At 44.3% G+C, this 57,671-nt stretch carries 52 protein-coding genes and 4 tRNA genes (2 of these 56 running past the window's edge); 20 read left to right on the top strand and 36 right to left on the bottom strand.

Features of this window, described 5'->3' with window-relative positions; all coding sequences use genetic code 11:
* Positions 1-286, top strand: the final stretch of a protein-coding gene (lpcA, locus tag ACU01J_RS02180; protein ID WP_481084210.1) for a D-sedoheptulose 7-phosphate isomerase. The gene continues 296 nt to the left of window position 1, outside the view; 286 of the gene's 582 nt are visible here — the last part of the coding sequence; its start codon lies beyond the left edge, outside the window; it ends in the stop codon at positions 284-286.
* Between the two features lie 107 nt (positions 287-393).
* The gene (locus ACU01J_RS02175; RefSeq protein WP_481084209.1) at positions 394-1,239 is read left to right on the top strand and encodes a class II glutamine amidotransferase; all 846 of its coding nucleotides are present in this window, start codon (positions 394-396) and stop codon (positions 1,237-1,239) included.
* Positions 1,240-1,372: 133 nt separating this feature from the next.
* Here ACU01J_RS02175 and ACU01J_RS02170 read toward each other — a convergent pair whose 3' ends face one another.
* Both ACU01J_RS02170 and tsaA read right to left on the bottom strand, forming a co-directional pair.
* Positions 1,373-3,088, bottom strand: coding sequence for a proline--tRNA ligase (locus tag ACU01J_RS02170; protein ID WP_481084208.1), 1,716 nt, complete (start codon positions 3,086-3,088; stop codon positions 1,373-1,375).
* Between the two features lie 112 nt (positions 3,089-3,200).
* Entirely contained in the window at positions 3,201-3,896 is a 696-nt protein-coding gene (tsaA, locus tag ACU01J_RS02165; protein ID WP_481084207.1) for a tRNA (N6-threonylcarbamoyladenosine(37)-N6)-methyltransferase TrmO, read from the bottom strand.
* Between the two features lie 120 nt (positions 3,897-4,016).
* Here tsaA and ACU01J_RS02160 point away from each other — a divergent pair, with 120 nt between their 5' ends.
* The 4 genes from ACU01J_RS02160 to ACU01J_RS02145 all read left to right on the top strand — a co-directional run bounded on the left by ACU01J_RS02160 (position 4,017) and on the right by ACU01J_RS02145 (position 7,084).
* Positions 4,017-4,277 carry a type B 50S ribosomal protein L31 gene (locus ACU01J_RS02160; RefSeq protein WP_394127604.1) on the top strand — a complete coding sequence of 87 codons (261 nt, stop codon included), beginning with the start codon at positions 4,017-4,019 and terminating at the stop codon, positions 4,275-4,277.
* Positions 4,278-4,403 (top strand): type B 50S ribosomal protein L36, encoded by a 126-nt coding sequence (gene ykgO, locus ACU01J_RS02155; protein WP_005380299.1) that lies wholly within the window; start codon positions 4,278-4,280, stop codon positions 4,401-4,403.
* 387 nt (positions 4,404-4,790) lie between these two features.
* Positions 4,791-6,377: an AbgT family transporter gene (locus ACU01J_RS02150; RefSeq protein ID WP_481084206.1), complete on the top strand. Its 1,587-nt coding sequence runs from the start codon at positions 4,791-4,793 to the stop codon at positions 6,375-6,377.
* A 209-nt stretch (positions 6,378-6,586) separates the two neighbouring features.
* On the top strand, positions 6,587-7,084 hold the full coding sequence (locus ACU01J_RS02145; protein WP_481084205.1) for a substrate-binding periplasmic protein: 498 nt from the start codon (positions 6,587-6,589) through the stop codon (positions 7,082-7,084).
* Positions 7,085-7,128: 44 nt separating this feature from the next.
* Here the strand turns inward: ACU01J_RS02145 and ACU01J_RS02140 are convergent, their stop codons facing one another.
* From ACU01J_RS02140 to metN, 3 genes are read right to left on the bottom strand one after another with little or no spacing between them, the layout of a single operon-like run.
* Positions 7,129-7,938 carry a MetQ/NlpA family lipoprotein gene (locus ACU01J_RS02140; RefSeq protein ID WP_481084204.1) on the bottom strand — a complete coding sequence of 270 codons (810 nt, stop codon included), beginning with the start codon at positions 7,936-7,938 and terminating at the stop codon, positions 7,129-7,131.
* A gap of 40 nt (positions 7,939-7,978) precedes the next feature.
* The gene (locus tag ACU01J_RS02135) at positions 7,979-8,656 is read right to left on the bottom strand and encodes a methionine ABC transporter permease (RefSeq protein WP_053440030.1); all 678 of its coding nucleotides are present in this window, start codon (positions 8,654-8,656) and stop codon (positions 7,979-7,981) included.
* Positions 8,646-9,680, bottom strand: coding sequence for a methionine ABC transporter ATP-binding protein MetN (gene metN, locus ACU01J_RS02130; RefSeq protein ID WP_481084203.1), 1,035 nt, complete (start codon positions 9,678-9,680; stop codon positions 8,646-8,648). The genes ACU01J_RS02135 and metN overlap by 11 nt, the downstream gene beginning before the upstream one ends.
* Positions 9,681-9,996: 316 nt before the next feature.
* On the opposite strand from metN, the gene gmhB reads away from it, so the two are divergent.
* The 5 genes from gmhB to treC all read left to right on the top strand — a co-directional run bounded on the left by gmhB (position 9,997) and on the right by treC (position 15,344).
* Positions 9,997-10,548, top strand: a complete 552-nt coding sequence (gene gmhB / locus ACU01J_RS02125; protein ID WP_481084202.1) for a D-glycero-beta-D-manno-heptose 1,7-bisphosphate 7-phosphatase — start codon at positions 9,997-9,999, stop codon at positions 10,546-10,548.
* A gap of 48 nt (positions 10,549-10,596) precedes the next feature.
* Positions 10,597-10,944, top strand: coding sequence for an MliC family protein (locus tag ACU01J_RS02120; protein ID WP_481084201.1), 348 nt, complete (start codon positions 10,597-10,599; stop codon positions 10,942-10,944).
* A 75-nt stretch (positions 10,945-11,019) separates the two neighbouring features.
* On the top strand, positions 11,020-11,967 hold the full coding sequence (treR, locus tag ACU01J_RS02115) for a trehalose operon repressor TreR (protein WP_481084200.1): 948 nt from the start codon (positions 11,020-11,022) through the stop codon (positions 11,965-11,967).
* Positions 11,968-12,160: 193 nt separating this feature from the next.
* Positions 12,161-13,585, top strand: coding sequence for a PTS trehalose transporter subunit IIBC (treB, locus tag ACU01J_RS02110; RefSeq protein ID WP_481084199.1), 1,425 nt, complete (start codon positions 12,161-12,163; stop codon positions 13,583-13,585).
* A gap of 76 nt (positions 13,586-13,661) precedes the next feature.
* Positions 13,662-15,344, top strand: coding sequence for an alpha,alpha-phosphotrehalase (gene treC, locus ACU01J_RS02105; protein WP_481084198.1), 1,683 nt, complete (start codon positions 13,662-13,664; stop codon positions 15,342-15,344).
* 142 nt (positions 15,345-15,486) lie between these two features.
* Here the strand turns inward: treC and ACU01J_RS02100 are convergent.
* The 4 genes from ACU01J_RS02100 to ACU01J_RS02085 form a co-directional block, all read right to left on the bottom strand.
* Positions 15,487-15,571: transfer RNA gene (locus ACU01J_RS02100), tRNA-Tyr, on the bottom strand.
* Positions 15,572-15,693: 122 nt separating this feature from the next.
* Positions 15,694-15,778 (bottom strand) — tRNA-Tyr (locus ACU01J_RS02095).
* A gap of 122 nt (positions 15,779-15,900) precedes the next feature.
* Positions 15,901-15,985: transfer RNA gene (locus tag ACU01J_RS02090), tRNA-Tyr, on the bottom strand.
* 120 nt (positions 15,986-16,105) lie between these two features.
* Positions 16,106-16,190, bottom strand: a tRNA-Tyr gene (locus ACU01J_RS02085).
* A 267-nt stretch (positions 16,191-16,457) separates the two neighbouring features.
* Here ACU01J_RS02085 and ACU01J_RS02080 point away from each other — a divergent pair.
* Positions 16,458-17,528 carry an efflux RND transporter periplasmic adaptor subunit gene (locus ACU01J_RS02080; protein ID WP_481084197.1) on the top strand — a complete coding sequence of 357 codons (1,071 nt, stop codon included), beginning with the start codon at positions 16,458-16,460 and terminating at the stop codon, positions 17,526-17,528.
* On the top strand, positions 17,528-20,650 hold the full coding sequence (gene vexH, locus ACU01J_RS02075; protein ID WP_481084196.1) for a vibriobactin export RND transporter permease subunit VexH: 3,123 nt from the start codon (positions 17,528-17,530) through the stop codon (positions 20,648-20,650). The genes ACU01J_RS02080 and vexH overlap by 1 nt, the downstream gene beginning before the upstream one ends.
* 204 nt (positions 20,651-20,854) lie before the next feature.
* Here vexH and ACU01J_RS02070 read toward each other — a convergent pair whose 3' ends face one another.
* A complete protein-coding gene (locus tag ACU01J_RS02070; RefSeq protein ID WP_053441750.1) occupies positions 20,855-21,454 on the bottom strand; it encodes a YitT family protein in 600 nt (199 codons plus the stop codon).
* 366 nt (positions 21,455-21,820) lie between these two features.
* Here ACU01J_RS02070 and glyA point away from each other — a divergent pair, with 366 nt between their 5' ends.
* On the top strand, positions 21,821-23,071 hold the full coding sequence (glyA, locus tag ACU01J_RS02065) for a serine hydroxymethyltransferase (protein WP_004415170.1): 1,251 nt from the start codon (positions 21,821-21,823) through the stop codon (positions 23,069-23,071).
* A 205-nt stretch (positions 23,072-23,276) separates the two neighbouring features.
* Here the strand turns inward: glyA and ACU01J_RS02060 are convergent, their stop codons facing one another.
* From ACU01J_RS02060 to leuS, 13 genes are all read right to left on the bottom strand, one after another.
* The gene (locus tag ACU01J_RS02060) at positions 23,277-23,603 is read right to left on the bottom strand and encodes a hypothetical protein (protein ID WP_481084195.1); all 327 of its coding nucleotides are present in this window, start codon (positions 23,601-23,603) and stop codon (positions 23,277-23,279) included.
* A gap of 132 nt (positions 23,604-23,735) precedes the next feature.
* Entirely contained in the window at positions 23,736-24,701 is a 966-nt protein-coding gene (gene lipA, locus ACU01J_RS02055; protein WP_004415165.1) for a lipoyl synthase, read from the bottom strand.
* Positions 24,702-24,730: 29 nt separating this feature from the next.
* A complete protein-coding gene (gene lipB, locus ACU01J_RS02050; protein WP_481084194.1) occupies positions 24,731-25,378 on the bottom strand; it encodes a lipoyl(octanoyl) transferase LipB in 648 nt (215 codons plus the stop codon).
* Positions 25,379-25,557: 179 nt separating this feature from the next.
* Entirely contained in the window at positions 25,558-25,836 is a 279-nt protein-coding gene (gene ybeD, locus ACU01J_RS02045; RefSeq protein WP_481084193.1) for a DUF493 family protein YbeD, read from the bottom strand.
* A 151-nt stretch (positions 25,837-25,987) separates the two neighbouring features.
* Positions 25,988-27,166: a serine hydrolase gene (locus ACU01J_RS02040; protein ID WP_481084192.1), complete on the bottom strand. Its 1,179-nt coding sequence runs from the start codon at positions 27,164-27,166 to the stop codon at positions 25,988-25,990.
* Positions 27,167-27,255: 89 nt separating this feature from the next.
* Positions 27,256-28,038 (bottom strand): septal ring lytic transglycosylase RlpA family protein, encoded by a 783-nt coding sequence (locus ACU01J_RS02035; protein ID WP_481084191.1) that lies wholly within the window; start codon positions 28,036-28,038, stop codon positions 27,256-27,258.
* Positions 28,039-29,160 carry a rod shape-determining protein RodA gene (rodA, locus tag ACU01J_RS02030; protein ID WP_481084190.1) on the bottom strand — a complete coding sequence of 374 codons (1,122 nt, stop codon included), beginning with the start codon at positions 29,158-29,160 and terminating at the stop codon, positions 28,039-28,041.
* Positions 29,150-31,048, bottom strand: coding sequence for a penicillin-binding protein 2 (mrdA, locus tag ACU01J_RS02025; protein ID WP_481084189.1), 1,899 nt, complete (start codon positions 31,046-31,048; stop codon positions 29,150-29,152). The genes rodA and mrdA overlap by 11 nt, the downstream gene beginning before the upstream one ends.
* Positions 31,049-31,054: 6 nt before the next feature.
* Positions 31,055-31,525, bottom strand: a complete 471-nt coding sequence (rlmH, locus tag ACU01J_RS02020; protein WP_053441758.1) for a 23S rRNA (pseudouridine(1915)-N(3))-methyltransferase RlmH — start codon at positions 31,523-31,525, stop codon at positions 31,055-31,057.
* Positions 31,526-31,528: 3 nt separating this feature from the next.
* Positions 31,529-31,846, bottom strand: coding sequence for a ribosome silencing factor (gene rsfS / locus ACU01J_RS02015; protein WP_053441759.1), 318 nt, complete (start codon positions 31,844-31,846; stop codon positions 31,529-31,531).
* Positions 31,847-31,918: 72 nt separating this feature from the next.
* A complete protein-coding gene (gene holA / locus ACU01J_RS02010) occupies positions 31,919-32,932 on the bottom strand; it encodes a DNA polymerase III subunit delta (protein WP_481084188.1) in 1,014 nt (337 codons plus the stop codon).
* A gap of 5 nt (positions 32,933-32,937) precedes the next feature.
* Positions 32,938-33,594, bottom strand: a complete 657-nt coding sequence (locus ACU01J_RS02005) for an LPS-assembly lipoprotein LptE (protein WP_481084187.1) — start codon at positions 33,592-33,594, stop codon at positions 32,938-32,940.
* Positions 33,595-33,757: 163 nt separating this feature from the next.
* On the bottom strand, positions 33,758-36,346 hold the full coding sequence (leuS, locus tag ACU01J_RS02000) for a leucine--tRNA ligase (protein WP_481084186.1): 2,589 nt from the start codon (positions 36,344-36,346) through the stop codon (positions 33,758-33,760).
* Positions 36,347-36,503: 157 nt separating this feature from the next.
* Between leuS and ACU01J_RS01995 the strand changes: the two genes are divergently transcribed.
* A complete protein-coding gene (locus ACU01J_RS01995) occupies positions 36,504-36,974 on the top strand; it encodes a zinc ribbon-containing protein (RefSeq protein ID WP_481084185.1) in 471 nt (156 codons plus the stop codon).
* A gap of 46 nt (positions 36,975-37,020) precedes the next feature.
* Here the strand turns inward: ACU01J_RS01995 and lnt are convergent, their stop codons facing one another.
* The 5 genes from lnt to miaB all read right to left on the bottom strand — a co-directional run bounded on the left by lnt (position 37,021) and on the right by miaB (position 42,651).
* Positions 37,021-38,529, bottom strand: a complete 1,509-nt coding sequence (gene lnt, locus ACU01J_RS01990) for an apolipoprotein N-acyltransferase (protein ID WP_481084184.1) — start codon at positions 38,527-38,529, stop codon at positions 37,021-37,023.
* Between the two features lie 38 nt (positions 38,530-38,567).
* Positions 38,568-39,467, bottom strand: coding sequence for a CNNM family magnesium/cobalt transport protein CorC (corC, locus tag ACU01J_RS01985; RefSeq protein WP_053441765.1), 900 nt, complete (start codon positions 39,465-39,467; stop codon positions 38,568-38,570).
* A 71-nt stretch (positions 39,468-39,538) separates the two neighbouring features.
* On the bottom strand, positions 39,539-40,003 hold the full coding sequence (ybeY, locus tag ACU01J_RS01980) for an rRNA maturation RNase YbeY (RefSeq protein ID WP_134836252.1): 465 nt from the start codon (positions 40,001-40,003) through the stop codon (positions 39,539-39,541).
* A gap of 2 nt (positions 40,004-40,005) precedes the next feature.
* Positions 40,006-41,118, bottom strand: a complete 1,113-nt coding sequence (locus ACU01J_RS01975) for a PhoH family protein (RefSeq protein ID WP_481084183.1) — start codon at positions 41,116-41,118, stop codon at positions 40,006-40,008.
* 108 nt (positions 41,119-41,226) lie between these two features.
* Positions 41,227-42,651, bottom strand: coding sequence for a tRNA (N6-isopentenyl adenosine(37)-C2)-methylthiotransferase MiaB (gene miaB / locus ACU01J_RS01970; RefSeq protein ID WP_481084182.1), 1,425 nt, complete (start codon positions 42,649-42,651; stop codon positions 41,227-41,229).
* A gap of 286 nt (positions 42,652-42,937) precedes the next feature.
* Between miaB and ACU01J_RS01965 the strand changes: the two genes are divergently transcribed.
* Positions 42,938-44,116 carry a 2-octaprenyl-3-methyl-6-methoxy-1,4-benzoquinol hydroxylase gene (locus ACU01J_RS01965; RefSeq protein ID WP_481084181.1) on the top strand — a complete coding sequence of 393 codons (1,179 nt, stop codon included), beginning with the start codon at positions 42,938-42,940 and terminating at the stop codon, positions 44,114-44,116.
* Between the two features lie 71 nt (positions 44,117-44,187).
* Here ACU01J_RS01965 and crr read toward each other — a convergent pair whose 3' ends face one another.
* The 5 genes from crr to cysZ form a co-directional block, all read right to left on the bottom strand.
* Complete coding sequence (gene crr, locus ACU01J_RS01960) at positions 44,188-44,697, bottom strand: PTS glucose transporter subunit IIA (RefSeq protein ID WP_481084180.1); 510 nt, start codon at positions 44,695-44,697, stop codon at positions 44,188-44,190.
* Between the two features lie 105 nt (positions 44,698-44,802).
* Positions 44,803-46,527, bottom strand: coding sequence for a phosphoenolpyruvate-protein phosphotransferase PtsI (gene ptsI / locus ACU01J_RS01955; RefSeq protein WP_481084179.1), 1,725 nt, complete (start codon positions 46,525-46,527; stop codon positions 44,803-44,805).
* 138 nt (positions 46,528-46,665) lie between these two features.
* On the bottom strand, positions 46,666-46,923 hold the full coding sequence (locus ACU01J_RS01950) for an HPr family phosphocarrier protein (RefSeq protein WP_004415108.1): 258 nt from the start codon (positions 46,921-46,923) through the stop codon (positions 46,666-46,668).
* A 299-nt stretch (positions 46,924-47,222) separates the two neighbouring features.
* Complete coding sequence (gene cysK, locus ACU01J_RS01945; RefSeq protein ID WP_481084178.1) at positions 47,223-48,191, bottom strand: cysteine synthase A; 969 nt, start codon at positions 48,189-48,191, stop codon at positions 47,223-47,225.
* 205 nt (positions 48,192-48,396) lie between these two features.
* Positions 48,397-49,143, bottom strand: a complete 747-nt coding sequence (gene cysZ / locus ACU01J_RS01940) for a sulfate transporter CysZ (protein ID WP_481084177.1) — start codon at positions 49,141-49,143, stop codon at positions 48,397-48,399.
* A gap of 203 nt (positions 49,144-49,346) precedes the next feature.
* Between cysZ and zipA the strand changes: the two genes are divergently transcribed.
* From zipA to ACU01J_RS01920, 4 genes are all read left to right on the top strand, one after another.
* Complete coding sequence (gene zipA, locus ACU01J_RS01935) at positions 49,347-50,243, top strand: cell division protein ZipA (protein WP_481084176.1); 897 nt, start codon at positions 49,347-49,349, stop codon at positions 50,241-50,243.
* A 153-nt stretch (positions 50,244-50,396) separates the two neighbouring features.
* The gene (gene ligA / locus ACU01J_RS01930; protein ID WP_481084175.1) at positions 50,397-52,406 is read left to right on the top strand and encodes an NAD-dependent DNA ligase LigA; all 2,010 of its coding nucleotides are present in this window, start codon (positions 50,397-50,399) and stop codon (positions 52,404-52,406) included.
* A gap of 498 nt (positions 52,407-52,904) precedes the next feature.
* The gene (locus ACU01J_RS01925) at positions 52,905-53,975 is read left to right on the top strand and encodes a porin (RefSeq protein ID WP_481084174.1); all 1,071 of its coding nucleotides are present in this window, start codon (positions 52,905-52,907) and stop codon (positions 53,973-53,975) included.
* A 76-nt stretch (positions 53,976-54,051) separates the two neighbouring features.
* Positions 54,052-54,822, top strand: coding sequence for a DUF2057 family protein (locus tag ACU01J_RS01920; protein WP_481084173.1), 771 nt, complete (start codon positions 54,052-54,054; stop codon positions 54,820-54,822).
* A gap of 556 nt (positions 54,823-55,378) precedes the next feature.
* Here the strand turns inward: ACU01J_RS01920 and ACU01J_RS01915 are convergent.
* The 3 genes from ACU01J_RS01915 to ACU01J_RS01905 form a co-directional block, all read right to left on the bottom strand.
* Positions 55,379-55,831: an NfeD family protein gene (locus ACU01J_RS01915; RefSeq protein ID WP_481084172.1), complete on the bottom strand. Its 453-nt coding sequence runs from the start codon at positions 55,829-55,831 to the stop codon at positions 55,379-55,381.
* An 8-nt stretch (positions 55,832-55,839) separates the two neighbouring features.
* Positions 55,840-56,763, bottom strand: coding sequence for an SPFH domain-containing protein (locus ACU01J_RS01910; protein WP_481084171.1), 924 nt, complete (start codon positions 56,761-56,763; stop codon positions 55,840-55,842).
* A 141-nt stretch (positions 56,764-56,904) separates the two neighbouring features.
* Positions 56,905-57,671: the 3' portion of a co-chaperone YbbN gene (locus ACU01J_RS01905; RefSeq protein WP_481084170.1), read on the bottom strand. The gene runs 88 nt beyond the window's last position; the window shows 767 of its 855 coding nt (coding positions 89-855); the start codon falls outside the window, past its right edge; its stop codon occupies positions 56,905-56,907.

Below are 57,671 nucleotides of genomic sequence, written 5' to 3'. Positions count from 1 at the left end.
CGTTTTCTCACGTTATGTTGAAGCGGTAGGCAGCAAAGGTGACGTTCTATTTGGATTATCGACATCAGGCAATTCAGGTAACATTCTAAAAGCGATTGAAGCTGCACAAGCTAAAGGGATGAAAACCATCGCGTTGACAGGTAAAGATGGCGGTAAAATGGCGGGCCTAGCGGATATTGAAATCCGTGTACCGCACTTTGGTTACGCTGATCGTATCCAAGAAATCCACATCAAAATCATCCACATTGTGATTCAATTGATTGAAAAGGAGATGGAGAGCGCGTAACTGCCGTTTCCATCACCTATCTTATAAATATAAGCGCTAGCAATCTTGCTGGCGCTTATGTTATTAAATAAGTCTGACACGCAAGGAAGAATGGAGTTTGCTAGACCATGTGTGAATTGCTCGGAATGAGCGCTAACGTTCCAACTGATATCTGTTTTAGTTTTACTGGTTTGATGCAGCGAGGCGGTAACACTGGCCCGCATCGTGATGGCTGGGGGATTACTTTCTATGAAGGTAAGGGCTTTCGTACCTTTAAAGATCCCAACCCGAGTTGCGACTCAAAAATAGCGGAGCTAGTGCAAAACTATCCGATAAAGAGTCGTGCGGTGATAAGCCATATCAGGCAAGCTAACCGCGGTGGCGTCAATCTAGAAAATACTCACCCATTTACTCGTGAATTGTGGGGACGTTATTGGACATTTGCACATAATGGCCAGCTTTGTGACTATCAATATTTCCATACGGGTCGGCATCGCCCTGTAGGCCAAACGGACAGTGAATTGGCATTTTGCTGGCTATTAAAGCAGATGGAAGACCGCTACCCTGAGCCACCACAAGACATGGTCGGTGTGTTCCGTTTTGTTGCTGAGTGTTGTGACAAACTGCGTGAGAAAGGGGTATTTAATATGCTGCTTTCTGACGGTGAGTATGTCGTAACCTACTGCACCAATCATTTGTATTGGATCACGCGTCGTGCTCCATTTGGTAAGGCGTCACTGATTGATGAAGACGTTGAGATTAACTTCCAAGAAGAAACAACGCCGAATGATATTGTTTCTGTGATTGCCACTCAGCCATTAACAGACAATGAAACATGGCACCGGATGAAGCCGGGCGAGTTTGGTATTTTCCACTTTGGTGAATTGATAGATGGCAATGCCGACGAACTTATTGATGTGCCATACGCGCCGAAGAAAGTCGCAAGCCAAGCGCCAACAGAGCCGTTAGAGTAGAGAGTCTCATCGGGTATTCGACCTCACCTTAAGAGATCCCCAACTCTCTCGTGCCTCATTCTTGAGGATGACGGCAAAAACAAAAAAGGCCGATGTTTCCATCGGCCTTTGATATTTCTAAGCGTTAAACAACTTAAGCAAGTTGCGCTTTAACGTGCTCAACGATGTCTGCCATCGCAACGGCTGTTTTCTCACCAGAGCGACGGTTCTTGTACTCGAAGTTACCTTCTTTCATTGAACGATCACCGATCACGATAGTGTGAGGGATACCGATCAGCTCCATATCAGAGAACATAACGCCAGGGCGCTCTTTACGGTCATCGAATAGCACTTCGATACCCATAGCTGTCAGTTCAGTGTACAGCTTCTCAGCCGCTTCTTTCACTTCTTCAGACTTATGCATGTTCATTGGCACGATAGCGACTTGGAAAGGCGCTAGTGCGTCAGGCCAGATGATGCCGTATTTGTCGTGGTTCTGTTCGATTGCAGAAGCAACAACACGTGATACACCAATACCGTAACAACCCATTTCTAGGATTACGTTCTTACCATCAGGACCAAGCACGCCACAGTTCATCGCTTGAGAGTAAACATTACCTAGCTGGAAGATGTGACCTACTTCGATACCACGCTTAAGCATCAGCGTACCTTGACCACATGGGCTTGGATCGCCTTCTACTACGTTACGTAGATCTTCAATTTGGCCTAGCTCTACGTCACGACCCCAGTTGATACCGAAGTAGTGTTTATCATCCACGTTAGCACCCGCACCAAAGTCGCTCATTACAGCTACGGTACGGTCAACAATGAATGGCAGTTCAAGACCAACAGGACCTAGTGAACCAGGGCCTGCCCCGATCAGTGCGCGAATCTCTTCTTCTGTTGCCATCTCTAGAGGAGCGGCGACTTGAGGAAGGTTTTCTGCTTTTACTTCGTTCAGTTCGTGGTCACCGCGAACGATAAGCGCGATGATATCGGCGTCAACTTCATCAGAGGCTTTAACGAATAGCGTCTTAACTGTTTTCTCGATTGGTAGATCGAACTGTTCTACAAGCTCAGCAATTGTTTTCGCATTTGGCGTATCAACTAGTGTCATCTCTTGAGTTGGCTGCGCACGCTCACCAGCAGGCGCTGCCGCTTCTGCTTTTTCGATGTTTGCTGCGTAGTCAGATTCTGTAGAGAATGCGATTAGGTCTTCACCACTTTCCGCTAGTACGTGGAACTCTTGAGAGCCACTACCACCGATAGCGCCAGAGTCAGCCAATACAGGACGGTACTCAAGGCCCATACGATCGAAGGCTTTACAGTAAGCATCGTGCATCGCTTGGTAAGATTTCTCTAGACCTTCTTTATCGATGTCGAAGCTGTAAGCATCCATCATGCAGAATTCACGTGCACGCATTACGCCAAAACGTGGGCGACGCTCGTCACGGAATTTAGTTTGGATTTGGTAAAGGTTTAGCGGTAGCTGCTTGTAAGAGCTCACTTCATTACGCACAAGGCTAGTGATAACCTCTTCAGCTGTTGGGCTAAGTACAAACGGACGAGTATGACGGTCAGTAAAGCGAAGTAGCTCAGGGCCCATCTTTTCGCTGCGACCAGTCTCTTCCCATAGTTCAAACGGCTGAACAACGGGCATCAAAGTTTCGACAGCACCTGCATTGTCGATCTCTTGACGAACGATGTTTTCGACTTTACGCAATACACGTAGACCAGTAGGTAGCCAGGTGTAAAGACCTGAAGCTAGCTTACGGATCATACCTGCACGTAGCATAAGCTGGTGGCTTACTACTTCTGCGTCGTTTGGAGTCTCCTTCAGAGTAGAAAGAAGATAATTACTGGTACGCATTAAATTTATCCGTTTATTAAAGTTGATTACTCAAGCCAGAATGGACAAGAGTATGAAATCCCAATACAGGGAAATTTTCTAAGCCGTCTATAATATCAGCCAATTGGCTTTGTCAAAAGCATTCGATCGACGTAACCGTGACGAAATTGCCCTCAACAGTGAATTTTACGTTTAAGTCGAACAAGTTGACCGCATACTCTTTGTTATCGGTCTTGTTTTTTTTATAGGCTGGGCGAGGGTCTTGGGCTAAGACTTGCTCAATTACCTGGCTCTCCATTCTCCCTTCATTGCGCTTCTCAAGCGCTGCTTTAGCCGGATCAGAGAAGATAACTTGCGCAGTTTCCGGCTCAAGTTCGGCATAACCGCCAAGTGCGCCTGCTACCGAATCTGAATAAGGAATATAAGGCTTAATATCCACAATCGGAGTTTGATCGACAAGATCGACGTTGCCCAGTTCAAGGTAGATTTGATCGCCTTGCTGTGTGACGCCTCTTAATTCAACTGCCGACATACCAATACTATTGGGTCTGAATGTAGAGCGAGACGCCAACACACCAACGCGTTCATTGCCACCTAAGCGCGGAGGTCTAACCGTAGGTTTCCATCCCGCCTCAAGATTTTGATCAAATAGAAATAGCAGCCATACATGACTGAATTGTTCGATCCCGCGTACAGCTTCAAGGCAATTTATAGGGCCATACAGGCGTACCCTAGAGGTCGCAGCGGTGACAAGTCTTGGTTGGCGAGGTACGGCAAACTTCTCTTTATAGGGAGATTCAACGAAACCGATCGGTTCTATGGAGTACATGTTTGTCTCTCTTCACTATCACTCTGAAAAGAAAATATCATAAAAACCTCTTGCATTCCTTGTTGATAATGATTATTAATTGCAATGTTATAACATAACGAATGAATGTAGGAGAAAGAAATGAAGCAGAACATCCATCCTGAATATCGCCAAGTGGTGTTTCACGATACCAGTATCGATGAGTATTTTGTTATTGGTTCGACGCTACAAACTGATCGAACCATTGAATGGAAAGATGGTAAGACCTACCCATACTTCACTGTTGAGGTGTCATCGAAATCACACCCTTACTACACAGGTAAACAGCGCGTGATTCAAAAAGAAGGACGAGTGGCCAACTTTAACCGCCGTTTTGCCCAGTTTTCAAAAGGAGAAGAGTAAATGAAGGTCGTTAAATCGTTAAAAAGCGCCAAGAGTCGTCATCCTGATTGCCAGATCGTAAAGAGAAGAGGGCGACTGTATGTCATTTGCAAAACCAATCCAAGATTCAAAGCGGTGCAAAAATAAGCATCTTCTAGGTGTGATCAATATGCAAAGTTGAACAAAAAACTCCCTCCTTGGTAGCGAAAGAATTAATTGAATGTGAAGAGTGATGAAATCATGCGCTAGACGCAGCTTTAAACAAGGTTTGTTATTTTTATGGTCGTTGAATCAGTAAGTTACAATTCTGGATATAAACAGAATGAATGCATTTATATGAATTATAAATCTAACTTAGGTTTTTAATTTGGTGTTATTTGCTAGAATTTTGTTCAAATGACGTTAAATGGCGTGGTTTGTTACATACTTTGTAACATTTTACGTTTCTAATTGAGTCTTTTGTCGAGTACTCTGCGCTGGCATTTGGAACATTTTTGTCACAATTGCGCAGGAATAACTACAAGGAGGGAACGGATGAGTTCATCTGCTTCAATTAGAAACAATTCGCCAAAGAAACCTTTATTTACTCGCTTTCTCGATGGCGTTGAGTATTTGGGGAACCTATTACCCCATCCGATCACACTATTTGCAATCTTCTGTGTTGCGATTCTAGTCACTTCAGGCATCGCTGGTTACTTCGAAGTATCTGTTATGGATCCTCGTCCAGAAGGTGCTAAAGGTCGTGCTGCTGACGGCATGATCCACGTTGTGAGTCTATTAAATGCTGAAGGCTTACAGCTTATCGTAACTAACCTAGTTAAGAACTTTGTTGGCTTTGCACCGCTAGGTACTGTACTAGTGGCAATGCTTGGTGTTGCTATCGCTGAGCACTCTGGCCTTCTATCTGCAGCAATGCGTGGCATGGTAATGGGTGCGTCTAAGCGCATGGTTACTGTGACAGTGGTATTCGCAGGTATCATTTCTAACACGGCATCAGAGCTTGGCTACGTTGTTCTAATTCCACTAGCAGCAATGCTATTCCACTCGTTAGGTCGTCACCCTCTAGCAGGTCTAGCGGCGGCATTTGCGGGTGTCTCTGGTGGTTACTCTGCAAACCTTCTTATCGGTACCGTTGACCCACTGCTTTCTGGTATCACAGAAACAGCAGCTCAGATGATTGACCCGTCTTACACAGTAGGTCCTGAGTCAAACTGGTACTTCATGTTTGTATCAACGTTCTTCATCGCAATTACGGGTGCGTTCGTAACTGAAAAAATCGTTGAGCCAAAACTAGGCAAATACAACGATGAAGAAGCGTCAGAAGACCTATCAAACGATTCAATGGGCAAGCTAACAGACGTTGAGAAGAAAGGTCTGAAACTGGCAGGTCTAGCGGTTGTTGCTGTATCAGCACTTCTAGCTTGGACAATTGTTCCTGAAGACGGTGTTCTACGTTCAGCAACAGGTACAGTGGCTGGCTCACCATTCCTGAAAAGTATCGTAGCGTTTATCTTCGTATTCTTTGCAGTTCCAGGTTTCGTTTACGGTAAAGTAACAGGCTCAATGAAGACTGACCGTGACGTGATTGATGCAATGGCGAAGTCAATGTCTTCTATGGGCATGTACATCGTACTAGTATTCTTTGCAGCTCAGTTTGTTGCCTTCTTCAAGTGGACGAACTTTGGTCAGGTATTCGCAGTAGCGGGAGCAAGCTTCCTACAGGAAATTGGTCTAACAGGCCCAATGTTGTTCTTCGCATTTATCCTAATGTGTGGCTTCATTAACCTAATGATCGGTTCAGCATCAGCTCAGTGGGCTGTAACAGCGCCAATCTTCGTTCCAATGCTAATGCTAGTTGGCTACGCGCCAGAAACGATTCAGGCGGCTTACCGTATAGGTGATTCAACGACTAACATCATCACTCCAATGATGAGCTACTTCGGTCTAATCCTGGCGGTAGCGACTCGTTACATGAAGAATCTAGGTATCGGTACGCTAATCGCAACCATGCTACCTTATTCAATCTGCTTCATCGTAGGTTGGAGTGTGTTGTTCTACGCTTGGGTATTCGTATTCGGTCTACCTGTTGGTCCTGGTGCGGCAACGTACTACACGCCTTAATCTATGTAGATAGCCTATATTTAAAAGCCAGAGCCTTTGCTCTGGCTTTTTTATTTTTAAGCGTAGTTAGCAACAGAATTGACAAGTGATGGCGCTGAACTTTACTTATCTTATGGATGAAATTTTTTGGGGATGAATCATTGGTAAGAGTATCGCTATGCCTAAGCCTGTGTTTTTTACTAGTGCCTTAGTCTAAGAGTTGAAAAATTATGATTAGGCGTTTTACTTTATCGGTATTAGGTTGCCTGTTCTCGTTCAATGTATCGAGTATGCCCCCTATACAGTTAGTTACGCTCGACTACCCTCCCTATATTGTCACTCATGACGGAGAGCTATCCGGTGTGGCTATAGAACTGGTGGAGTCGGTGTTTGAAGAGTTAAATGTTCCGATATCGATAGAAGTGCTGCCATGGGCGAGAGCATTGAGTAATGTCCAGTTTGGGCGTGCTGATGTCTGGGTTAATAATGATTTTGGTGCTCGCAGCATCATGGCCAGTGAGCAAATGGAAGATATCTTGGAGATATTATCTCCGCCTATTGAGGCGACGCCAAGCTATATCGCTTTTTCGAAACTCAAAGAGCATGCGTGGCTACGGGATAGATTCGATGAAGTACTACGAGACATGAAAGAAGATGGCCGCTATGAGGCGATCATTGATCGCTATTTCGAACGCTTAAAAGAGCGTGAGGTAAGAGAAAAGGACTGACGTATTAACGACAGCCCTTGTTGTTTATGTAAGCGAGTAAGTGATTACCAACCTTTAACTACGCCACCTTGGAAGATGTCTGATGCCGCAGAGTAAACTTCTTCAGTTTGGTACGCTTTAACGAAATTAACTACGTTTTCAGCTTGTGCGTTGTCTTCACGTGCAACGATGAGGTTTACATACGGAGACTCTTTATCTTCAACAAAAATGCCATCTTTTTGTGGAGTTAGGTTGATAGAGCTAGCGTAAGTTGTGTTGATTACAGCAAGAGCTACGTCATCTAAAGAACGAGGAAGCTGAGCAGCGTCTAGTTCAACAATCGTGATGTTCTTAGGGTTTTCTACGATGTCACGAACCGTTGCAAGAAGGCCAGCTCCTTCACGTAGTTTAAGTAGACCTTGTTGCTCAAGTAATAGTAGAGAGCGACCTAGGTTAGTTGGATCGTTTGGTACTGCGATGCGAGCGCCATCTTGGATCTCATCAACCGATTTTACTTGCTTAGAGTAACCAGCAATTGGGTATACAAATGTATTGCCCGCGATAGTTAGCTTGTAACCACGGTCAGCTACTTGCTGATCTAGGTATGGCTTATGTTGGAATGCGTTGATGTCGATTGAACCGTCATCCAGTGCTGCGTTTGGCGTTACGTAATCCGTGAAAGTAACAAGCTCCACATCTAGGCCATACTTCTCTTTAGCCACTTTTGCTGCAACTTCAGCAACCTGTGCTTCAGCACCCGCCATTACACCTACTTTTATTTTGCTTGTGTCGGCTTCTTTTTCGCCACAACCCGCTAGAACTAGTACAGACGCTGCTGCTGCTATAGTCAAAAGACCTTTAATACTGAATTTCATCACTATCTCCTTATGAATAATCTTTGAATTTGTTATATTTTTATCGGTGATCAACGCGACGAACAATCGCATCACCGATAGATTGAATGATTTGCACGAGTACGATTAACATCACAACTGTCACTGCCATAATCACGACATCATAGCGGTGGAAGCCGTATCGAATCGCGACGTCGCCTAGACCACCGCCGCCTACTGTACCTGCCATTGCAGAGTAGCTGACTAGCGTCACTAGGGTAATCGTTACCGAGTTAACAATCGTAGGCATCGCTTCAGGAAGCAGTACCTTAGAAATAATTTGCATTGGTGTTGCGCCCATAGACTGCGCTGCTTCAACCAAGCCCGTCGGAACTTCTAACAAAGCACCTTCAATCAGACGCGCAACAAATGGGATTGCGCCAATCGTGAGCGGTACGATTGCTGCTGTGGTGCCGATAAAGGTACCCACTAACAGCTTAGTCACCGGAATGATTGCTACCATCAGTACTAAGAATGGTACTGAGCGGCCTATGTTGACCACAGCACCAAGAATCCCATTAAGTTTGGTATTCTCAAGTAGTCCGCCTTTCTTGGTAATATGAAGAATAACACCGAGTGGAATACCCACCGCAAAGCCAACGATACCTGCGACTGCAACCATGTAGAGTGTTTCCCACGTTGCACCAAGCAATAGGTTGCTGTTGAGGCTCAGCCACTGTGAAATTTCATTAAAGGACATAACCTAGCACCTCTACTTTTACATTGTGCTCACGCAGGAACTCAATCGCTGCATTGTCATCTTGTTCATTACCAAACAGCTCAGCCACCATCATGCCGAACTTAACGCCGCCAGCGTAATCGAGATCCGAGCTTAGGATGCTCACATCAATATTGAACTTACGAGCAATCTGAGTCATTAAAGGCGCATCAACGGTCGCACCAGTAAACTCTAAACGAACAAGTGGGTAGCTTCCTTCAACACGAGTTTCTTGTAGTCGAGCCTGGTAATCTTCAGGAATCGATAGATCGAGTGTCGAGCGAATAAATTGGTGTGCCAGCTCTGTTTTAGGGTGCGCGAAAATCTCGCCAACGGTACCTTTCTCAACCAATTCACCGCCACCAATGATTGCTACTTCATGACAGATGCTTTTTACTACATCCATTTCGTGAGTGATGAGCAGAATGGTGATATTTAACTTACGATTGATCTCTTTCAGCAACTCTAGAATCGATTGAGTTGTTGCCGGATCAAGTGCGCTGGTCGCTTCGTCACACAGAAGCACCTTAGGATCAGACGCTAGAGCGCGGGCAATCGCAACACGTTGCTTCTGGCCGCCACTTAAGTTGGCTGGGTAGCTTTCATGCTTATCAGCTAAGCCCACCAGTTTTAGCAACTCAGTCACTTTTGCTGAAATATGGCCCTTATCTTTACCTGCTAGCTCTAAAGGTAGTGCGACGTTGTCAAACACGGTACGTGAAGAGAGCAAGTTAAAGTGCTGGAAAATCATACCGATGTTACGGCGAGCTTCACACAGCTCCGATTTTGATAGCTTAGTGAGATCCACACCATCAACAATAATAGAACCCGTTGTAGGGGCTTCTAGCATGTTTACACAACGAATAAGTGTACTTTTCCCTGCTCCTGACGAGCCAATAACACCAAAGATATTTCCCTGTGGGATCTGTAGGTTAATCTCTTTCAAGGCATGGATTTCCTTAGTACCTTGATAGAACACCTTATTTACTTGATTAATTTCAATCATCGAGAAACTCGTTTCAGCTTAGGAGCAGTAGATTATTTTGAACTATATCTCATTTACTAGAGGATGCTATGGCTTTGTGCGAAAGCTGTCAATAGATATTTTTACGTCTAGACGTCTAAACGTATTATTGACCAAATCAATTTGTCATTAGATAGAGATTTCGGCAATAAGCGTTAAGTTTGGTTACCAGAATATCGCTAGATTAACCAACCTGTTCCTTGCTATGACTGAGGGTTTGCCGCGCTTGATAAGATGGCATATTGCAACGACTTGGGTATAATCTTCTTTATATAAAGCAAATAACGAGAAGCATATTTTGGCGAAACCAGCAGTCTTTTTAGATCGTGATGGCGTGATTAACGTAGATCATGGCTATGTACACGATGAGCACGATTTTGAATTTATTGAAAGCGTGTTTGAAGCGACCAAGAAACTGAAAGATATGGGCTACTTACTGGTCTTAGTAACCAACCAGTCAGGTATAGCACGTGGCAAGTTCAGTGAAGATCGCTTCCTAGACTTAACTCAGTGGATGGACTGGAACTTTGTCGATAATGGCGTTGAGTTCGATGGTTTTTACTACTGCCCGCATCATGCTGAACATGGTCAAGGTAAATATAAAGAAGATTGCGATTGTCGTAAGCCAAAGCCAGGTATGTTTATCTCTGCTCGCGATTTCTTAAAAATCGATATGGCTAACTCTGTTATGGTTGGCGATAAAGCTGAAGATATGATGGCAGCCGAAGCCGCTGGCGTTGGGACTAAGATTTTAGTTCGTACAGGTAAGCCAGTGACAGAAAAGGGTGAGACGATAGCATCCGTTGTGCTTGATAGTATTAAAGATGTTCCAGCATTCCTAACTAAATAAGCTCAGATAGGTCGCTACGTGCGACCTTTATTTTCTCTGGAGGTTTTGATGAAGTATCGTGCATTATTAGTCGCTCTTGTCGGAGTGGGTCTTATTGGGTGTTCATACAACGAAGTGGAGCCTAAGAGCGCATACCAAGGTGAGTTTAAAAGCTATGCTTGCCAAGAGGATAAGAGCTTTAAAGTGGCTTATATGCCAAATGACCCCAAAGCGTTATTACGCCTTCCTGAAAATGACTACCGCCTAGTTCGAGTGCGTTCAGGTTCAGGTGTTAAGTATATTCTTGATGACGGTACCTCTGAGACGCTAAATCCAGTGACGCTTTTCACAAAAGGCAATCAAGCTCGCTTAGAGTTAGGGCGCGTCGTTTACAAGAACTGTGTAACCGAAGAATAATAGCCAATCATGACTCGGAGGCAGAATGTTTGCCTCCATTACTTCATATCAGCACCCTAAGTATCTTAAACACCTATGAGCAAAAAACTAACCATTCTTGATATCGCCAAATTGTCTGGCGTTGGTAAATCGACCGTATCACGTGTGTTGACGAACGATCCCAAAGTAAAGCCCGCGACACGAGAAAAAGTCGAACGCGTGATTCAAGAATCCGGTTATGTGCCTTCTAAGTCTGCCCAGTCGATGCGTGGTGGCAGCCAAAAAGTGGTCGGGGTGATTATCTCTCGCTTAGACTCGCCATCTGAGAACAAAGCTGTCGGTAGTATGCTCAACACGCTTTATGCAGCAGGCTATGACGTGGTGATCATGGAAAGCCAATTCGACCGAGATAAGACCAATGATCACCTTGATGTGCTCAAGAAGCGTAATGTCGATGGTGTGATTGTGTTTGGTTTTAGTGATTTTGATATTGATAAGCTCTCCAGCTGGCAAAATCGTAGTGTTGTTATCGCCATGGATACTGATAAAGTTTCTTCGATTAACTACGATAATGCTCTAGTCATTACCAAAGCTCTGGAATACCTACAAGAAAAGGATGTCGACAATATCGGCTTTATTGGTGTCGATCCTAGTGATAAAACGACTGGTCAGTTACGTCTCAACGCTTACCTAAATTGGTGTCAGCGCCATTCGGTGGTGGCTCATTATCAAACTGGACAGCTCAACCACGAAAGTGCTTATTTGCTGGTGGATAATGTCTTGACCGAGCAGACTGAAGCGATTGTGTGTGCCAGTGATACCTTAGCCTTAGGCGTGATCAAGCGTTTGCAAGAGCTCAACCGAGAAGACGTGATAGTGACGGGCGTCGGTGGAAATGAGCTACTTTCATTTCTTTTCCCCAAAGTATTCAGCATAGACCCTGGCTATTCTTTAGCTGGTGAAAAAGCGGCTAACCTGTTGATCTCTCATATAAATGGCGAAAAAGAACAGGTTCATCTTACTCAGGAACCGCTCGCTCTATAAGCCATTATTTCTAAAGTGATTTAAAATTATACTGTGATCTTATTCAATTAATGGGACTGTTCCCATTTTAATTCAAAATTAGATCTGACAGTATAATAACCATCATTGGGAATGTTCCCAAAAATGTAAACCAAAGAATATCAAGTCAGTTTGAATTGAACAGAATGAGAATCCAATTAGGGTGGACATGGATATGAGTAAGATAGCGAAACAAGAAGTTGAGCGTCTAATTGAACTAGTCGGTGGACGTGACAATATCGCGAGCGTAAGTCACTGCCTAACTCGCCTTCGCTTTGTATTGAATGAGACAAGCAAAGCTGATGAGAAAGCGCTAGAAGCACTGCCTTTAGTTAAAGGCTGCTTTACTAACGCAGGTCAGTTTCAAGTTGTGATTGGTACTGAAGTTGATGAAGTATACAAGGTACTTATCGAGCTAGCTGGTAAGAGCGAGGCGTCAAAAGACGAAGCCAAACAAGCCGCTCGCCAGAACATGAACATCTTGGAACGCGGTATTTCCCATCTCGCTGAAATCTTTGTGCCGCTGCTTCCTGCCATCATTACAGGTGGTCTAATTCTTGGTTTCCGTAACGTGATTGGCGACATCAAAATGTTTGATGGTCAGTCGCTGACTGAAATTAGCCAATTTTGGGCAACAGTACATAGCTTCCTATGGTTGATTGGTGAAGCGATCTTCTTCTTCCTTCCTGTCGGTGTGTGTTGGTCTACGGTTAAGAAGCTTGGTGGCACGCCAATTCTTGGTATTACTTTAGGTATCACACTGGTATCGCCACAGTTGATGAACGCTTATTTGATTGGTAAGCAAGTTCCAGAAGTGTGGGACTTTGGCTTATTTGTGATTGAAAAAGTGGGTTATCAAGCTCAGGTCATTCCAGCGATGCTGGCTGGTGTCGCACTGGCGTTTATTGAAACCAACTTAAAGCGAATCGTTCCGTCGTACTTGTACTTAGTGGTTGTACCGTTTGTATCTATCATTGTTTCTGTTGTGCTAGCCCATTCACTAATCGGTCCTTTTGGTCGCGTATTAGGTGATGGTGTTGCATTTGCAGCCAAAGCAGCGATGACAGGTGATTTCGCTATGATTGGCTCAATGGTGTTTGGTTTTCTTTATGCGCCATTGGTGATTACTGGTATTCACCACACCACTAACGCGGTTGATCTGCAGCTAATGCAAGAACTTGGCGGCACCCCAATTTGGCCACTGATTGCATTGTCAAACATTGCGCAAGCATCAGCAGTTGTCGGTGTCATTCTCATTAGTAAAAAGCATGGCGAGCGTGATATTTCGGTACCAGCGGCTATCTCTGCTTACCTAGGTGTTACAGAGCCTGCTATGTATGGCATCAACTTGAAATACAAGTTTCCAATGCTAAGCGCGATGATTGGTAGTGCGATTGCTGCGGCAATTTGTGGTAGCGCAGGTGTGATGGCGAATGGTATCGGTGTTGGCGGTCTACCTGGCATTCTGTCAATTCAACCACAATTTTGGGGCATTTTCGCTATCGCTATGTTAGTCGCTATTGTTGTCCCTGTCGCATTGACTCTGTTCTTCTACAAACGTGCGCAAATGAAAGGTGAACTAGAGCCTGCTAACGCTTAATTACTCTTCCTAATTTGGAGCGGCGGTTTGCCGCTCCGTTTTCAACGATTTTTATTTTTGGTAAGTGAGTTTAGTCATGACAACGAAGGTTAATGATGCAAATTGGTGGAAAACAGCGTCTATCTACCAAATCTATCCAAAGAGTTTTTGTGATAGCGGCAGTAAAGGGACAGGGGACATTCAAGGCATAATCTCTAAGCTCGACTACCTCAAGCTCTTAGGGATTGACGCGATTTGGTTAACCCCAGTCTATCAATCACCGATGATTGACAATGGCTATGACATTTCGGATTACTATGCGATTAACCCAGACTTTGGCAGTATGGAAGATTTCGACCAACTGCTGTCTGAAGCACATCAGCGTGGTATTCGTATCATTATGGATATCGTGGTTAACCATACCTCTACCGAGCATCACTGGTTCCAATCGGCTTTGGCGGATAAGAATAGCCCTTATCGTGATTACTACATCTGGAAAGATCCGGTTGAAGGTCAAGCACCGAACAACTGGCAGTCAAAGTTTGGCGGCAGTGCTTGGGAACTTGATGAGAAAAGTGGTCAATACTTCCTGCATTTATTTGCTAAAGAGCAAGCGGATTTAAACTGGGAAAACCCAACCGTTCGCGCTGAAGTAAAAGAAGTGATCAGCTTTTGGGCAGAGAAGGGTGTCGATGGTTTCCGCTTAGATGTGATTAACCTTATCTCTAAACAGCAAGATTTCCCAAGTGATGATATTGGTGATGGTCGCCGCTTCTATACTGATGGCCCACGTGTGCATGGGTACTTACAAGAGATCAGCGAAGCGGTATTTCAAAAGTATGGCAGCGTGACGGTGGGAGAGATGTCTTCGACTACGCTAGAGCATTGCCAGCAGTATTCATCATTAGACAATAAAGAATTGTCGATGGTGTTTAACTTTCATCACCTAAAAGTGGATTACCCAAATGGTGAGAAGTGGACCAAAGCACCATTTGATTTCCTACAACTAAAACAGATTTTCAATCACTGGCAAACCGGCTTAAATGGCAAAGGCTGGGGGGCGTTATTTTGGTGTAACCACGATCAGCCACGCGTTGTGAGCCGCTTAGGTAATGATCAACAGTATCGAATTGAGTCAGCAAAAATGCTCGGTGCGTCAGTCCATATGATGCAAGGTACGCCATATATCTATCAAGGTGAAGAGATCGGCATGACCAACCCAGGCTACACCTCGATTGAGCAATATCGTGATGTTGAAAGTACCAATATGTACGACATCATGGTCAATCAGCAAGGTGTTAGCCATGACGAGATGATCGCGATCTTAGCGCAGAAATCTCGTGATAATTCTCGTACCCCGATGCAGTGGAACAGCGAAGCGTATGCTGGCTTTTCTAAAGGCCAACCATGGCTTGAGGTTGCGAGCAACTACCCAGACATTAATGCCGACAAAGCAGTCGCTGATGATGACTCAGTGTTCTACTTCTATCAGCAACTCATTAAGCTGCGTAAAGAGATTGAAGTGATCACCACAGGTAACTATGTGGATCTCTATCCACAACACAGTGCTATCTTTGGCTACCAACGTAAATCTGAAAATCAGACATTAATCTGTTTGAATAACTATTATGGTGAAGAAGCAGAGTGTGTATTACCTGACGATTTTGATTGTGGTAACGCTGAGTACGCTTTAGCTAACTATGATCTTCAGGCTGATAGAGTGTCACAGCACCAGGTTTTGAGACCATACGAAACTCGAATTATCCTTTTGAATAACTAACGCCCCCTGTTAGTTATCGCCTCGGCCTTTGGTTGGGGCTTTTTTATATCTGGAGATTATTGGATGAGTAATGTGGATGAGGGAGTATTTGTGGATGTCAGAAACGAAAAAAGCCAACTCAGTGAGTTGGCTTTCTTGAATATGGTGGAGGGGGACGGATTCGAACCATCGAAGGCAGTGCCAGCAGATTTACAGTCTGATCCCTTTGGCCACTCGGGAACCCCTCCAGGGTGTTTTCTATTCTTTTTACGGAATAGCTTAATTAATGTTTTCCCAACACGTTAATCAAGTGTTTCTTATAACTTATCTACAAAGGCTATTTACCTTGAAGAAAGTATAAGAAGAAATATGGTGGAGGGGGACGGATTCGAACCATCGAAGGCAGTGCCAGCAGATTTACAGTCTGATCCCTTTGGCCACTCGGGAACCCCTCCAGGGTGTTTTCTATTCTTTTTACGGAATAGCTTAATTAATGTTTTCCCAACACGTTAATCAAGTGTTTCTTATAACTTATCTACAAAGGCTATTTACCTTGAAGAAAGTATAAGAAGAAATATGGTGGAGGGGGACGGATTCGAACCATCGAAGGCAGTGCCAGCAGATTTACAGTCTGATCCCTTTGGCCACTCGGGAACCCCTCCAGGGTGTTTTCTATTCTTTTTACGGAATAGCTTAATTAATGTTTTCCCAACACGTTAATCAAGTGTTTCTCACAACTTATCAAAAGGTTGTTCACCTAAAGAAAGTCACAAGAAGAAATATGGTGGAGGGGGACGGATTCGAACCATCGAAGGCAGTGCCAGCAGATTTACAGTCTGATCCCTTTGGCCACTCGGGAACCCCTCCAGGGTGTTTTATACTTAGACAATGATTTCCCAACACATTGCTCAAGTGCGGAGCGAATCATAGCAAACTCGCTCAAGCTGTAAAGCGTTTTCTTAGAATTTTGAATTGAATGGTGCCTTTTTGGGCAAAGGTGGCAGTAATTGACCATAAAGCTTAAACAATCAACGGTTTTACTTACACATTATTTCGCGCTCTTTACATTACTTGACGTTTAAATTGAGTATAAAGGGATACAATACGGGTAATTACTCTATACAGAACTTCGCTATGAAAAATAAAATTGTTTTGAGTTTGCTGTCGTTGTCTATTATTGCAGCAGTACCAACAGCTTACGCTAAAAGGCAAGGGCCATCTTCAGTGACGGTTGTGACCGAACAAGTGCAGACACATGAAGTATCTCAGTCGCTTGAATTAGTCGGAAAACTCGATGCCGAGCAATCGGTGGCCATTTCTCCTGAGGTCACAGGTAAAGTTGACGTTATCGCGGTTAAAGCCAATCAAGTGGTGCGTAAAGGTCAGCTTTTAGTTCAGTTAAATGATGATAAAGCGCGTGCAGCGGTCACAGAAGCTACTGCCTATTTAAAAGACGAGCAACGTAAGCTCAAAGAGTTTCAGCGTTTAGTGAAGCGCAATGCGATAACTCAGACCGAGATTGATGCTCAACAAGCTAGCGTTGATATTGCGAAAGCTCGTCTTGATGCTGCCAATGCTAATCTGAAAGAACTTCATATTAGTGCGCCTTTCGATGGTACGGTAGGCTTTATTGACTTTAGTCGCGGGAAAATGGTTAGTGCAGGTGCAGAACTTCTCAATTTAGATAACCTTTCCGTTATGCAGCTCGACCTCCAAGTACCAGAGCGATACCTCTCTCTGTTATCGCAAGGTATGAAAGTAAAAGCAACGACGGCTGCATGGCCTAGTAAACAGTTCGAAGGTGAAGTGGTAGGCATAGACTCACGCATTAACTCTGAAACTTTAAACTTGCGTGTACGTATCCACTTCGCTAATGCCGAGCAATATTTAAAACCGGGCATGCTAGTGTCTGCTGATATGGATTTTCCTGCCATCGAAGCGCCAATCATCCCCGTTCAAGCATTAGAGTATTCAGGCACTAAGCGTTTTGTTTATGTGGTCGGTGAAGACAGCAAAGTCCAGCGTACTGAAGTCACTTTAGGTGCGCGAATCGATAACCTCGTTGTGATTGAACAAGGATTAGAGATTGGTGAAAAGATTGTCGTACAAGGCATCGTAAATATGCGCGATGGCATTGCCGTGACTGAGCTAGGCAGCGATGCTCGTCCGAAAGTAGCGAATAAGAGCCAAGAAGGGGCGAACTAATGCTGTTATCTGACGTTTCTGTAAAGAGACCCGTTGCCGCTGTCGTCCTTAGCTTATTGCTGTGTGTGTTCGGTATTGTTTCTTTTAACAAGTTAGCGGTTCGTGAAATGCCAGACATTGAAAGTCCGGTTGTTTCGATCAGCACGCGCTACGAAGGTGCTTCCGCGACCATCATTGAAAGCCAAATCACTTCCAACCTTGAAGACCAGTTGTCGGGGATAAGTGGTATTGATGAAATTTCGTCAACCACGCGTAATGGTATGTCTCGTATTACCATCACCTTTGACCTAGGCTATGATCTCAATACAGGTGTGAGCGATATACGTGATGCAGTTGCTCGTGCGCAGCGCTCGCTGCCTGATGAAGCTGATGATCCGATCGTATTTAAAAACAACGGCTCAGGTGAGGCTTCACTCTATATCAACCTTAGTTCGTCTGAAATGGACCGAACTCAGCTGACAGACTATGCCGAGCGCGTATTGATGGACCGTTTCAGTTTGATTTCAGGGGTGAGTTCAGTCGATGTTTCTGGTGGTTTGTACAAAGTCATGTACGTAAAACTTAAACCAGAGCAGATGGCTGGCCGTGGAGTGACTACATCAGATATTACGTCAGCACTGCGCAGTGAAAACATCGAAAGCCCTGGTGGTGAGGTGCGCAACGACCAAATCGTTATGTCAGTTCGCACTGCACGTAGCTACAATAAGACGCAAGACTTTGAGTATTTGGTCGTTAAACGTGCGAGTGATAATTCACCAATTTACCTACGTGACGTAGCGGAGGTATACATTGGCGCAGAGAACGAAAACTCAACCTTTAAAAGTGATGGTGTAGTGAATGTCAGTATGGGTATTGTGCCTCAATCGGACGCAAACCCATTAGAAGTCGCCAAATTAGTTCATAAGCAAGTTGAAGACATTCAGCAGTTCTTGCCTGATGGTACTCGCCTTGCGATTGACTATGACTCGACAGTCTTCATTGAACGTTCCATCACTGAGGTGTATAGCACACTATTTATTACTGGTGGTCTTGTTGTACTGGTCTTGTACATCTTTATTGGTCAAGCGCGTGCAACCTTAATCCCTGCAGTGACGGTACCTGTATCACTTATATCTTCTTTCATTGCCGCTTATTACTTTGGCTTTTCGATTAATTTGATCACTTTGATGGCTCTTATCTTGTCGATTGGTCTGGTAGTTGATGATGCGATTGTTGTAGTTGAAAACATCTTCCATCACATCGAAAGGGGTGAAAAACCACTGCTTGCCGCTTATAAAGGAACGAGAGAAGTCGGCTTTGCGGTCATTGCTACAACGCTAGTACTGGTGATGGTTTTCCTACCTATTTCATTTATGGATGGCATGGTTGGTCTGCTATTTACTGAGTTCTCAGTGTTACTCGCGATGTCAGTGATCTTCTCATCACTGATTGCTCTGACACTGACACCTGTTCTTGGCAGCAAACTGCTTAAAGCGAATGTAAAACCAAGCCGCTTCAATATGTTCATTGATCGTATGTTTGGCCGTTTAGAGTCGGGCTACCGAAAGGCCCTCAAGGGGGCACTGAAATGGAAGTGGGCAGCTCCGCTTATCATTCTCTCTTGTATTGGTGGCAGTTGGGGGCTAATGCAGCAAGTACCAGCTCAGTTAACACCCTCTGAAGACCGCGGTGTAATTTTTGCCTTTGTGCGTGGTGCCGATGCAACTAGCTATAACCGTATGTCAGCGAATATGGACATTGTCGAAGAGCGTCTAATGCCATTGCTTGGCCAAGGTTTCTTAAAGTCCTTCAGTATCCAATCACCGGCATTTGGCGGTAATGCTGGGGATCAGACCGGCTTTGTAATCATGATTCTGGATGACTGGAATGACCGTGATGTCACAGCGCAGCAAGCGTTAGGGCAAGTACGTAAAGCGTTAGCGGGTATTCCAGATGTGCGAGTGTTCCCATTCATGCCAGGTTTCCGTGGTGGTTCGAGCGAACCTGTTCAGTTTGTACTTGGTGGTTCTGACTACCCTGAACTCAAAGCATGGGCAGAGAAGTTGGAGCGGTTAGCGGAAGAGTCGCCGTTTATGGAAGGCGCAGATATTAACTACTCTGAGAAAACTCCTGAGCTGGTTGTTTCTGTCGATAAACAGCGCGCGGCTGAGCTAGGCATCAGTGTCCAAGATATTTCTGAAACGCTTGAGATTATGCTCGGTGGTAAGAGTGAAACGACCTTTGTTGAGCGCGGTGAAGAGTATGACGTTTATTTACGTGGTGATGAGAACAGCTTCAACAACGCTTCTGACTTAAGCCAAATCTATATGCGCACTGCTTCCGGAGAGTTGGTGACGCTCGATGCGGTAACTAAGATTGAAGAAGTTGCGTCATCAATCCGCCTTTCACACTACAACAAGCAAAAAGCAATTACTGTAACGGCAAATTTGTCGGACGGTTATACGCTTGGTGAGGCATTAGATTACCTTGATCAGCAAGCAATTGAGCTTCTCCCTGGCGATATCTCGGTAAGTTACTCTGGCGAGTCTAAAGACTACAAAGAGAACCAATCGAGTATTCTGATTGTATTCGCGCTCGCATTGCTGGTGGCCTACTTAGTACTGGCTGCTCAGTTTGAAAGCTTTATTAACCCATTGGTCGTGATGTTTACGGTTCCTATGGGGGTATTTGGTGGCTTCCTAGGTTTGTTCTTGATGAATCAGGGCCTCAATATCTATAGCCAGATTGGCATGATCATGCTGATTGGTATGGTAACCAAGAATGGTATTTTGATTGTCGAGTTTGCTAACCAACTGCGTGACCGTGGTATCGAGTTTGAAAAAGCGATTGTCGATGCGTCTGCCCGTCGTCTTCGCCCAATTATGATGACAGCGTTTACTACATTGGCAGGTGCGATTCCGTTGATTATGTCGACAGGTGCCGGTTATGAAAGCCGAGTTGCTGTCGGTACGGTAATCTTCTTCGGTATGGCCTTTGCGACCTTGGTGACCTTGTTTGTTATCCCTGCGATGTATCGTTTGATTTCAGCATCTACTCAATCACCGGGTCATGTCGAAGCCGAGCTAAACAAAGAGCTTAGTCATGATGTGAAGGCTCGTGCCTCACACGGAGACCTTAATTAAGCAGGCGGGAACAGGCTTTGCTCTAGGAAACTGTCATTCCATAGAGCGACGAAGGAGCGAGTAGGGAATCTCATCGAGTATTTGATTTGCTTTAAGAGATCCCCAACTCGTTCATCCCTCACTATTGAGGATGACGAATTTATTTACTCAAACTAAAGAGGGTTGACGTTTTCGCGTCAACCCTCTTTTTTGTTCTGCTCTTTGTTAGCCGTAATTTACACTATAGCGGGTCGGCTTATGGTTCATCGCTAGCACTAGGTTTAGAGCGATAGCACCAAGGATAGATAGACCAATCACTTCAGGCGAAACGAAGAAGAATGAAGCAACCAAGATAACAAAGTCGATCGCGAGTTGAGATTTGCCCACCGAAATTCCAAACTTGTCCTGAATGAATAGACATAAGACATTGAAACCGCCCAAGCTTGAACGGTGGCGGAATAGGATCAACATACCTAAGCCCATCAGTAATCCACCTGCTACGGCACAATAAACGGCGTTGATGCTGTCTAAACTGATGACTAAATAAAGGTGATCAGCAAAGATTGACACTAAAGCGCCTGAAATTGCACTGTTAAAAGCAAAGCGAGAACCAAAGCGTTTCCATGCTAAAAGGTAAAAAGGGCAGTTAGCAGCAAAATAAAGCACACCAAAAGAGAGAGGTACGAATTGACTCGCCAATAGAGCTAAGCCTGTGGTACCACCCGTCAGTAGCGACGCTGATTGTAAAAAGAAGACGCCCTGAGCAACTAAGAAGGTGCCAGTTAAAATTGCGATCCAATCTTCTTTTCTTGAGTGTTTTTCCATCAATTTGAAATTTAACTAGTAAATAATGGCGAGCATACTATTTAAAAATGAAGGATTTCGGTAGCTTGAGAGCGAAATTTGAGGTAAACCTATGTAATTATCGTTTTACGGAGTGTAAAGGACGAAATTGACACTTTGCTAAGTAAACACTTGGTGAAAAGGTCATCATGATATTCTTCGTAAAGCATTATGAAAAAACTGCATGAGAAAAAATGAATTTTTCTCTTTATGACCTAGATCAAATTATGTAAAATGCGCGTCATTAGCTTAATGCAAACGTTTGCGTCAGGTGAGAAACGTCGGTATTGAGGTCAAAAATCAGTTTTTTTGCAATTTTTAAGTCTTAATCTGAGTCAGGAGATACAGATGCTAAAGCGTGATATGAACATCGCAGATTACGATGCGGAACTGTTCGCAGCAATCCAAGAAGAAACTCTTCGCCAGGAAGAACACATTGAACTTATCGCTTCTGAAAACTACACCAGCCCACGTGTAATGGAAGCTCAAGGTTCTCAGCTAACAAACAAGTACGCTGAAGGTTACCCAGGCAAGCGCTACTACGGTGGTTGTGAGTACGTTGACAAAGCAGAAGCTCTGGCTATCGACCGTGCATGTCAGCTATTTGGTTGTGAGTACGCCAACGTACAGCCACATTCTGGTTCTCAAGCTAACAGCGCTGTTTACATGGCACTACTGAACCCAGGCGATACGGTTCTAGGTATGAGCCTAGCGCACGGTGGTCACCTGACTCACGGCTCTCCAGTAAACTTCTCTGGTAAGCACTACAACGTTATCCCTTACGGTATCGACGAAGCAGGCCAAATCAACTACGACGAGATGGAACAACTTGCGCTTGAGCACAAGCCGAAGATGATCATCGGCGGTTTCTCTGCATACTCGCAAATCGTTGATTGGGCTCGCATGCGTGAAATCGCAGACAAAGCAGGCGCTTGGCTATTTGTTGATATGGCTCACGTAGCGGGTCTAATCGCTGCTGGCGAATACCCAACACCAGTACCACATGCTCACGTTGTAACGACAACGACTCACAAAACGCTAGCAGGTCCACGTGGTGGTCTTATCCTGTCTAATGCGGGTGAAGAGATGTACAAAAAGCTGAACTCAGCGGTATTCCCTGGTGGTCAAGGTGGTCCTCTTATGCACGTTATTGCTGGTAAAGCAGTAGCGTTCAAAGAAGCAATGGAACCTGAATTCAAAGCTTACCAAGCTCGCGTAGTTAAAAATGCAAAAGCGATGGTTGCTCAGTTCCAAGAGCGCGGTTACAAAATCGTTTCTAACGGTACTGAAAACCACCTTTTCCTAGTTGACCTAATCGACAAAGACATCACAGGTAAAGATGCAGATGCAGCACTAGGTGCAGCAAACATCACGGTAAATAAGAACTCAGTACCGAACGACCCACGTAGCCCATTCGTTACGTCTGGTATCCGTGTAGGTTCTCCAGCAATTACTCGTCGCGGTTTCACTGAAGAAGATGCGAAAGAGCTAGCGAACTGGATGTGTGACGTGCTAGATAACATCGGCAACGAGGAAGTTATCGAAGCAACGAAAGCAAAAGTGCTCGATATCTGTAAGCGTCTACCTGTTTACGCGTAATTTTTCTGCCTGAATGGTTCTATTTCTGCGTCAAAGGTGCTCATTTACTATCGTAAACTCCGCGCCTTTTCCTTGAACTAGAAACCATTCAGTTGAAAATGAATTGAAGCCTCATCATTTGATGGGGCTTTTTTAAATTCTGAGATTCAGTCATTCCATAGAGCGACGAAGGAGCGAGTAGGGAATCTCGAAACTCGAAACTCGTTTACTTAGGCAGGCTGATTAATGTGCCTGACTTACACTTAAATGAATAGTACTTACTGCTTTCACTAAACTTACCTAAACCTTCACCATCACAGTAGTCGAAGTTAATATCACGCATTGTTGCTAGCGTTTCTTCGCTGTTGAGGGAGAACTTAGAGCCATCGGCACAAACAATGCGTACACGCTCATCATCACTAACTGAATAAAGAGAAACATCGGTATTACAAAGCTCAAAAGAGGCTTCACGAAAGTTGTCTTGCTTTGTATTTGAAGCGCAGCCAGCAGTAAGTGTCGCCAGCGCAATTGCGACTAATCCTAATCTCTTCATAATAAATCCTTAGGTGATTTTATCTTGTGCTTATAACTAGTTAGGTAAGCCTATATAAGAGTAGTTGTTCATTCAATAGAAATTAAAAAAGGCTGACATATTTAGCCAGCCTTTTATTCGTTTAATAAACGTTTAGCTTACTTCTACACCTTGCGCTTGAAGGTCAGCGTGGTAAGAAGAACGTACGAATGGGCCACAAGCTGCATGAGTAAAGCCTAGCTCAAGTGCGATCTCTTTAAGCTCATCAAACTCAGAAGGCGGAACATAACGCTCTACTGGTAAGTGGTGACGGCTCGGAGCTAAGTACTGGCCTAGTGTCAGCATGGTAACACCATGTTCGCGAAGGTCTTTCAGAACTTGGATGATCTCTTCTTTTGTTTCGCCAAGACCCATCATAACACCAGACTTTGTTGGGATATCAGGGTGCTGTTCTTTGAATTTCTGTAGCAGTTGTAGTGACCACTTGTAGTTCGCCCCTGGGCGAGCCTTACGGTATAGGCGCGGTGCCGTCTCTAGGTTGTGGTTAAATACATCTGGTGGATTGTCTTTCATTAGATCCAACGCAACATCCATACGGCCACGGAAGTCAGGGACAAGAGTTTCAATTCTAATGTTCGGGTTAAGAGCACGGATCTCGCGGTTACAATCAGCAAAGTGTTGCGCGCCGCCATCGCGTAGGTCGTCACGGTCAACTGACGTAATAACGACATACTTAAGCTTCATATCTTGGATGGTTTTAGCTAGTTTTTTCGGTTCATCCGCTTCAGGAGTAAGAGGGCGGCCATGGGCAACGTCACAGAATGGGCAGCGGCGAGTACAAATTGCACCAAGGATCATAAACGTAGCGGTACCGTGGTTAAAACATTCCGCTAGGTTTGGACATGAAGCCTCTTCACAAACAGAGTGGAGGTTATTTTTACGCATAGCCGACTTAATGTCTTGGATACGTTGGCTGTCCGCTGGGAGCTTGATCTTCATCCATTCAGGTTTACGAAGAACTTCTTTTTGCTCTGTTGGCATGTTCTTTACTGGAATCAGTGCCATTTTGTCAGCGTCGCGGTATTTAACGCCTTTTTCCATTTGGATTGGTTTACTCATGCTTCTCTTACTTCTCGTTACTGTTTGTCTTATTGGCTGGCTAATGTTGTGGATTCAACGTGGTCATAACCGAGTAGAGCCACCAGTTCTTCGACTAGCTTGTGTTCGACCTCGATGATGTCATTTGGACCACCAAGCTGACTCACTTGAACCATTTCCATTCCAGCATAACCACAAGGATTGATGCGGTGGAATGGTGATAAGTCCATATTTACATTTAATGCTAAACCATGGAACGAACATCCTTTACGGATTCGCAAACCTAAGGAACAGATTTTTTTGCCATCTACATAAACACCCGGTGCATCTGGGCGTGCTGCAGAGTCGATATTGTATGTCTTTAGCGTGTTAATTACGAGATTCTCGATATGCGTGACGAGATCTCGTACACCAATTTTTTTTCGACGAAGGTTTATCAGGAAATATGCGACTAGCTGACCTGGCCCATGGTAAGTCACTTGACCACCGCGGTCACTTTGTACCACTGGAATATCACCAGGGTTTAGTAAGTGTTCTGCTTTACCTGCTTGTCCTTGAGTGAAAACGGGGTTGTGTTCAACGAGCCAAACCTCATCGGCGGTTTCATCCGTTCTGTTATCGGTGAAGTCATGCATTGCGCGCCAAATTGGCTCGTAATCTTGTCTGCCGAGATGTTTCACCACAAGCTTGTTTTGCATTCCGCTGTTCCATCGTCGATTAATAAAGTAAACGGATTATAAACTGCTTCTGGCTATCGAACTATATGCCAGTAACACATTTTTAACCCTAGAGTTTCTGTAGGATATTTATCTATTTGATATCTAAAAAGAAAGCAGCTTTCGCTGCTTTCAAAATAATTTGATAGATTAAAATTAAATTATAGGACCATGCGTACGATGTCGATCTCACCCAATTCTTTGTATAGGGTCTCAACCTGGTCGATTGAAGTAGCAGTGATGTTCACTGACACCGAGTGATAATTACCCTTAGCGCTTGGCTTAACTGTTGGGCTGTAATCACCTGGAGCATGGCGTTGGATCACTTCTAAAACCTTCTCTGGCAGTTCAGGCTTTGCGTAGCCCATAACCTTGTAAGTAAAAGAACAAGGGAACTCAAGCAGGTCTTTCAGTTTAGCGTCTGAGTTAATGTTCAGCATGTTGGAACTCCAAGTTGAAAGTCGTTGTTTGTAGCGCGGAATAGTAATGCCTATCGAAAAGGATCTCAAGGTATCGTGATTCGCGGCTGACTGTTATCAATACAATTAAAAAAGCCGCACTAGGCGGCTTCTTATCAGCTATATCCCGAAATTACAGGAAGCTTTTAAACAGCATTACAATGTAATCCCATAGGCGGCTAAATAGGCTGCCTTGCTCTACGTCTTCTAGTGCTAGAAGTGGGTACTCTGCAATATCTTCACCTTCTAGTTGATAGTATAGCTTACCAACTACATCTCCCTTCTTAATTGGGGCTTCTAACTCTTTTTCAAGTACAAAGCTAGCCGTTAGGTTTTTCGCTTGGCCACGAGGTAGTGTTACGTAGGTATCTTGGTCAAGACCCAGAGCAACAGTATCTTTGTTACCCATCCAGATCTTTTCTTTTACAAAGGTTTCGCCTGCTTTATGCGGAGCCACTGTTTCGAAGAAGCGGAAGCCGTAGCTAAGTAGCTTTTTGCTTTCAGACTTACGAGCATTCGCATTCTTTGTGCCCATTACAACCGCAACTAAGCGCATTTGCCCTTCAGTTGCTGAGCTCACTAAGTTGAAGCCTGCACCACTGGTGTGGCCTGTTTTAATACCATCAACGTTCATGCTCTTATCCCAAAGTAAACCGTTACGGTTGTACTGGGTGATGCCGTTATAGGTGAATTTCTTTTGTGAGTATATGCGGTACTCATCGGGTACATCACGTATCAGGGCTCTGCCAAGTAGAGCCATATCGTAAGGTGTAGAGAACAAGTCAGGGTTATCTAAACCGTGCACGTTTGCAAAGTGACTGTTTTTCATGCCAATAGAGTCAGCCCATGCATTCATAAGATCGACGAACGCGTCCTCAGAACCTGCGATATGTTCAGCCATCGCAACACAAGCATCGTTACCTGATTGAATGATAATGCCGTGGTTTAGGTCGTCCACTTTTACCGTTGTGCCGACCTCAATGAACATCTTTGATGAGTCAGGGAAGTTCTTTGCCCAAGCGTTTTTACTGACCGTTACCTCATCTTGGGGTGAAATGTTGCCACGTTTTATCTCTTGGCCAATCACGTAACTGGTCATCATTTTGGTAAGACTTGCAGGAGAAAGTTTGGTGTTCATTTCTTTCTCTGCCAAAACTTTACCAGAATGGAAGTCCATAAGAACGTAACCTTTCGCAGCGATTTGCGGAGCGTCAGGAACAACCATTGGTGAAGCGAAAACAGACGCTGCGAAAGTTGCAGAAAGCGCAATTGATGACACTAACGCTGATTTTAATAGTGATGTATTTTTCATAGTAACTACAGGTTTATCTAAAACTGTCCATATCTTAACAGAATCAATCACTCAAGCCAGTGTAGTAATTAAGTACACTGGATTGAGGACTAGTGGGATTTTATGAAAGCGCTGGTATAACCCAGCTCTTTTACTTGCTCTAGTGCTTTTTGGGTCAGCATATAGTCGTTAAACGGACCTAAAAACACACGGTGAATATCGTTAGTAGAGTTTACATAGCTCTTCACCGATAGCTTTTGACTCAAGTCTTGCGCTAAAGTTTCAACGCGATCTTGATGTTTTGATGAAGCCACTTGTACAACGAACATTGGCAGAGCTTCTTGTTTGTGTGCTTGGGTAGGCTTATCGACGGAGATGACTTCAATTGCTACGTTAGCGGTTCCGGTGCGGATGATATCAAGCTTCAATGCTGCAGCGTAGCTCAAATCAATAATGCGACCAGGATGGAAAGGACCACGATCGTTAATTCGAACCACAGTGGTTTTTCCATTGTCCTTATTGGTGACTTTAACATAGCTAGGGATTGGTAGCTCTTTATGCGCTGCTGTCATCGAGTACATGTCATAGATTTCACCGTTGGATGTTAAATGACCATGAAACTTCTTACCGTACCAAGATGCCAGACCCTCTTGCTTAAACCCTTTAGGATCTTTGATGATGGTATAGCTCTCACCACGCAGAGTATAATTGCTGTTGCCACCTAAACTATAAGGTTCATATTGCGGTGTTGCATCTTCTATATGGTCAACACTGATCGGTGCATCAGGGGCAATATCATCATCAATCGAATAACGCTTTGATGGGGATGAAGAACACCCAGCCAGCACAAAGCTAGCCAGAAGTGTAGGGAGCAGTAGCTGCTTGTTTATCATTTATATTGCCTTAGAGAATGCTTTTCTGTGGGTATGAATTGACATTAGAATGCCAAAGCCGGCCATTAGGGTAACCATTGATGTACCGCCATAACTGATAAGAGGTAGAGGAACACCAACTACCGGTAAGATGCCGCTTACCATGCCAATATTTACGAACACATAGACGAAGAAGCTCAATACGATACTTCCTGCCATCATTCGGCCAAAAGCGGTTTGCGCTTTACTCGCTAATACTAAACCTCGGCCAATGATAAATAAATACAGGCTGAGTAGCAGTAAGATGCCTATCAGTCCCCATTCTTCAGCGATTACCGCGAAGATAAAGTCAGTATGTCGCTCAGGTAAGAACTCAAGCTGAGATTGGGTGCCTTGCAGCCAGCCTTTGCCAGAGATACCACCGGAACCAATCGCGATTTTACTTTGAATAATGTGATAGCCAGCGCCAAGCGGATCGGACTCTGGGTTGAACAGGGTTCTTACCCTGACTTTTTGATACTCACGCATCAAGAAGAACCATAGGATTGGTAGAAATGCACCTAGACCGCACGCTGCGGCAAAGATGATCTTCCAGCTAATGCCGGCAAGGAAAATAACAAAGATACCTGAAGCTGCGATAAGGATTGAGGTGCCTAAGTCAGGCTGCTTAGCGATCAAGATGGTTGGTACAAACACCATGACGAGTGACATCACGAGAGTTTGAAATGTCGGTGGTAGTGGGCGCTTACCAATATAGCGAGCGATCATCAGTGGAACCGCCAGCTTTAATAGTTCCGACGGCTGAAAGCGGATAAAACCTAAATTCAGCCAACGCTGCGCACCTTTGGAGGCTTCACCAAAGAAAAGTACCCCAAGCAGTAACACAACACCGCTAACAAACATCAGTGGTGCTAAGGCTTCATAAGTACGTGGAGGGATTTGCGCTAAAAGCAGCATTATACCAAGCGACAGGCCCATGCGCATCGCTTGACGATCCATCATCGCCAGACTTTGTCCGCTCGCACTGTACATCACCACGAGACCAAAGCCCATTAATGCAAGAATGCCAAGCAGCAATGGTAAGTCTATATGGAAGCGCTCAAATAGAGCGCGATTTTGGCCTGTTGACGGATCAAGATCCATTATGTTCAGTCTCTTTATTTTCTATTAATACATGATCAAACACTTTGCGCACAACGGGGCCACCATGGGTTGATCCTCCTCCCGCATTTTCGAGCACTACGGTAACTATGATTTTTGGATCTTCTAATGGCGCAAAGCCAGTAAATAACGCATGATCTCGTAAATGTTCAGCGACTTCATCTGCGTTATATTTTTCATCTTCGGCCAGGCCAAATACTTGTGCCGTCCCTGATTTGCCTGCACTGATATATTCCGTATTGTAGAAAGCTCTGCGAGCTGTTCCTTTTTTGCCATAGTTAACAAGTCGCATTCCTTCGATGGCAATATCCCAAAATTTCTCATTTACCCCTTCAATTGGAGGGTGAGTATAAGTTTCAAGACCTGACAACTCTCGCTTTTCGAATCGCTCACCGTTGATAATCGTTGCGCGTAAAAGGTGAGGGGCAATGCGTTTACCGTTATTCACTAATACAGAAGTCGCTTTGGCGATTTGCATTGGAGTTGCGGTCCAATAGCCCTGTCCGATGCCCACAGGGATAGTATCACCTTGATACCAAGGTACACGGTGACGAGCCATCTTCCAGCTACGAGTTGGCATATTCGCCTTACTCTCTTCGTGAATATCAATGCCAGTATAATCACCAAAACCAAACATCATCATCCAGCGAGAAATTCGGTCAATACCCATGTCATAAGCGATTTGATAGAAGAAAGTATCTACTGACTCTTCAATCGCTTTAACAATATTAACCTTACCGTGTCCCCATGCTAACCAGTCACGAAATGGACGCGTTTTTGAATTTGGAATTTTCCAGTAACCAGGGTCATTGCGAGTGGTATAGGGTGTGATTACCCCTTCTTGTAGTGCCGCCACTGCCATAAATGGTTTTATGGTTGATGCAGGAGGATAGATCCCTAGTGTTGCTCGGTTAACTAAAGGACGATTTTTGTCATTGAGTAATGCTCGATACGCTGTGCCCGAAATGCCATGTACAAATGGGTTTGGATCATAGCTAGGGCTCGATACCATGGCCAGAACGCCGTTATCATGAGGGTCTAAAACCACTGCACTACCACGGCGTCCATCAAGTAACTTATGAATATAGAGCTGTAATTCAATATCAAGATTAAGAACAATGTCTTTTCCTGGCACCGGTGGTACATACTTTAAAGTGCGAATAACACGTCCACGGCTATTAACTTCGACTTCTTGATAACCTGCTGTACCGTGCAAAAGGTCTTCATAGTAGCGCTCAATACCCAGCTTACCGATGTCACGAGTGGCTTGGTAGTTGGCGTCTTTTTCTTCTCGGATAAGTCTCTGCATATCACGATCATTGATTCGTGATACGTAGCCAACCACGTGCGTGAGAACCTCTCCATAAGGGTAGTGACGCTTTAAAGCTGCGTTTACCGACACGCCGGGGAATTTGTATTGATTAACTGAAAACTTTGCAGCCTGATCTTGAGTAAGCTGAGTCAGAATAGGAACTGACTTAAAGCGACGTGTTTGACGACGCTCTTTCTTAAAACGCTCAACTTGTTCAGGGGTAATCTCTAGGATTTGTTGTAGACGTTGGATGGTGTCATCCATGTCTTTGACTTTTTCAGGTGTGATTTCAAGACTGAACACCGGACGGTTTTCAGCTAATAGATTGCCGTTGCGATCGTAAATCAAACCACGGTTTGGTGCGATAGGAACGACTTTGATTCGATTATCGTTAGAGCGAGTTTTGTAATCTTGATATTGGTTGATCTGGATATGGTATAAGTTGGTAACCAGAAGCCCCATCATAGTAACGATACCAATGAAAGCGACAATAGCGCGACTCTTGAATAGTCGCGCTTCCTCATGGTAATCCCTTATCTGGGTACGCTTTCGTAACATCTATTGTTATTCTCGGTGATACGGGTGGTTAGCGGTAATGCTCCACGCTCGGTATAAACTTTCTGCCATGACAATACGCACTAAAGGGTGCGGTAAAGTGAGTGCTGATAGCGACCAGCTTTGGTCTGCAGCTGCTTTACAAGCAGGAGCTAGACCTTCGGGCCCCCCGATAAGGATAGATACATCACGTCCGTCCAGCTTCCAGCTCTCTAGCTGCTCGGCTAGTTGCGGTGTATCCCACTTTTTACCAGGGATGTCGAGAGTAACAATTCGATTGCCTTTTGGCACTGCAGCCAGCATTGCCTCGCCTTCTTTTTGCAGAATCCTTGCAATATCGGCATTTTTCCCGCGTTTTCCGGCTGGAATTTCGACAAGTTCTAATGGCATATCATGAGGGAAGCGGCGTTTGTATTCTTGAAAACCCTCTTCCACCCATTTGGGCATTTTTGTACCAACGGCAATCAACTGTATCTTCATCGATTAGCCCCAAAGCTTCTCTAGTTGGTAAAGCTCACGTTGCTCTTCTTGCATTACGTGAATAATGGTTGTACCCATGTCTACAACAACCCATTCACCTTCTGCTTCACCATCAATGCCAAGAGGTTCTAAGCCGGCCATTTTTGATTCTTTTGCAACGTGCTCAGCGATAGAAGCGACGTGACGTTTCGACGTACCAGTACATACGATCATAAAATCGGTAATGCTTGATTTACCCTGAACATCAATGGTTTTGATGTCTTGGGCTTTCATGTCATCTACTTTGTCGACTAGGAAGTTATTTAACTCTTCAAGTTGCAAGGTGTTGTCCTCGTTGATGTTGCGCTGTTGTAGCGGGTTTCTATTTTGCGGCGGCGAAGTATATCACGCTTTTTATAGCTTCACTTGCGGCAGGCAAATCTCGGCACTCAATTGGTGAAGTAATGGCCAGCTTGATTGATCGTACTGGGTTTTTACCAGTAATTCTATTTTGGTCAATAGTTGCAGCAATTGAATTAATTTGCTCGCTTGTAATCGATGGAGCGCCGCTGAATAGAGTGGGCGCTTTGATTGCCAAATACGATAACTCTCAAAAACTTGCCCAATTGGCTTTATCTGAATCTGGTTCGCCATATTCAGCAGTTGGGTCAGCTCTTTTTGCACCGTGCGGATCAAAATGACACTTTCTACACCTTCCGCTTCAAGTTGGCGGAGTATTCTTTGTGAGCGTTTTGCTTTACCAGCAAGTAGGGCATCAATCCAGTGAAAAGCGGTAAAGTGGTTATGGCGACTTAGTGACTCTTCCAGTCTGACTAGGTTTAATATGCCATCTGGATATTGCAACGCTAGCTTCTCAAGGCTCTGGGTCAATGCGAATAGGTTACCCTCATGCCACTGAGCGAGCATTTGCACGGCTTCCTGATCAGGCTTTAGGCTTAATGCGCGGCAACGAGCTTGAACAAACTGGGGTAACCTTTGTATATCAGGGGTTAAACAGTTCACCCAGCAACCATTATTTGCCAGTGCTTTAAACCATTTTGCATTCTCTTGAGCTTTGGTCAGCTTACTGCCAATCAAGACAAAGATAATATCGCTATGCAGCATCTCTGATACGGCAAGCAGTTCTTTGGCAATGCCAGCGTTAACGCCAGACTCAGGTAGTTCGAGTTCGATGATTTGCTGAGCTGAGAATAGACTCATTGCTTGGCAGCAGTCGTAAACGGCATTCCAATCAAATGAGCTATCGATGGCGAAACGATGGCGTTCTGCAAAACCTTGCGCAAAGGCGGCTTTTTGAATGGCTTGGCGAGACTCTTGAATGAGTAAAGGTTCACTGCCAAAGATGAGGTAAGTAGGGTGGAGCTGCTTATTTAGCTGCTCCACTAAACGATCGGCGAAAACTCGCATAATAATTACTGATTCACTGATGTTTCAGAAGTTGTTTGGCCTTGAGCGTCTTCAGTGTAGAAGGTTTTTACTCGGTATTGCTCTTCTTCCGCTTTCAGTTGGGTGCCTTGTTCTTGTTCTTGCTCAAGCAGTTCATTGGCTTCAATGTCGGCTCTTAGTCGGCCCATTTGACGAATGATTTGAGTCGCGGCAAGTTTACGCATTTCATCTTCGATCATGTCACGCTCAACCGATTTCGCTAGCGCTGTTAACGGGTTATCTAGGTAGATACGCGTTACGCTGGTTGAGAAAGTTTTGGTTCCAAGGTCTGGAATCGTCACACGGTAAGAAGTGCGGAATGTCAGTTCTTTTTCCGCTGCACGCGTGTTTTGGTAAAGCGAAAGTGTACGCTCACCAACGCCTTCACTGATAAGGTGTAGATTAGGAACGTTCTCTGCTGGTGGAACCACTTCGATCTCACTCATACGTAGCTGACCCTTCATCATACGAGTAAAGGTACTGTATTGGTCGTAACTGGTTAGAGACATTGTTTCTAGCTCTTCTGGTACAGAGTAATCACCGCGAAGATGGAAACCACAAGCCGATAGAAGGCTTGCCATTAGAACAACACTAGTAAGCTTGATTGATGATTTGGTAATCAGGCGTGATGCGCTATGAAACATGGGTATAGGGCTCTCGATTATTGGAATACTTATCTTACGATTCTATGACTCATAGTTTGAGGCTAAAACCTTAAGATAAATAAAGCAGGGTGACTCTTTAAGAGTTACCCTGCTTATGACTTATTTAAAAGCGATTAGTTCGCACTTTTCGCTACAGCCGTTCTTAGTTAGCCACGATGTTTAGAAGTTTACCCGGTACGTAGATAACCTTACGTACGGTTTTACCTTCTGTGAACTTAGTTACGTTCTCATCGTTTAGACCTAGCGCTTCAATATCTTCTTTCGAGATATCTGCTGGTACTGTTAGCTTCGCACGTAGCTTGCCGTTAACCTGAATGATGATCAGCTTCTCGTCTTCAATAAGTGCTTTTTCATCGTGTGTTGGCCATGCTGCGTTGTCGATATCAACTAAGTTTTCAGAACCTTGACCAATACCCGCCCACATTTCGTAAGAGATGTGCGGAGTGATTGGGTAAAGCATTACTACAACCGCTTTTAGTGCTTCATCAAGGATTGCACGATCTTGTACAGACTCTTGAGGTGCTTTCGCTAGCTTATTCATTAGTTCCATGATCGCAGCGATTGCTGTGTTGAACGTTTGACGGCGAGCAACATCGTCAGTCACTTTTGCGATAGTTTTGTGAACGTCACGGCGAAGTGCTTTCTGGTCGCTAGATAGTGCAGATGCATCAACAGCTTCTGCCGCGCCTTTTGAAGCGTGCTCGTTAACTAGCTTCCACACACGTTTCAGGAAGCGGTTTGCACCTTCAACGCCAGACTCTTGCCACTCAAGTGTCATGTCAGCAGGTGATGCAAACATCATGAATAGACGTACTGTGTCAGCACCGTACTTATCTACCATCTCTTGTGGGTCGATACCGTTGTTCTTCGACTTAGACATTTTGATCATGCCTGAGTGTGTTACGTCGCGGCCTTCGTTGTCTTTTGCCGAAGTGATGCGGCCTTTACCGTCACGCTCAACAGCAACGTCAGTTGGTGCAACCCACTCTTTACCGCCTTTGTCGTTCTCGAAGTAGAACGCATCCGCTAGAACCATGCCTTGACATAGAAGCTGCTTGAACGGCTCGTCAGACGTTACGTAACCAGCGTCGCGTAGTAATTTATGGAAGAAGCGAGAGTACAGTAGGTGCATACAAGCGTGCTCGATACCACCGATGTACTGGTCTACTGGCAGCCAATAGTTCGCTTTTTCTGGATCTAGAATGTCATCAGCTTGTGGTGAACAGTAACGCGCGTAGTACCAAGAAGACTCCATGAACGTATCGAACGTATCAGTTTCACGTAGAGCAGGTTCGCCGTTGAAGGTTGTCTTCGCCCATTCTTTGTCTGCTTTGATTGGGCTAGTTACGCCGTCCATTACTACGTCTTCAGGAAGAATTACTGGTAGTTGGTCTGCTGGTACTGGGTGAACTTCACCATCTTCAGTTGTTACCATTGGGATTGGCGCACCCCAGTAACGTTGACGAGATACACCCCAGTCACGTAGACGGAAGTTTACTGTCTTAGTACCTTTGCCTTCTGCTTCTAACTTCGCTGCGATTGCATCAAATGCCGCTTGGAATTCAAGACCGTCGAACTCACCTGAATCGAACAGTACACCTTTCTCTGTGTACGCTTCTTCAGCAATGTTTAGCTCGCTGCCGTCAGCTGGCTTGATTACCGGGATGATATCCAGACCGTACTTAGTTGCGAACTCGAAATCACGTTGGTCGTGTGCAGGTACTGCCATTACGGCGCCTGTACCGTAGTCCATTAGTACGAAGTTAGCTACGTAAACTGGCACTTCACGACCGTTCAATGGGTGAATAGCAGTAAGGCCAGTCGCCATACCTTTCTTCTCCATGGTCGCAAGCTCAGCTTCCGCTACTTTGTTGTTCTTACACTCGTCGATGAAGGCTGCAAGCTCAGGATTGTTCTCTGCTGCTACTGCTGCTAGAGGGTGACCTGCTGCGATACCCACGTAAGTCACACCCATTAGTGTGTCTGGACGTGTTGTGTAAACTTCGAGGTCTTGTTGACCCTTAACTTCAAACTTAAGCTCAACACCTTCAGAGCGACCAATCCAGTTGCGCTGCATGGTTTTAACCATTTCAGGCCAACCGTCTAGGTTATCTAGATCGTCTAGTAGCTCTTGAGCGTATTCTGTGATCTTGATAAACCACTGTGGAATTTCTTTTTGCTCTACAGGCGTGTCACAACGCCAGCAACAGCCATCTTCAACCTGTTCGTTTGCTAGAACAGTTTGGTCGTTTGGACACCAGTTAACAGAAGATGTCTTCTTGTAAACTAGGCCTTTATTGTAAAGCTTAGTGAAAAACTCTTGTTCCCAACGGTAGTACTCAGGGGTACAAGTTGCGAATTCACGGTTCCAGTCGTAACCAAAGCCTAGAAGCTTAAGTTGGTTCTTCATGTACTCAATGTTTTCGTAAGTCCATGGCGCAGGCGCTGTGTTGTTTTTCACCGCTGCGTTTTCTGCAGGAAGACCAAACGCATCCCAACCGATTGGTTGCATTACGTTTTTGCCTTGCAGGCGTTGGAAACGAGAGACTACATCACCGATAGTGTAGTTACGCACGTGGCCCATGTGCAGTCGGCCACTTGGGTAAGGGAACATTGATAGACAGTAGAATTTTTCTTTATTTGGGTCTTCACTTACAACAAAGGTCTTGTTGTTGTCCCAGTGCTGTTGAACTTTCTGTTCAATATCTTGCGGGTTGTATTGTTCTTGCATCGATGATGTCCGGTTATCTTGGAATTTGTGAGTTCGGTTAGAACAGACTTAAATAGATCGTCATAGAATACCTAAAGGAACGAGGTACAACAATAGCTATCCCCGTCATACTGCTATTTAGGGGAGCACATGGATTGAAATCTTGAGGAGGTTCGCTATGCCAAAACGCAAAGCTGGTTATGAAGAGATGCTAGATGACGTGGTTGAAACGCTCAAACATAGCCCTGATGAAGTGAACCACGTCATTGAAACGTCGGGGAAAGTGGCTCAAGCCGCGAATGACCTGACTAAAGATGAGATGGCGCTGGTTTCAGCCTACGTTAAGTCAGACTTAAAAGAGTTCGCAGACAGCTATGAAGACTCTAAAGGCGGCCCATTCTACCTGATGGTTGCTGACTCTATTTGGCAAGGTTTGCTCGATATCACTGACCGAACCAAAGTGGAATGGGTAGAGCTGTTTCAAGACTTAGAGCATCAAGGTCTGTACCAAGTTGGTGAAGTGATTGGTTTGGGGCATTTGGTCTGTGATGAGTGTGGGCATAAAACTCAGTACAACCACCCAACAGTTATCATCCCATGTACCAAGTGTGGCTGTAAGGGATTCAGTCGTCAGCCATTGAAGCCATAGAGAAAAAGAAGGGTTGATGTTTTCACACCAACCCTAAGATTTCTCGTTAGTTTCTCATCCGCCAACCAATAACCAGACTAAACATCACCCAAATATACAGTGGCCAAGTGCCCATTTTTCGATAAGGTGTTTCACCTGTGGTAGATGTGATTTCTGCTCTTAATACTGCAGTTTCAAATTGTGGTACTTGCGCAGTGATATGGCCCAAATAGTCAGTCACGGCGGTGAGGCCATTGTTGGTCGCACGAATCACCGGTTTACCTAGCTCTAGAGCGCGCATACGAGCAATTTCCATATGCTGTAACGGACCGATCGATTTACCAAACCATGCATCGTTAGAGAGAGTGAGAATGTAATCGGTTTGGTCATTGACGTTTTGTCGGACTTGCTCGTTAAAGATGATTTCATAACATAGCGCTGGTGCCATCTGCATATTGTTGGCGCTGATGTTCGGCTGGATAAAGTCACCTCGGCTAAACGAAGACATTGGTAAATTAAAGAAAGGTGCAATTGGCCTTAAGATATTTTCGAACGGAACAAATTCACCAAATGGAAGTAGGTGATGTTTGTGGTAACGCTTGTCCATATCATAACTGTAATCACCGTAAGGAGTTTGGCCTAGGGTCAAAATACTGTTGTAAAACTGCTTATCTTCACCTTGGTTTACGATACCTGTGATAATCGCACTGTTATTCATACGAGCGGCGGCATCTAAGTTGCGTAAGAACGATGAAATCTCAAATTCAAAAGCAGGGATGGCTGCTTCAGGCCAAATGATGATGTCTGCATCCCAGTTTTCACGGGTCAGATCGGTGTACTTCATGATGGTTGGCCAACGCTCACTCGGTTTCCATTTCAGCTCTTGAGGAATATTGCCTTGAATCAGGGCGACCTTAGTGGTCTTCTCTGGGTTAGGTGTCACCCATTGAGCTGATTGCAGTCCGTAGCCTGTCATGACAATAACGGCTGGGATCAGTAGGTGCAGCCATTGTCGGTTTAGCGCTGAGTAGGCAACAGCACCAGCACTCGCAACCACAAGTAAAGTGAGTAGCTCAACACCACCAATTGGGGCGAAGTTAGCCAGTGGACTTTCGATTTGACTGTAGCCCAACCATAACCAAGGAAAACCTGTCATTACCCAACCGCGTAGCCAATCAAAAATGAGCCACAGAGCAGGGGCCGCTAATAAATAGCGGGTACGATTACCGTGAGGGAAGAAACGGTTCAGGCTCCAAGAAAAGAGCGCGGAATAAATGGCAAGGTAGCCGATAAGCAGTGACATTAAAAATACACTGGCTATCTTTGGCATGCCACCGAAATTATCAATACTGATGTGCACCCAACTGACGCCGGTTGCAAATTGACCTAAGCCCCAAGCATAACCAATCCAAAGCGCTCGCTTAGCGGATTGCTGGTGAATCAGTAAAAGAAGCAGAGCTGGGCTGATAAAAGCGATAGGCCATAGCTCGTAAGGAGCAAAGGCAAGTGTCGTAGATGCGCCAACAAAAAAGGCCGCGAGCGGCCGTTTGAGGCGATGAAAAAAGGAATTGATCATCGGTATTATTCTTTTTGTTCCCGCTAGGGAGCGTAGCGTTACTCTTCGGTAGAGTCCGTAATGAGCTCTTCGTCAGGGATGGTCACTTGTAGCTGTAACACACGACGGTTGTCAGCAGAGGTCACTTTGAAGTTATACCCTTCAATTTCGACTACTTCACCGCGTGATGGCAGGTGACCAAATGCAGTCATTACCATGCCACCTACAGTATCGACTTCTTCATCACTAAATGATGTGTTGAAGGTGTCATTGAACTCTTCGATTGTCGTCAGAGCTTTTACTGCAAATGTGTGTTTGCTTAGTTTGCGAATATCCAGTTCTTCTTCGTCGTCGAATTCGTCTTCGATTTCACCAACGATTTCTTCCAGAATATCCTCGATAGTTACAAGGCCAGAAACCCCACCAAACTCATCGACAACAATAGACATGTGATAACGTTCTTCGCGGAACTCTTTCAGTAGGCGGTCTACGCGCTTACTTTCAGGAACAACCACCGCAGGGCGGATAACTTGTTCGATATCAAATGGTTCGCTGCCAGAGCCTAAGTATTTAAGTAAGTCCTTCGCAAGCAGAATGCCTTCTACATGGTCTTTATCTTCACTGATTACTGGGTAGCGTGAGTGCTGAGCATCAGTGATGAGGTTAATTAGAGTGTCTAAATCGTCACTACGATCAACCGTAACCATTTGCGAACGCGGTAACATGATGTCACGCACACGCATTTCAGAGATCTCCATAACACCTTCTAGCATGTCGCGGGTGTCGTGGTCGATCAGGTCATTTTCTTCAGAGTCGCGGAACACTTCCACAAGCTCTTGGCGATCTTTTGGTTCACCTTGAAAAATTTGCCCTAGGCGTCCGAAGAAGGACTTTCTACTCGGACCTTCAGATTTTTCTTTCTTACCTTCTAGAGAAGAGGGCGAATTGTCTTCGTTCATTGTTTCTCATTTAAGTAACGCTATCAGATGTGTGATAGCTCACGTCAGTAGTGTAAGTATGGTTACTTACACTACTCTTTCTCATCAATGTAGGGGTCGTTAAAGCCCATACGCTGCATGATTTCTGTTTCGAGTGACTCCATCTCTTCAGCTTCGTCATCCTCGATATGATCATAACCTAGCAGATGCAAGCTGCCATGTACAACCATATGCGCCCAGTGAGCCATTAGAGGTTTGTTTTGCTCGATGGCTTCACGTTCAACAACTTGGCGGCAGATGATTAAATCACCCAATAAATCCATCTCAATGCCCGGAGGCGCTTCAAACGGAAAAGAAAGCACATTAGTTGGCTTGTCTTTGCCACGATAGTCATGGTTAAGCTGGTGGCTTTCTTCTTCATCCACTAAACGAACCGTTACTTCGGCCTGTGGTTGAAAGCTTGTCACAGCAGAGCTTAACCAGAGATGAATATCGTCAAAAGTCGGTAAGCCGTTTTCATCTTCGACAGCTAATTGAAGATCCAGTTCAATACTCATGCCTAGTTACTCTCTTTTGCCGTCGTATTGTTTACCGTTGCCGCAGCGTCAACTAGCGCTTGGTTAGCGGCCTGCTGAGCTTCACGCTCTTCACGGCGGATGCGGTCACGTTCTTTACGCTCTTTCTGATCTTTCGCTTCCCAATTTTCATAAGCGTTAACGATGCGCGCGACCACAGGGTGGCGAACGACATCATCAGCTAAGAAGAAGTTGAAGCTGATGTCATCGACATCACTTAACACTTCGATCGCATGACGCAGGCCTGATTTCGCCCCGCGAGGTAAGTCAATCTGAGTGATATCACCAGTAATCACCGCGCGAGAGTTAAAGCCGATACGTGTTAAGAACATCTTCATCTGTTCTACGGTCGTGTTTTGGCTTTCATCCAAGATGATGAATGCGTCGTTTAGTGTACGACCACGCATATAAGCCAGTGGTGCAACCTCGATAACGTTACGCTCAATCAGTTTCTCTACCTTTTCAAAGCCTAGCATTTCAAAAAGGGCATCGTATAGTGGACGAAGGTATGGGTCGACTTTTTGGCTTAAATCACCTGGTAGGAAGCCGAGCTTCTCACCGGCTTCTACTGCTGGACGAGTAAGCAAAATACGACGAATTTCTTGGCGCTCTAAAGCATCAACTGCTGCAGCAACTGCTAGGTAAGTTTTACCTGTACCTGCCGGACCAATACCGAAAGAGATGTCATGGGTAACCATGTTCATCAAGTATTGACCTTGGTTTGGCGTACGCGGTTTGATGACGCCTTTTTTAGTCTTGATGAACACTTCTTTGCCGTGCTCGAAGCTCGCTTCTAGATCTTGCTCTAGTACACCTGTTTCTTTAATCGCAAGATGGATTTCGTCTGGTTCAACATCAGGAATGTTGCCGCGAACAGGTGCCGTATTGACGTAAAGTGTTTTAATGATTTCAAGCGCTGCAGCACTGGTATGTGGCTTGCCTACGATGGTAAAGAAGTTACCACGGTAGCTGATTTCAACGCCTAAGCGACGCTCTAAGTGCTTGATATTATCGTCGAAAGGACCGCAAAGGCTGGCTAGACGGCGATTGTCAGAAGGTTCTAGATTGATTTCTAGAGTTACAATTTTATTGCTCAAAGTTGCCTCTCAAAGTGTGCCACTCTAAAAAAGCCCGATTTAGACCGGGCTTCTAATGGCGATCGTTACCTATCTCTAAGATGGTAACTTATACAGCGATTTTCAAGCTTAAGGCGTAAAGGTTGCTACACCTAGCTCATCTTCGCGCTTTGTTTTTGCCATCATCTGAGTCGGAGAGATGACTGTACGAAGATCCATCTCTTTCTCAGTGCGCACCAGTTCACCACGCAAAGAGTTAGCAAATACGTCAGTGATTTTCACATCAACGAACTGACCGATAAGGTCTGCGCTGCCTTCAAAGTTGACTACACGGTTGTTTTCAGTACGTGCGCGAAGCTCCATTAGGTTCTTCTTAGACGGGCCTTCAACAAGAACGCGCTGCTCTGTATCAAGCATTAGGCGCGAGTAACGCATTGCCTGTGCATTAACCGTTTGTTGTAGTTCGTATAGACGCTCTTTTTTCTCTTGTTCTGGTACGTCACATGGGTAGTCTGCTGCAGGCGTACCTGGACGTGGAGAGAAGATAAAGCTGAAGCTCATATCGAAATCAACATCTTTGATTAGCTTCATCGTGTCTTGGTGATCTTTTGCTGTTTCACCAGGGAAGCCAACAATGAAGTCAGAACTGATTTGAATATCAGGACGCGCTTTGCGTAGTTTACGAATGATCGACTTGTATTCGATAGCGGTGTGAGGACGCTTCATCATAGTAAGAATGCGGTCACTACCACTTTGTACTGGTAGGTGCAGGAAGCTCACAAGCTCAGGCGTATCTTCATAAACTGCGATAATGTCGTCAGTAAACTCTAGTGGATGGCTAGTTGTGAAACGAATACGGTCGATACCATCAATAGAAGCAACAAGACGAAGCAGTTCAGCGAATGAACAGATATCACCTTCGTGTGTCGGACCGCGGTATGCGTTTACGTTTTGACCTAGTAAGTTTACTTCACGAACGCCTTGATCAGCTAGCTGTGCGATTTCGAATAGCACGTCATCCATTGGACGGCTAACTTCTTCACCACGAGTGTAAGGTACAACACAGTATGTACAGTACTTAGAACAGCCTTCCATGATAGAAACGAATGCAGTCGCGCCTTCAGCGCGAGGCTCAGGAAGGCGGTCAAACTTTTCGATCTCAGGGAAAGAAATGTCCATTACTGGCGCTTCGTTCGATTGAGATTGTTTGATCATCTCAGGAAGGCGGTGCAAAGTTTGTGGACCGAATATTACGTCTACAAAAGGTGCACGCTCACGGATATGGTCACCCTCTTGTGTTGCAACACAACCACCAACACCGATAACAACGCCTTCTTTCTTATCTTTTAGCGTTTTCCAACGACCAAGCTGGTGGAACACTTTTTCTTGCGCTTTTTCGCGAATTGAACAGGTATTAAGAAGTAGTACATCTGCCTCTTCTGGTTCTTCCGTCAGCTCATAGCCGTTAGCCGCGTTCAGTAGATCCGCCATTTTAGATGAATCGTATTCGTTCATCTGGCAGCCCCAGGTTTTAATTAGCAGTTTCTTACTCATTTTGTTCGCTCGATCGTTAGTTTAAATTAAGGGAGCAAATCGCCCAGTGTTACTTAAGATCATCTATAAAAGTAATGCTTGATGACCGAATTTTCTGCTCACAGTGCAGAGAGCGGCGTATTGTACTGCTTTAAAAACCAACTGACTAGTGTTGTGGGTAAATCAATTCAAAGCGTTATCAAACAAGGGATTTGAACGTATAGCAATTGAGGTTTTGGGTTACATTTTGGTAATGAAAACGTACAATAAAAAATAGCCAAATAATCAATATGATGAAGTACAAATTATGAGCAATTTTGATGTTGCAGTGATTGGTGGAGGCATGGTTGGGGCTGCAACCGCTATTGGTTTTGTCAAACAAGGCCGTAAAGTAGCGGTGGTTGAAGGAGCCGAGCTTAAACCATTTAGCCCTGAACAACTATTAGATATTCGTGTTTCTGCTATTTCTGAGCACTCAGTTTCTATATTGACAGAGTTAAGTGCATGGGATGCAATCCAATCTATGCGTGTTTGCCCTTATCGACGCTTAGAAACTTGGGAGCATCCTGAGTGTCGGACTCGCTTTCACGCTGAATCTCTGGGCATGGAGCAGTTGGGATATATTGTCGAAAATCGGTTGATTCAACTCGGCTTATGGCAGCAGTTAGAATCGCTTGAAAACGTAACACTGTATTGTCCTGATACACTTGATGACATTGTATTTGGCGAAATGAATCAGGTTAAACTGTCATCTGGTCAATCTATCACTGCAGAATTAATCGTCGGCGCTGACGGTGCTAACTCAAAAGTTCGCCAGTTAGCCGGTATCGGTATTACCGCTTGGGATTACCGTCAGCACTGCATGCTAATTAATGTTGAAACGCAGCTTCCTCAGCAGGATATAACTTGGCAGCAGTTTACTCCGTCGGGTCCAAGATCGTTTCTTCCTCTTGCATCGCTTCAAGTTGATGGAAAGGAGCGTGCTCAAGGCTCGCTGGTTTGGTATGACTCCCCAAGTCGTATTAAGCGTTTATCAACAATGTCACAGGTACAATTGCGCGAAGAAGTATTGGCTCACTTTCCGCAAGAGCTTGGTGATATCAAAGTGCTTCAAGCTGGCTCATTTCCACTGACGAGGCGTCATGCGCAATCATACTCCGCCAATCAGTGCGTCCTTATCGGAGATTCAGCGCATACGATAAACCCACTGGCAGGGCAGGGCGTAAACCTTGGCTTTAAAGATGTTGAAGTGTTGCTTGAGGTGACAAAAGGCGAAGAGGCACTATCGCAAAGCGTTCTAGCCAAGTATGAGAGAAAGCGTCGCCCAGATAACTTGCTGATGCAGTCAGGAATGGACTTTTTCTACAAAGGTTTTAGCAATGATATTGCGCCGTTAAAATTAGTGCGTAATGTAGCGTTAAAGATTGCTGAAAGTACTGGGCCACTTAAAGCGCAAGTGTTGAAATATGCTCTTGGATTAAAGTAGATACATGCTTTATTCTAAGCGATAAAAAACGCAGCCAATGGGCTGCGTTTTTAGTGTTTGTCTAAGTAAGATTACTTAGTTACACGTAGTACTGGCGTTTCACCAACAGTTACAGAACCAGCAAGCTTGTTCAGCTCTTTGATTTCGTCCATGTTTGAGATAACTACAGGAGTAAGAGTTGACTTAGCTTTTTCTTCTAGAAGAGCTAGATCGAATTCGATGATAGTATCACCAACTTTAACTGATTGACCTTCTTCAGCGATGCGCTTAAAGCCTTCGCCTTTTAGTTCAACAGTGTCGATACCGAAGTGAACGAATAGCTCAACGCCGTCGTCAGATTCGATAGAGAACGCGTGGTTAGTTTCGAAGATCTTACCGATAGTACCGTTTACAGGAGCTACCATTTTGTCGCCAGCAGGCTTGATCGCGATACCATCACCAACGATTTTTTCAGCAAAAACAACATCTGGCACATCTTCGATGTTTACGATTTCACCAGAAAGAGGTGCGATGATTTCGATTGCACCAGCGTCAGCGCTGTCGTCAGATACTAGCTTCTTAAGTTTGTCAAACAGACCCATTGTGTCATGCTCCTAACGTTTTTATTTAATTCTGTCGAATTATAGTATACCAATCTTACGAGATAGACGACTTTTTTTACCGTCTATCTCATTGGAATTAGTTGATTATTGAGTTTTCTCAGCGATGAATTTTTCTACAACTGCTTCAATTTCTGCTGCTGTTGGTAGAGAAAGCGCTTCTTCAGCCATTGCTTTCACTTCAGCGAAGTTAGAGTTACGGATAACTTTCTTCACTTTAGGGATAGAAATACCGCTCATTGAGAACTCATCTAGACCCATACCTAGTAGAAGTAGCGTTGCACGCTCGTCACCTGCTAGCTCACCACACATACCAGTCCACTTACCTTCTGCGTGAGAAGCATCGATAACTTGCTTGATCACTGTTAGTACAGCTGGAGATAGTGGGTTGTATAGGTGAGAGATCATCTCATTACCACGGTCTACTGCTAGTGTGTACTGAGTCAGGTCGTTAGTACCGATAGAGAAGAATGCTACTTCCTTCGCTAGGTGGTGCGCGATAGCTGCTGCTGCTGGTGTCTCAACCATAACACCGATTTCGATGTTTTCGTCGAATGCTAGACCTTCAGAACGAAGCTCAGCTTTGTACTCTTCGATTGCTTTCTTCAGTTCACGGATCTCTTCAACAGAGATGATCATTGGGAACATGATGCGAAGCTTACCGTGTGCAGACGCACGTAGGATGCCGCGTAGCTGGTCACGAAGGATTTCACGACGGTCTAAGCTGATACGAACTGCGCGCCAGCCTAGGAATGGGTTCATCTCTTGTGGAAGATCCATGTAAGGAAGATCTTTATCACCACCGATGTCCATAGTACGGATGATTACCGACTCGCCATTCATTGCTTCAGCAACTTCTTTGTACGCTTGGTACTGCTCTTCTTCAGTAGGAAGTGCATCACGGTCCATGAATAGGAATTCAGTACGGTACAGACCAACGCCTTCACCACCGTTACGGATGATGCCGTCACAGTCTTTAACAGTACCGATGTTACCGCAAACTTCTACACGGTGACCGTCTAGAGTCTCTGCGTGTAGGTCTTTTAGCTTAGCTAGCTCTTCTTTTTCAGCAATGAATGCAGCTTTAACTGCTTTCGCTTCTTCTAGCTCTGCTTCAGATGGGTTGATGACAATCTTGTTGTTCATCGCATCTAGGATAAGCATGTCGCCGTTCTTCACTTGCTTAGTGATATCGTTAGTACCAACGATAGCAGGAAGCTCTAGTGAACGCGCCATGATTGAAGTGTGAGAAGTACGACCGCCGATATCACAAGCAAAACCAAGCACGTAGTCTAGGTTGATTTGTGCTGTTTCAGATGGCGTTAGGTCGTAAGCAACTAGGATAACTTCTTCATTGATATCGCTTAGAGAAACGATGTTGATGCCTAGTGCGTTCTTAACGAAACGTGTACCGATATCACGAATATCTGTTGCACGTTCCTTTAGGTATTCGTCGTCTAGAGATTCTAGAGCTGATGCTTGCTCTTCGATAACAGTGTAAATCGCGTTATCAGCGTGCATCTTGTCTTTTTTGATTAGTGCTAGGATTTCTTCCTCTAGCTCTTCGTCTTCAAGAAGCATGATGTGACCTTCAAAGATCGCTTCTTTTTCTTCACCGAAAGTCTCAAGTGCTTTCTGCTTAACAACTTCTAGTTGAGCTGAAGATTTGTTACGAGCGTCAAAGAAACGCTGAACTTCTGCTTCAACTTGGTCTTCAGTGATAGTGTTAGTGTTTAGAACGATTTCATCTTCTTGAAGTAGTAGTGCTTTACCGATAGCAATACCAGGAGATGCTAGGATGCCTGAAATCATAGCCTTACCTTAAATTGGTCAACTTTAAAAACGGGAGAATAATGAGTGCGCTAACGAATATTTGTAGCTTATATTTTGGCCTATTTCCAACAAAGCCATTTTGCTTTCACAAAATGGCTTTGAAAATAGGAGACCGGATTAGTGTAGTTGGTCCATTAGAGCAACTAGGTGGTCAACAGCTTGTTGAGCTTGTGGGCCCTCAGCTGAGATAGAAACTACTGTACCTTTAACTAGGCCAAGAGTTTGTAGCTTGAAAAGGCTCTTTGCGCTAGCGCTTTTACCGTTAGAAGTCACAGTGATGTCCGCGTCGAATGCTTTAGCTTCTTTAACGAACTGCGCAGCTGGACGAGTGTGAAGACCGTTTTCTGCAGTGATTTCTACTTGCTTCTCGTACATGTTATATACCCCAATTGATTTATTTTTTGATAGTTTCTTAACCAGAACTAGCTTAACTCTAAATTTTACATTCTGCTAGACGAAGAACGTTGATTTCGTGTCAGAACTGATACTGGTTATAAATTTTACAATCGCGATTCCAGTCTATGCTCTCTTTCGCCATTGCTAAAAATTCTTATTTAGCTTTTATTTTGAAGCTAGAAATAAAACAGCCCTGATATTACCAAAGGTGAGGCAGGGATCAACAAAAAAGCCCCTGAATGGGGCTTTTTTAAACGAAAAATTGATTTGACAACATATTACTGTTGGTTTTCTTTCTCAGTAAAGATGCCAGCAAATAGGGCTGTACTTAGGTAGCGTTCACCAGAGCTAGGTAGCACGGTTACAATAGTTTTTCCTTCAAATTCAGGTAGTTCCGCTAGGCGGTTTGCTGCTACAACTGCGGCACCTGATGAGATGCCCGCTAGAATACCTTCTTCTTCCATTAGGCGACGAGCCATCTCTATCGCTTCATCAGAAGTAACGGCTTCTACGCGGTCTATCACTTCTAAATCTAGGTTGCCAGGAATGAAACCTGCGCCAATACCTTGGATTTTGTGCGGAGCTGGCTGAATTTCTTCACCCGCTAAGGCTTGAGCAATCACTGGAGACTCTGCAGGCTCTACGGCTACTGAAACAATATTCTTGCCTTTCTCACCTTTAATATAACGGCTTGTACCTGTGATAGTACCACCTGTACCTACCCCAGCAACGAACACATCGATGTCGCCATCAGTTGCATCCCAAATCTCTGGACCAGTGGTCTTTTCATGGATTTGTGGGTTCGCAGGGTTGTTGAACTGTTGCAATAGTAGGAATTTTTCAGGGTTGCTAGCAACGATCTCTTCCGCTTTAGCAATCGCACCTTTCATGCCTTTCGCCGCTTCTGTTAGCTCAAGGTTAGCACCAAGGGCTTTAAGCAGTTTACGACGCTCAAGGCTCATTGATTCAGGCATTGTCAGCGTTAGCTTGTAACCACGAGCCGCTGCAACGAACGCAAGTGCAACACCAGTATTACCACTCGTTGGTTCTACAAGTTCTACGCCTGGCTTAAGAGTGCCAGCTTTTTCCGCTTCCCAAATCATGTTGGCGCCAATACGACACTTAACACTGAAGCTTGGGTTGCGAGCTTCAATTTTAGCCAGGACTTTACCATTACTGACTTTATTAAGGCGTACTAGAGGAGTATTACCAATAGTTTGAGAGTTGTCTTCGTAGATTTTGCTCATGGTGTGATCCTTCATCTGATTAAATTCTTGTTCGACTTTGTGTGTGACAATCATCAAACAAGATAATTTTCTTAATATGACTAAATAGTTGTCTGCTTAGAAGATTATGGTAGGAAGTGAGCCGAGAAAAGGATTAAAAAGTTATATGATATGAAATTGGACAAAGCGCACGTTATTACATGCGCTTAAAGAGTCTTAAATTTGATTAGTGGTTCTGGTTATTAAATTCAGAAACCCACATTGAAGTTGCACCGCACACCGCCACTGGCATAACGATAAGGTTTAAGATTGGAATGGTAGTAAACACTGACACTAAAACCCCAAACCCGTAGGCTTTACCTTGTTTTTGTTTCAAATTGTTTCGCATGTCATTAAAAGGCACTTTATGGTTATCAAACGGGTAATCACAATATTGAATAGCTAAGATCCACGCGGTGAAGATAAACCAAAGGAAAGGACCAACGGTTTGGCCTAGTGCTGGAATCAGTAACAAGATAAACAGGCCAATGGCTTTCGGCAGAACATAGATAAGTTTGCGCCACTCGCGAGCTAAAATTCTTGGCGTGTCTTTAATTACCGCTAGCATTCCATCTTCATTAACCTTCTCTTGCGTTAAGTGCTCTTCCACTTTCTCTGCCAGTAATCCGTTAAAAGGCGCAGCGATAAAGTTCGCCAATGTACTAAAGAAGTAAGAGAAGGTTGCCAAGATAGTTAGCACTAACAAAGGCCATAGTAAGTAACTAAGCCAAGAGAGAAAGTCAGGTAACTGGCCGATTAACTGCTCAATCCAAATATTGAGGTTTGAGAAAAGATAAAATAGTGCTCCACCAACAAGAATGACATTGGCAAGCAGCGGCATGAGAACAAATTGACGAATGCCGGGAGTAAGTGCGAGTTCAATGCCATGAAAGAAATAGCCAAAGCCTGAACGTTGTTGTAAATGTGTTTTCATAATCATTACTAGTGGTGTAAAAACGAACGCTTTCTATCTTAACAAGAAAAAAGCGTGTTCAAAATCACAACATTATAGGAACTTCTAACATTAAGTTGTTCTAAAACAGGGGAGAGTTTTGGTAGAGTAACTCACAGTATGTTTTAAACAGATTCGATATTGGTCGGGTAACTCGGCTTGTATCGTGCAAATGAGAGCTAAAAATGCAGGAACTGCGATTTGTACTCATAATTGTCGGAGCATTAGCGATTGCCGCTTTATTGTTCCACGGTTTATGGACAAGTAAAAAAGAAGGGAAAGCCAAGTTTGGCAATAAACCGCTTGGTAAGTTAGATATCGACAATGATGACACGGACGTAGTACCTGAACGAGCGTTTACTCCAGAAGATGATTTTGAAATCATCAAGAAAGAGCGCAAAGAGCCAGGTTTTGTTGAGCATGAGGAGATGGTTGCTGATCCGTTGATCGATAGTTACCCAACTTCTGAAACTCAAGAATACCCAGAACAAGCGACTGTTTCAGATAAAGAGCTCGAGCTCGAGGTACCATCATTCTCCACTAAGTCGCTTGATGAGGTGGAGGAAATAACGACCGTAGTGACTGAGTCAGTGATTGAAGAACCTATTTCTGAACCTGAACCTGAGCCTGAGCCAGAAACAGAGCTTGAGCAAGAGGTTCCATTAGAAGTGATTGTACTCAACGTTCATTGCGCGGGAGATGAGCCATTTGTCGGCACTAAGCTCTTTGATAGTATGCAACAGAATGGTTTGATTTATGGTGAGATGGATATTTTCCATCGCCATGCAGATCTATCAGGAACCGGTAAAGTCCTATTTAGTGTTGCGAACATGATGCAGCCTGGTACCTTGAAGCACAATGACCCCGCTGAATTTACCACCAAGGGCATCTCATTCTTTATGACAATGCCATGCTTTGGTGATGCAGAGCAGAACTTTAAGTTAATGCTTAAGACGGCTCAGCAAATAGCAGATGACCTAGGTGCTAATGTTCTTGATGACGCACGAAACCTAATGACTCCAAACCGCTTGGATCGCTATAGAGCACAAATTCAGCAGTTTAAAGCGTCTCAAAAATCTTAAGCCAACCGCCCTAATTTAGAAGGCTCCTTTTTGGGAGCCTTTTTTCGATCAAGATAGAGTTGCGAAGAGTGAAGGGGATGTTCATACTCCCTCCTTCAAACTCAAAATGATTGAACCAATCACCACCGCACTAAAGAAATAATAGAGTTAGCCATGTCTATAGAGATTCAAGAAAAGCTTAATCAGCTACGTGAAACGCTTCACTACCACGGAGTGAAATACTACGTTGAAGACAGTCCGGAAATTCCAGATGCTGAATATGATCGCTTAATGCGTGAACTCATGGAGCTTGAATCTCAGCATCCTGAGCTAATGAGTATTGATTCACCGAGTCAACGTGTTGGAGGTGCGCCGTTGGATGGCTTTGGTTCTGTAAAGCATGAGATCCCTATGCTATCGCTTGATAACGCGTTTGATGATGGTGAACTTGAAAGCTTTCATAAACGCATGAGAGATCGAATTGCGAGTGCGACATTGGACGTATTTTGCTGTGAACCAAAACTTGATGGTTTAGCGGTGAGCCTTTTATACGAAAACGGCGTGTTGGTTCAGGCTGCAACTCGTGGTGATGGTGCAACGGGTGAAAACATTACCGAGAATGTTCGTACGATTAAAGCGATCCCGCTTAAGCTTCAAGGTGAAGGTTGGCCAGCGCGTATTGAAGTTCGCGGTGAAGTGTTTATGCCTAAAGCGGGTTTTGACAAACTTAACGAGCTAGCGCTAAAAAAAGGTGACAAGGTTTTTGTAAACCCACGTAATGCAGCTGCAGGTAGTTTACGTCAGTTAGACTCTCGTATTACCGCAACACGTCCATTGAGCTTTTATGCTTACAGCGTAGGTGTCGTTGAGGGGACTGAACTGTCCTCTAGCCATTTTGAGCGCTTCCTTCAGCTTAAAGGCTGGGGGTTACCAATGTGTCCCGAAACTAAATCTGTTTCTAGCCTTGATGAAGTCAAAGCGTATTACCAAGATATTCTTGAGCGCCGCGAGTCGCTTGCGTATGAAATCGATGGGGTGGTGATTAAAGTTGACGATATTGCACTCCAAGAACAACTTGGCTTTGTCGCTCGTGCGCCTCGCTGGGCAATTGCTTATAAGTTCCCAGCACAAGAAGAGATTACCTTACTTAATGATGTAGAGTTTCAAGTTGGGCGTACAGGTGCGATTACTCCCGTAGCGAAACTAGAACCGGTATTCGTTGGTGGCGTGACCGTGAGTAACGCAACGCTGCACAATGCCGATGAAATTGAGCGCCTTGGCGTTATGGTTGGCGATACGGTTGTTATCCGCCGTGCGGGCGATGTAATTCCTCAGATTGTGTCGGTTGTTAGTGAGCGTCGCCCAGACAATGCTTGTGAGATTGTTTTCCCTGAGAATTGCCCTGTATGTAAATCTCAAGTTGAACGCGTTGAAGGCGAAGCGGTAGCGCGTTGTTCTGGTGGCCTTGTCTGCCAGGCTCAGCGCAAAGAAGCTCTTAAACACTTCGTTTCTCGCAAAGCTCTCGATGTGGATGGCTTAGGTGAGAAGGTGATTGAGCAGCTTGTCGATCGTGAAATGGTTGAAACGCCTGCTGATCTATTTAAGTTATCGGCCGGCGTGATTACCGTACTTGACCGTATGGGGCCAAAGTCAGCACAAAACGTGGTTGATGCGCTAAACAAGTCAAAAGAGACCACTTTGCCACGTTTCCTATATTCACTGGGTATTCGTGAGGTTGGCGAAGCAACAGCTGCAAACTTAGCTCAGCACTTTAAAACGTTGGATGCCGTTAAAATTGCAAGCCATGAAGCCCTAATTGAAGTTCAAGACATTGGTGAGGTTGTTGCTAGTCATATCACTGCGTTCTTCGCTCAAGAAAAGAACCTTACCGTGATTGATGATCTTGTGCTGCAAGGCGTTCACTGGCCTGATCTCGAAGATAAAGATGAGAGTACTCCGCAGCCATTAGCGGGTAAGACAGTTGTACTGACTGGTTCATTATCGCAACTGACACGTAGCGATGCTAAAGCGGCTTTGCAAAATTTAGGTGCGAAAGTGACGGGGAGTGTGTCTAAGAAGACTGACATTCTTTTTGCCGGTGAAAATGCGGGCTCTAAACTGGCAAAAGCGCAAGAACTAGGCATCGAAATACGCACTGAGGAAGACTTAATTTCCCTTATGTAACCTTCTATTTTGATGAAAAAGCCACCATTGCGGTGGCTTTTTTTATATCTGGAATAATGTCTGAGTTTTGACCTTCATATCACGGGGTACGCTTCTGTGATTAATGTCTTATTCATGAGTAAAACGTAATTTATCAAACAAAAAATGCGAGTCACTTCAAGTTGGTTTATCTTTTTTGATTTTGTAACTTGCTGTTTTTATGTGGATTTTATGTTTTGTGGCTATTTAATGGCGTAAAATGGAGATCTGGATCACTGGAATTATAAAAGTTTGTAGCGGGTCATATTTTTTTATATGGAAATTAAGTTCTGGTTGATGTTTTTCGGTGCGAAGTTAGTCTGAGAAGCATGGATACACGGCGTGTATGCAGGAAAAAGAAAATTGAAGTTCACAATGAGTTTTGGTTTTCAACATAGGAAATGCTTTCTCCCTTCGGCGGCCAACTTAAGGTGAGAAAAAATAATAAGACAGCTATATCCATTTTTAGGAGTTTATTCCATGGACAAAATGTTTAAACGTACGCTTTTAGGTGCAGCAGTGGCAACAGCTGCAATGACTGGTTCAGCAAACGCAGCGATCCAACTTGCGGGTGACGCAGTTCAGTTTTACGGCCAAGCGGCTGGTTACATGCTACTAGTTGATAACAATGATACTACGAGTGTTGGTGTCGATATTGAGTCACGTATCGGTTTCCGTGGCGTGGTTGAGTTTGATGATATTGCGCCAAACTTTATTTGGCAGATGGAAGGTGGTAACGCAAACAACGGCGACAAAACTGGTGGTCTAGGTGCTCGTGATACATACCTTGGTCTTGAGTTTGAAGGCGTAGGTCAATTCAAATACGGTCGTCAGTTGGTTGCAGCATACAACTATGTCGACTGGCCACACTCAAACCCAGGTCTAGGTAACGTATTTGACTGGAACAACGATATCGATGGCGGCTACCAAGACCGTGCTGACAGTGTTCTACGTTTTGACTCAGCAAACTTTGGTGGTTTCAACTTCCAAGCTACATTGAGTGGTATGACTCAAGATACTGACCAAATGGTATCAAGTGTAGGTGCGTCTTTCACTAAAGGTATGTTTAGCGTACATGGTGGCTATTACCATCAAGGTTCATACACTCAAGGTGTAGATGAGCCGACTAAGTATGAATTTGATGCCAATGGTAATCCAAAGATTAGTGATGAGTGGACAAAATGGAATAATGCTGGCGCAAACAAAACTGAAACTGTTGACAGCCGTAACTACGCAATTGTTGGTGGTTCGTTATTCCTAGGTGATTTCACGCTTACTGCTGCATACAAAGCGATGGAAGTGGGCGATGTTGGTCAAAACGCTTACTCAACGACGGCTCAGTACGTTATTGATAGCAAGTACGTACTAAAAGCGGGTTACGCAGCAACAGATGATGCTGACGGAACGGATAATACAGCAGACCAAGCAATTACAGCTCGTTTCGGTTATTTACTACCAAGCTCATACTGGTACATTGATTCACGTAACTACAGTATGGATGGTGGTGACTGGACAAACAGTGTGTTAGTAGGTATGGAATACTACTTCTAATTTAGATAGCTTTTACCATACAATACTCGAGAGCATTCTTTTATAAGAATGCTCTTTTCACTCAAGGAGATAATAAATGAAAGTAATAAAAAGGATGTGTGTTATTGGTGCAGTGGTTGCTTCATTTGCTCCAAGAGCGGAAGTGAATATTGAATTTGATCGGGATATCTCGCCGCTGCTCGTAGGCGGAGAAACTGTTGGCTATTCTTTTTTTTCGAAATCAGGCTACACGGTTCCTGATGGAATTAATCAAGTTGTATTAAAAGTTTCCAAACTCGTTGAAAAATTGGGAGAGAAAGAGAAGTTTAACTCAAAAGCTTTTGTATTAACGTTTACAGAAGAAAATCAGCAACTATTAATTGCTCCCGACGCAAAAATAATGCGCTTAGATCAAGCAGAAGCGTTCGATGCTAACCCTCGCTTCTTGGTTAAAAACAAGCAAGGGCAAGACGTCAAATATGATTTAGATGAGTTGCCAAATCTTGGTGGTATCACTCGAGATTTTGAAAAAGAACTTGCTAAGTTCAACTCTAAACACTACCCAGAGCTTATTGCTGCTTCCTCATCCGTTGCAGTTGCTGCGACAGCATCAAATGCTACTAAAGATAAATCAGAAATAACCGTTTCGAATCAGCCATCTGAGAACAATATGATGGAATATTGGCTGCAACAAGCTAGCGATGAAGATATCGAGCAGTTTACAGAAATTGCGTTCAAAGGAAGAAATAAGTCTGAAGTTGATATCCCAGAAGAGTCGAGCCAACCATTACAAATGTTAGGTTATTGGTTTAATAAGTCCAATAGCTCTGAAAGAAAAAAAGTGTTAGCACACTTAATTAGTCTTTAATTTTTAAACGCACCCAACTAAATCGGGTGCGTTTCACAATAACTTCACTTAACTACTCCACCCGAACTCTTACATATCATACTTGGCATATAATCCACTTTTCCATCAGGTAAGTGACAGTCAACATATGGTCCCATTTCGGTACTACCAGTATAACCAGCATAGACTGACAGTGAAAATAGTCCGGTTACAATTAATGCAAATAAACGTTTCATGGTATCTCTCCTAACAAATGTGATTGTTATCACCTTAGTGATATAGCTAATATGTGCACAGTTAGATAAAGATCAAAAAATAATACCTATACAAATTTAGCATCTCTAATTAAGAGTTACTTCGAACGAAGAATTAACCAATAACCTATTGAAAAGCAATGATCAGATAGTGGAATTTTTATTAAATGTGAATGCAAATTTAAAGTATAGGACGATAGATGTGTAAACTTAATTTTTAATTAATAGCTTTTAAGTTATTGATAATTATAAGGAGTGTTTTTAGTTTAGTATTAAATGTTCGGCTATTAGGCTCTTTAATTATATAAAGAGCCTAAATTGTTTTAAATTTTTTTACTAATTGTCAGTATAATTCCGTTCACTTCTTGTACTTCAACAATAGATCCCGCTTTTAAATCTTGTGAAGATTGTGCTGTCCAAGTTGTATCTCCGAGCTTTATACGACCTTTTCCAGTTGGGAAGTCTTCTTCTAGCACCACTGTTTGGCCAATCAGCTGTTTGTGTTTTTGATTGAGATCGCGTTTGGCGTCACCTTGCTTATCTTCTTTAAACTGCTTTCGCCACCACAACCAAGTTGTAGCAAGTGAAAATACAGCAAATGAAACCCATTGAAGTTGCCAGCTCATTGGTATTACCAAAAGCAGCGCTCCAACAATGAGTGCGGACAAACCGAGCCATAAAAAATAGCCAGCTGTACCAAGTAACTCTAACGCTAGCAACGCTAGGCCGAAAGCTAACCAGTGCCAATGATTAACGCTGTCTAATAATTCAATCAAACTGACCTCTACTCACTCTTATCATTCGAGTGCTTAAACATTTCCGCAATGCCTGCGACTGAACCCATTAAGCCGGTAGCTTCAAGCGGTAGCATGATAATCTTACCATTTTCGGCTTGGCCTATGGATTTAATCGCTTCGGTGTAGCCCTGAGCAATAAAGTAGTTCACAGCTTGCATATCGCCTTTTGCGATGGCTTCGGAAACCATCGAGGTTGCACGAGCTTCTGCTTCAGCTGCACGCTCACGAGCTTCTGCTTGAAGTATAGCGGCTTGCTTATCACCTTCGGCTTTTAAAATCTCTGATTGCTTGTGGCCTTCTGCTCTTAAGATCTCGGCTTGGCGAACCCCTTCGGCTTCTAGTACTTCTGCACGCTTATTACGCTCTGCTTTCATCTGCGCGTTCATCGCTGCGGTAAGATCGGCTGGAGGTTGAACATCTTTAATCTCAATACGGGTAACTTTTACACCCCATGGGTTAGTGGCTTCGTCAACAATAGAAAGCAGCTTGGTGTTGATCATATCGCGCTGGCTAAGCATTTCATCAAGTTCCATTGACCCGAGCACAGTACGAATGTTTGTCAGGGTTAAATTACGAATCGCGTGTTCAAGATCGTTGACTTCATAGGCTGCTTGAGCAGCATCGATGACTTGGACAAAACAAACAGCATCAATCGTGACGTTAGCATTATCTTTTGAAATTACCTCTTGGGCAGGAATGTCTAACACTCGTTCCATCATGCTGATTCTATGGCCAACACCATCAATAAAAGGAATGATTATGTTGAGGCCAGGTTTTAGTGTGTGAGTGTAGCGACCAAATCGTTCGACAGTCCAATTATTACCTTGTGGGACAGTTTTGACCGACGCAATGATCAGTGCAATCGCCACAACGAGAAAAATACTAATTGTAATCAATGAATCAATAGCCATATCTGAAGTTCCTTATGCGAATAATTGAGCTATTGTTGCTTAATTGCTCAGTTGAAACAATGGCATAAATGAGAACTTAGGTCTATTTTAGGCAGAATAAAAGCCGGACAAGCCGACTTTAAGTTGTTGATTTGGAATCGTCTAATAGAGAACGGAGTAAAGTTGGCGGCGGTATTTGCCAGCTATGGGGTTTCCTTGCCCTAATGCTGCGAGGATATCCATAAAGGATTTCTTTAGCTCGCCGTCTAGCACATTGAGATCAGATTTAAGAGGATTCCAAAGTAACTCCAGCGCTTCTTCGTCACGATTGACTTGGTGATAGCTCAAAGCAAGCGTGTTTATCAGTTCAAGGTTATCAGGCTCTTGCTCTAGTGATGCCTCAAGAGATTGGATCTCTGGGCTGTTCGCCGCTTGCGCATGTAACTCTAACTTAGCCACGAGACCTTTATAGTAATTGTCTTGGTATTCAAGAGGGATGTGTTCTAGCAAGGATTTTGCTTGATCAAAGTTTTGCGTTTCAAGGTAGCAATCTGCAAGAGCAAGCTTAATATCGCCTTTTTGTTTTAAGGCGTCATCTAATCCTTCGAGAAGAGGTAACGCTTGAGCGTGCTGACCAGTCTGAATTAACTCACTAACTTGCTTTAAGGTCTGTTCGTCTTGGCTAGGTAGGTGCTTGGTTAGCATCTCTTTAATCGCGTCAATCGTTTGTGGTCCGCCCATGCCGTCTACCGCTTGACCGTTGAGAAATAGGGCGACAGTTGGCAAGGTTTGAACTCCAAACTGACTTGCTATCGCCTGTTCTTGTTCGCAGTTGAGTAAAGCGAGAGTAAATGCGCCATTGTATTGTTGAGCGAGCATTTGCAGATCTGGAATAATTTGCGCACTTTCTTGGCTCATTGGGGCCCAAA

The organism is Vibrio sp. 2433-A1 (assembly GCF_056726085.1).
This window is presented reverse-complemented; position numbering and strand designations above follow the sequence as displayed.

Excerpts from the sequence above, each read along its gene's own strand:
- ACU01J_RS02170 (WP_481084208.1), bottom strand. The coding sequence starts at position 3,088 with ATGCGTACCAGTAATTATCTTCTTTCTACTCTGAAGGAGACTCCAAAC.
- lnt (WP_481084184.1), bottom strand. The coding sequence starts at position 38,529 with ATGATCAATTCCTTTTTTCATCGCCTCAAACGGCCGCTCGCGGCCTTT.
- ykgO (WP_005380299.1), top strand. The coding sequence starts at position 4,278 with ATGAAGGTCGTTAAATCGTTAAAAAGCGCCAAGAGTCGTCATCCTGAT.
- metN (WP_481084203.1), bottom strand. The coding sequence starts at position 9,680 with ATGATTGAAATTAATCAAGTAAATAAGGTGTTCTATCAAGGTACTAAG.
- ACU01J_RS02005 (WP_481084187.1), bottom strand. The coding sequence starts at position 33,594 with ATGTTTCATAGCGCATCACGCCTGATTACCAAATCATCAATCAAGCTT.
- ACU01J_RS02040 (WP_481084192.1), bottom strand. The coding sequence starts at position 27,166 with ATGAAAAATACATCACTATTAAAATCAGCGTTAGTGTCATCAATTGCG.
- holA (WP_481084188.1), bottom strand. The coding sequence starts at position 32,932 with ATGCGAGTTTTCGCCGATCGTTTAGTGGAGCAGCTAAATAAGCAGCTC.
- glyA (WP_004415170.1), top strand. The coding sequence starts at position 21,821 with ATGCTAAAGCGTGATATGAACATCGCAGATTACGATGCGGAACTGTTC.
- corC (WP_053441765.1), bottom strand. The coding sequence starts at position 39,467 with ATGAACGAAGACAATTCGCCCTCTTCTCTAGAAGGTAAGAAAGAAAAA.
- ACU01J_RS02070 (WP_053441750.1), bottom strand. The coding sequence starts at position 21,454 with ATGGAAAAACACTCAAGAAAAGAAGATTGGATCGCAATTTTAACTGGC.
- treR (WP_481084200.1), top strand. The coding sequence starts at position 11,020 with ATGAGCAAAAAACTAACCATTCTTGATATCGCCAAATTGTCTGGCGTT.
- ACU01J_RS02175 (WP_481084209.1), top strand. The coding sequence starts at position 394 with ATGTGTGAATTGCTCGGAATGAGCGCTAACGTTCCAACTGATATCTGT.
- lipA (WP_004415165.1), bottom strand. The coding sequence starts at position 24,701 with ATGAGTAAACCAATCCAAATGGAAAAAGGCGTTAAATACCGCGACGCT.
- crr (WP_481084180.1), bottom strand. The coding sequence starts at position 44,697 with ATGGGTCTGTTTGACAAACTTAAGAAGCTAGTATCTGACGACAGCGCT.
- ACU01J_RS02150 (WP_481084206.1), top strand. The coding sequence starts at position 4,791 with ATGAGTTCATCTGCTTCAATTAGAAACAATTCGCCAAAGAAACCTTTA.
- ptsI (WP_481084179.1), bottom strand. The coding sequence starts at position 46,527 with ATGATTTCAGGCATCCTAGCATCTCCTGGTATTGCTATCGGTAAAGCA.
- ligA (WP_481084175.1), top strand. The coding sequence starts at position 50,397 with ATGTCTATAGAGATTCAAGAAAAGCTTAATCAGCTACGTGAAACGCTT.
- ACU01J_RS01965 (WP_481084181.1), top strand. The coding sequence starts at position 42,938 with ATGAGCAATTTTGATGTTGCAGTGATTGGTGGAGGCATGGTTGGGGCT.
- ACU01J_RS02060 (WP_481084195.1), bottom strand. The coding sequence starts at position 23,603 with ATGAAGAGATTAGGATTAGTCGCAATTGCGCTGGCGACACTTACTGCT.
- ACU01J_RS02135 (WP_053440030.1), bottom strand. The coding sequence starts at position 8,656 with ATGTCCTTTAATGAAATTTCACAGTGGCTGAGCCTCAACAGCAACCTA.
- mrdA (WP_481084189.1), bottom strand. The coding sequence starts at position 31,048 with ATGTTACGAAAGCGTACCCAGATAAGGGATTACCATGAGGAAGCGCGA.
- ACU01J_RS01995 (WP_481084185.1), top strand. The coding sequence starts at position 36,504 with ATGCCAAAACGCAAAGCTGGTTATGAAGAGATGCTAGATGACGTGGTT.
- ACU01J_RS01920 (WP_481084173.1), top strand. The coding sequence starts at position 54,052 with ATGAAAGTAATAAAAAGGATGTGTGTTATTGGTGCAGTGGTTGCTTCA.
- tsaA (WP_481084207.1), bottom strand. The coding sequence starts at position 3,896 with ATGTACTCCATAGAACCGATCGGTTTCGTTGAATCTCCCTATAAAGAG.
- treB (WP_481084199.1), top strand. The coding sequence starts at position 12,161 with ATGAGTAAGATAGCGAAACAAGAAGTTGAGCGTCTAATTGAACTAGTC.
- leuS (WP_481084186.1), bottom strand. The coding sequence starts at position 36,346 with ATGCAAGAACAATACAACCCGCAAGATATTGAACAGAAAGTTCAACAG.
- ACU01J_RS02035 (WP_481084191.1), bottom strand. The coding sequence starts at position 28,038 with ATGATAAACAAGCAGCTACTGCTCCCTACACTTCTGGCTAGCTTTGTG.
- miaB (WP_481084182.1), bottom strand. The coding sequence starts at position 42,651 with ATGAGTAAGAAACTGCTAATTAAAACCTGGGGCTGCCAGATGAACGAA.
- ACU01J_RS01910 (WP_481084171.1), bottom strand. The coding sequence starts at position 56,763 with ATGGCTATTGATTCATTGATTACAATTAGTATTTTTCTCGTTGTGGCG.
- ACU01J_RS01950 (WP_004415108.1), bottom strand. The coding sequence starts at position 46,923 with ATGTACGAGAAGCAAGTAGAAATCACTGCAGAAAACGGTCTTCACACT.
- lipB (WP_481084194.1), bottom strand. The coding sequence starts at position 25,378 with ATGCAAAACAAGCTTGTGGTGAAACATCTCGGCAGACAAGATTACGAG.
- rodA (WP_481084190.1), bottom strand. The coding sequence starts at position 29,160 with ATGGATCTTGATCCGTCAACAGGCCAAAATCGCGCTCTATTTGAGCGC.
- rlmH (WP_053441758.1), bottom strand. The coding sequence starts at position 31,525 with ATGAAGATACAGTTGATTGCCGTTGGTACAAAAATGCCCAAATGGGTG.
- ACU01J_RS02140 (WP_481084204.1), bottom strand. The coding sequence starts at position 7,938 with ATGAAATTCAGTATTAAAGGTCTTTTGACTATAGCAGCAGCAGCGTCT.
- cysK (WP_481084178.1), bottom strand. The coding sequence starts at position 48,191 with ATGAGCAAAATCTACGAAGACAACTCTCAAACTATTGGTAATACTCCT.
- ACU01J_RS02120 (WP_481084201.1), top strand. The coding sequence starts at position 10,597 with ATGAAGTATCGTGCATTATTAGTCGCTCTTGTCGGAGTGGGTCTTATT.
- ybeY (WP_134836252.1), bottom strand. The coding sequence starts at position 40,003 with ATGAGTATTGAACTGGATCTTCAATTAGCTGTCGAAGATGAAAACGGC.
- ACU01J_RS01925 (WP_481084174.1), top strand. The coding sequence starts at position 52,905 with ATGGACAAAATGTTTAAACGTACGCTTTTAGGTGCAGCAGTGGCAACA.
- treC (WP_481084198.1), top strand. The coding sequence starts at position 13,662 with ATGACAACGAAGGTTAATGATGCAAATTGGTGGAAAACAGCGTCTATC.
- ACU01J_RS02145 (WP_481084205.1), top strand. The coding sequence starts at position 6,587 with ATGATTAGGCGTTTTACTTTATCGGTATTAGGTTGCCTGTTCTCGTTC.
- ACU01J_RS02160 (WP_394127604.1), top strand. The coding sequence starts at position 4,017 with ATGAAGCAGAACATCCATCCTGAATATCGCCAAGTGGTGTTTCACGAT.
- ACU01J_RS02080 (WP_481084197.1), top strand. The coding sequence starts at position 16,458 with ATGAAAAATAAAATTGTTTTGAGTTTGCTGTCGTTGTCTATTATTGCA.
- zipA (WP_481084176.1), top strand. The coding sequence starts at position 49,347 with ATGCAGGAACTGCGATTTGTACTCATAATTGTCGGAGCATTAGCGATT.
- ybeD (WP_481084193.1), bottom strand. The coding sequence starts at position 25,836 with ATGCTGAACATTAACTCAGACGCTAAACTGAAAGACCTGCTTGAGTTC.
- cysZ (WP_481084177.1), bottom strand. The coding sequence starts at position 49,143 with ATGAAAACACATTTACAACAACGTTCAGGCTTTGGCTATTTCTTTCAT.
- vexH (WP_481084196.1), top strand. The coding sequence starts at position 17,528 with ATGCTGTTATCTGACGTTTCTGTAAAGAGACCCGTTGCCGCTGTCGTC.